Origin of the sequence: Streptomyces calvus (genome assembly GCF_006782915.1) — a bacterium.
GTDB lineage: Bacteria > Actinomycetota > Actinomycetes > Streptomycetales > Streptomycetaceae > Streptomyces > Streptomyces calvus.
In genome coordinates this window covers 113,737-171,407 of sequence record NZ_VCNP01000030.1, presented here as the reverse complement: position 1 = coordinate 171,407, position 57,671 = coordinate 113,737, and the positions used below count along the sequence as shown (strand labels likewise).

The window sequence follows — 57,671 nt, the reverse complement described above, 5'->3', positions numbered from 1 at the left end:
ACCGATGAGCGGGAGGCAGCGGTGAGGACAGCGACACTGGGGCCGGCGCAGCGTGCCGAAGCACTCGCGTCCATGGCCGAGCACGAACTCGACGTGCTGGTCGTGGGCGGCGGCGTCGTCGGCGCGGGCACCGCGCTCGACGCCGTCACGCGCGGCCTGTCCACGGGGCTGGTCGAGGCGCGGGACTGGGCGTCGGGCACGTCCAGCCGGTCCAGCAAACTGATCCACGGCGGCCTGCGCTATCTGGAGATGCTCGACTTCGCCCTGGTCCGAGAGGCGTTGAAGGAGCGCGGCCTGCTGCTGGAAAGGCTCGCGCCCCACCTGGTCCGGCCGGTGCCGTTCCTGTACCCGTTGCAGCACCAGGGCTGGGAGCGGCTCTACGCCGGAGCGGGCGTCGCGCTCTACGACGCCATGGCGATGGCCCGCGGACACGGGCGGGGCCTGCCCGTGCACCGGCACCTGAGCCGCCGTCACGCCCTGCGCGTGGCCCCGTGCCTGAAGAAGGACGCGCTGGTCGGGGCCCTGCAGTACTACGACGCCCAGATGGACGACGCCCGGTTCGTCGCCACCCTCGTGCGCACGGCCGCGGCGTACGGCGCGCGGGTCGCCAACCGTGCGCGGGTGACGGGTTTCCTGCGCGAGGGCGAACGCGTGGTCGGCGCCCGCGTGCAGGACGTCGAGGGCGGCGGCGAGTACGAGGTGCGCGCCAAACAGGTCGTCAACGCCACCGGTGTGTGGACCGACGACACCCAGGCGATGGTCGGCGAGCGGGGCCGGTTCCACGTACGGGCCTCGAAGGGCATCCACCTCGTCGTCCCCAAGGACCGCATCCACTCCACGACCGGGCTCATCCTGCGCACCGAGAAGTCCGTACTGTTCGTCATCCCCTGGGGCCGGCACTGGATCGTCGGCACCACGGACACCGACTGGGACCTCGACAAGGCGCACCCGGCCGCCTCCAGCGCGGACATCGACTATCTGCTGGAACACGTCAACTCGGTGCTCGCGGTGCCGCTGACCAGGGACGACGTCGAGGGCGTCTACGCCGGCCTGCGGCCGCTGCTCGCCGGCGAGTCGGACGCCACGAGCAAGCTGTCCCGCGAGCACACCGTGGCGCATCCCGTGCCCGGCCTCGTCGTGGTGGCGGGCGGCAAGTACACGACGTACCGGGTGATGGCCAAGGACGCGGTGGACGCGGCCGTCCACGGACTCGACCTGCGCGTCGCCGACTGCGTCACCGAGGACACGCCGCTGGTGGGTGCCGAGGGCTACTGGGCGCTGTGGAACGGGCGGGCGCGCACCGCCGCGCGCACCGGACTGCACACGGCACGCGTGGAGCACCTGCTGCACCGGTACGGCGCGATGGCCGAGGAGGTCCTGGACCTCATCGCCGCAGACCCCTCGCTCGGCGAACCGCTGCAGGCCGCCGACGACTACCTGCGCGCCGAGATCACCTACGCCGCCTCCCACGAGGGGGCGCGGCACCTGGACGACGTGCTGACCCGGCGCACCCGCATCTCCATCGAGACGTTCGACCGGGGCACGCGCAGCGCCCGGGAGGCCGCCGAGCTGATGGCGCCGGTGCTGGGCTGGGACGAGGACCGGATAAAGCGCGAGGTGCAGCACTACGAGAAGCGGGTGGAGGCCGAGCGCGAGTCCCAGCGGCAGCCCGACGACCTGACGGCGGACGCGGCACGGCTCGGGGCGCCGGACATCGTGCCGCGGTAGCCGCCACGGCCCGAGGCCCCGCCAGGAACGAGCACCACGGCGAATCACTCGAACGAGTGGCGGACAGTGGGATCTGTGTTCGGAACCCGGTCGTTCTACGCAGTGCGAGGGCAGAACTCGGCGGCGAGCACCGCGGATTCGAGACCGGGATCCGCAATCGCGTCCGTGTTCACCCGGAAGGTGAGGACATGCCGGCCGTCGACGGTGGCTGCGGTGCGCACGTAGCTGCCGGCGATGCGACCGTTGTGCCCCCACACCGTGGTGCCGCACGGAAGCTCCACGGGGAACAGGCCCATGCCGTACGAGCCGTGTGCGGTACGGGTGCCGAGCATCTCGCGCATCCGGCGCGGGGGCAGCAGTTCGCCGCCGAGCAGGGCCGCGTAGAAGCGGTCCAGGTCGGCGAGCGTCGTCACCAACTCGCCCGCGGCGCCGGCCACCCGCGGGTCGAGCCGGGTGACGTCGGTCCCGTCGGCGGCGTAGGAGCGGCCGTGCGGCCGGGGCAGCCGAGTGCGGGAGCCGGGGAAGGAGGTGTGCGCGAGACGCAGCGGATCGATGATGCGCCGCTCGGCCTCGTCGGCGTACGAGCGGCCGGTGACCTGCTCGACGACCATGCCGAGCAGTACGTAGTTGGTGTTCGAGTAGAGGAAGCGGCCGCGTGGGGCCGGGGAGTGGGTGAGGGCGATGTTCAGGGCCTGAAGCGGAGTGACCGGGAGGGTGCCCTTGGTGTCCGCGGAGAAGTCACGAAGGCCGCTGGTGTGGGTCAGCAGGGAACGCAGGGTCAGCGCGCGCCCGTCGTTGCCCGCTCCCCGCACCAGACCCGGCAGATGCTCCTCCACGGTGTCGTCGAGCGACAGGCGGCCCTCGTCGGCCAGTTGGAGGACGACCGTCGCGACGAACGTCTTGGTGATGCTGCCGGCGCGGAAGTGGTCGGCGCGCGCGATGCCCGGACCGGCCTGGGCGTAGCGGACGCCGGCCTCCTCCACCGCCAGCAGCGCCGCGGCGGGAGCACCACCACGCGTCACCAGCAGCGGAAGGAGGGCGTCCGCGGACGGGGCGGCCGGCGCCGAGGAAGCGGTCGGGGACAGCCCGAGCAGAGCGAGAGAGAGGGGAATGGCCAGTAGTGTCCGAAGTGGCGGCATCCCTGCTCCTCCCGTGTCGAGGGGCCCATGATGCAGGGCGGGTCGGGCAGCGCCTCATCCGGGCTCCGTGTGCGCCGGGCCGGGCCGCCTGAGGCACCCTGGGCGTGGAGCACTTGTCGGGTGAGGGACAATGAAGGCTCTGTCAGGGCGGGTTGCATGAGGGGACGCATGTCGGAGGCGGAGCGGGCGGGGACATCCCGTCAGGACAAGAGCGCACGTCTCCTCGCCGGGCGCTACCGGCTGGGAGATGTGCTCGGCCGCGGCGGCATGGGGACGGTGTGGCGCGCCGAGGACGAAACCCTCGGACGGACCGTCGCCGTCAAGGAGCTCCGCTTCCCGTCCAGCATCGACGAGGACGAGAAGCGGCGCCTGATCACTCGGACGCTGCGCGAGGCCAAGGCCATCGCGCGGATCCGCAACAACAGCGCCGTGACCGTCTTCGACGTCGTGCAGGAGGACGACCGGCCCTGGATCGTGATGGAACTCGTCGAGGGCAAGTCGCTCGCCGAGGTCATCCGCGAGGACGGACTGCTGGAGCCGCGGCGCGCCGCCGAGGTGGGCCTCGCCGTGCTCGACGTGCTGCGCTCCGCGCACCGGGAGGGCATCCTCCACCGCGACGTGAAGCCGTCGAACGTGCTGATCGCCGAGGACGGCCGGGTCGTGCTCACCGACTTCGGCATCGCCCAGGTCGAGGGCGACCCCTCCATCACCTCGACCGGCATGCTCGTCGGCGCCCCCTCCTACATCTCCCCCGAACGGGCCCGCGGCCACAAGCCGGGACCCGCGGCCGACCTGTGGTCGCTCGGCGGGCTGCTGTACGCGGCGGTGGAGGGCACACCGCCGTACGACAAGGGGTCCGCGATCGCCACGCTCACCGCGGTGATGACCGAACCGCTGGAGGAGCCGAAGAACGCGGGACCGCTCAGGGACGTCATCCACGGGCTGCTCACCAAGGACCCCGCCCAGCGGCTCGACGACGCCGGCGCCCGGGCCATGCTGAACGCCGTCCTCCACGCGCCCGAGGGGGCGGGCGGGCACGAGCCGGCGGACGCCACGAAGGTCGTGCCGCTGCCCGAGCAGCCCGGAGGCCGACGGGGCGAGGAGGCCGGGGAGAGGCTGCGCGGAGCGTTGCGTTCCGTGCGGAAGGCGGCAGCGGCCGCCGGCGCGGCCGGCGCCGCGGCCCGCACCAAGTCCGGCAACACCACAAACGCTCCGGAGCCCGGAACGGCCGCCGGAACCTCCCGGACTGCGGCGACACCCTCCGGCGCGCGGACGGGCGCGGCACCGGCCTCCGCGCCGGCGAACGGCGCCCACCCGCGGACGGGTGCCGGGGCCGCGGGCCGGAACGCGGCTTCGGGCGGGCGCAGTTCGGGGTGGCCGGTGATGACACCGCCGGACCTGCCGCCGCGGCCCGCGCCGCGGGCGCCGCTGACGGACGTGGTGCCCCGCCGGACGCTGATCGCCATCGCCGTGATCGTGGTGCTCGCCGTGCTCGGCACCGTGTTGGCCCTCGCGCTCGGTGACGACGGGGACACCAACGGGGCCAAGGGCGGCGGTGAGCGGACCGCCACCGGCCGGACCGCGAGTGCCGACACCAGGAACGACGAGAACGACGGCACCCGCGCCGACGGCACGGCGAGCGCACCGGCCGACGCCGGCACGGCAACCGGATCGGCCCCGGCCGGCCCGGGCGCGGGCACCGACGGCTCGGAGGACTCGGCCCCGGACGACTCCGCCGGGGACGACGCCGCGCAGGACGGCGGTGCCGCGGTGGCGAAGACCCACAAGGGCGGCCAGGGATACTCGATCGGGCTGCCCAAGGGGTGGAAGTACCGGTCGACGGGCGCCGCAGGTGACCGGTTCACCGGGCCCAACGGGCAGAAGCTGCTCATCGGCTGGACGACCACGCCGAAGGACGACCCGGTCGCGGACTGGAAGAACCAGGAACGCTCCATGGTGCGTTCGCAGTACGAGCGGATCCGCATCGAGGCGGTGGAATACCGCGGCTGGAACACGGCCGACTGGGAGTTCACCTACGTGGAAAGCGGGACCAAGTACCGGTCCATCGACCGGGGCACGGTGGTCAACGACCGCCTCGGGTACGGGCTGATGTACACGGCCAAGGCCGCCGCATGGGGCGGTGAGCAGCGCAAGGACACCTGGCGGACGCTGACGAAGACGTTCGAGCCGAAGTCCTGAGCATGACCGGCCCCAGGAATGGGGAGTGGAAAGTGGCATCCCCTCTCTGCGGGTTGCCTCCGGCACGTATCGTGAGTATGTGCGGACCGTGCGCAGCCGGAACGGCCCGCTGGACGAACGGAACTGACCGACCGTAGTGCCGGGGGAGGCAACGTGGACGACTACGCGGGACGGGTTCTCGCCGACCGCTACCGCCTGCCCCTCCCGCCCTCCGACGAGTACGAACTCACCGAGAGCCGCGCCTTCGACACCTACAGCGGGCAGGAAGTGCTGATCCGGCAGGTTCCGTTGCCGGAGGTCGTCGAGGCCGAGGTGCTCGACGCCGAAGGGCTGCCCGACGGCTTCACCGCCCGCGACGGCAGCGCCCGGCGGGGCGGTTACGGAGCGGCGTCCGCGCGCGGAGGCACCCGGCGGCCCGCCGACCCGGTCGTGCGGCGCGCGGTCGAGGCAGCGCAGGCGGCGGCCGCCATTCCCGACCATCCGCGTCTGGACCAGGTCTTCGACGTGTTCGCGGACGGCGGTTCGCTGTGGATCGTCAGTGAACTCGTCGCCGCCCGGCCGCTGGCCGCCCTGCTCGCCGAGGAGCCGCTCTCCCCGTACCGGGCGGCGGAGGTCGCCGCCGACGTCCTGACGGCGCTGCGGGTCCTGCACTCCTACGGCTGGGTGCACCGCAACATCACCGCCCGCACGGTCCTCGTCTGCGACGACGGCCGGGTGATGCTGACCGGGCTCGCGGTGGGCGCGGCGGAAGAGGCCCTGTGCGGCTACGACCCGGTACCGGCCCCGGACGAGGAGCCGGGCCAGGGACCGGGCCAGGCACCGGCGCAGGATCCGGGGCCGGGCGGAGCGGCGGCCGGTGCGCTCGAGCCGCTGAGCCCGGCCGGGCCGGCCCCGGGTTCCATGGACGACGGCCACGGGCCCTCCTGGCCGCCCGGCTTCACCGCGGACTCCGATCCCGATGCCGCCCGGCGGGCCGCCATCGAGGCACGCGCCGGCCGGCTGCCCGGCGGCGCGGCGGGCGCACCCGGCGGCCTCACGCCCGCGGCGGCCCCGCGCGCCCTCGACAGCGCGGGGGACGTGCGGGCGGCCCGGGCGGGCGCGATCGCGGCGTACCGGGCGGGCGCCCGTGCCGCGGCCCGCGTGCAGGAGGCGCAGCAGAGCGGCCGTACCGCCCTGCCCGGCGCACGGCCCGCACCCGAGGGCGACGGCGCGGCGGGCACCGGAGCCGGACCGGTACCGCCGGGACGGGTGGCCGACCCCTACGGGGTGGGCGCCGCCGGGTACCACGGTGCCGGCACGGGAGCCGGGACCGGCGGGCGTGCCGACGCCACCGGCCCCGAGGGTCCCGGAGGAGCAGGAGCGCGCGGGGCGCTCGAAGCGCACGGTGCCGCGCACCAGGCCGTCCCGCGGGCGCGTTGGGACGACCTCGTGGCGCACGCGCCGGCGCGGCGCGGACCGACCACCGCGTTGGCCGCGGAGCGGGCGCGGCAGGCACGCATGGCCGTCGTCGGCCCCGTGACCGAGCGCTGGGCGCCGGAGCAGGCCGGACCCGTGCACGAGAACTGGCAGCTGGCCGCGCCGATCGGCCCCGCCACCGACCTCTGGGCGCTGGGCGCGCTGCTGTTCCGGGCCGTCCAGGGCCACGCGCCCTACCCGGAGGAGTCGACGGCCGAGCTGGTGCAGATGGTGTGCGCCGAGCCGCCCGCGTTCGCCGAGGAGTGCGGGCCGCTCCGGCCGGTCGTGGAGTCGCTGCTGCGCCAGGACCCCACCGAACGCCCGGACTTCGAGGAGCTGCGCGGCTGGCTGCGTTCCCTGGTGCGGTCGGCGCCCGAACCCGAGGCGGGCGTGCACGTGATAGCGGCACCGCCCGTCGACGCCGGCCGACTGCCCGTCATACGACGCCGGGGCGAGCTGGTGCGCAGGCGGCGGGCCGGGCTGCCCGCCCACCACGGGCGGCACAAGCGGGCCCGGAAGGAAACGGAATCCCCGCGCCGACTGGGCCGATCCCTGCTCCTGCTGGTGCTGCTCGCCATGGCGGCGGCCATCGCCTACGCGGTGCTGTTCATGCCGAAGGCCGGCGAGGAGACCTCCGGGACGGCCGGTTCCGCCGACCGGACCGGATCCGCCGGCGAGGTCAGCGAGGCACCGGCCCCGCCGGACACCGGCGGTGAGCCGGACGGCGGGCAGAACCCGCCGCACACCGACGGCAGCCCCGAGGAGTCGGCGGCGTCCACCGAGACCCAGACCACCGTCCCCGAGGTCGCCGACGGCTTCACCCTGCGCAAGGACCCCGAGGGCTTCCGGATCGCCGTCGCCGAGGGCTGGCAGCGCACCGCGAAGAACGGCAGCGGCCAGGTCGTGTACGCCGACGGCGACTTCGAGCTCATCGTCGTCCCCGGCCGCGACAGCGCGCAGCGCTACGGCAGCGACCCCATGGCCTACCAGCGGGACGCCGAGCGCGAGTTGCAGCCCTACCGCGACTCCAGCTGGGCCACGTCCACCGGCCTGAAGACCATCGAGGTGGGCGGACGCTCCATGGCCGAGGGCCAGTTCACCTGGACCGGCGACGCTGGCGAGCTGTACGTCCGCAACCTCGCGGCGCTGATCGACGGCCGCTACCACGTCGTGCAGGTACGCGGACCGGAATCCGAACGGGACCGGGTCTCCCGGCTGTTCGAGCAGGCGTCGGCTACCTACCAGTACACGGGCTGAACCGGACGCCCCGCCTCCGACTGAACCGGATGCAGTTCCTCCGTCCGGACCGGATGCTGTTTCTCCGTCCGATCCGGATGCTGTGCCTCCGTCCGGACCGGACGCCGTTCCTCCGTTCCAGCCGGACGCCGTACGGCTGGTTCAACCGGAGTGCGTACCACCGGCCTTGCCGGCCTCCGGAACGCCTGGCGGCTCGTCGGCACCACGCGATCGCAGGCGTTGTGGTTGCCTCGCGCCGCGTACAGCGACAACCATCACAGTGCGGTCTCCATGGCACGCCCTCGGTTCCCAGGAACGGCCGGGATACTTACGCTGACCCTGTCAAGACCATTGCGGGGCAACGTGAATCAGATGCAGGGCTCGCTCGTCGCGGGCCGCTACCGGCTCGGGGACTCCATCGGCAGCGGTGGCATGGGCCGTGTGTGGCGTGCGCACGATGAAGTGCTGCACCGGGCCGTCGCGATCAAGGAACTGACCGCGGCGCTCTACGTCTCCGACAGCGAACAGGCCACGCTGCTGGCGCGCACCCGCGCCGAGGCGCGCGCGGCCGCGCGGATCAACCACTCCGCCGTCGTCACCGTGCACGACGTGCTGGAGCACGACGGCCGGCCGTGGATCGTGATGGAACTGGTCGAGGGCCGTTCGCTGGCCGACGCGGTGCGCGAGCAGGAACGCGTCGACCCCCGCGAGGCCGCCCGCATCGGCCTGTGGGTGCTGCGCGCGCTGCGCGCCGCCCACGCCGCCGGCGTACTGCACCGGGACGTCAAGCCCGGCAACGTTCTCCTCGGCCGGGACGGCCGGGTGCTGCTCACCGACTTCGGCATCGCGCAGATCGACGGCGACACCGCCATCACCCGCACCGGAGAGGTGGTCGGCTCGGTCGACTACCTCGCGCCCGAGCGGGTCCGCGGCCACGACCCCGGCCCGTCCTCCGACCTGTGGGCGCTCGGCGCGACGCTGTACACGGCGGTCGAGGGCAGATCGCCGTTCCGCCGCACCTCGCCCCTGACCACCATGCAGGCGGTCGTCGAGGAGGAGGCCGAGGAACCGCGGCACGCCGGCCCGCTCGCGCCCGTCATCAGCGCGCTCCTGCGCAAGGATCCCGCCACCCGGCCCGACGCCGAGCGGACCGAGCAGATGCTCGCCGAGGCGGCGGAGGGCCGCCGTCCGCCCGCCGCACAGGAGTACGTGCCGACCCAGGCCGTCGACGCGCACGTGCCATTGCCGCGCGAGACCGGGCCGCAGAGCCCTCCGACGGCCGCCGCGCACCACGGATATCCGCAGAGCAGCGGTCCGACGGCCGTGCAGACGCCGTACGGGCCGCCTTCCGGACCGGTCCGCCGCCGCACGCGCGGGCGGATGATCGCGCTGGTCACCGTCCTGGCCGCGCTCATCGGCGGGGGAACCGCGGTCGTCCTCCACCAGTGGGACCAGGACGGCGGCACCACGGTCGGCCCCTCACCGACACCCACGACCACACCCACGACCGGCCCCACGAGGACGGACGGGACCGACGCGGCCGGCGGCCTGCCCGAGGGCTGGGTGCGCCGTACCGACCCCTACGGGTTCACCATCGTGCTGCCCGGGGAGAACTGGCAGCGCGTGGTCTTCGACGAGGCGACCCGGCAGGTCGACTACACGCCGGACGGCGGCAAGCACTTCATCCGCGTCGCCGCCGACGACTCGCCCGACTTCGACGACCCGTACGAGCACCTGAGCGACATCGACCAGCAGATCGGGCAGCGGCTGGTCGACTACCGGCGGGTGGGCCTGGAACGCCGCGTCTACCGCGACCGCGACAGCGCGCGGCTGGAGTACAGCTGGACGGCGCTGGCCAAGGACACGGAGTTCCCGGGGCCGTACCGGGCGATCGACCAGATGTACATCTCGCGGGACGGCGTCGAGTACGCCATCTACATGGCCTCACCGGCCGCCGACTGGGCCACCACACGCGAACAGTTCGAGACAGTGCTGCAGGGCTGGCGCGAACCCTGACGCGTCCCGGCGCGACCCCTGATGCGGCCCGCGCGAGCCCTTCCGCGTCCGGCGCGAACCCTGATGTGGGCTGCGCGAGCCCTTCCGCGTCCGGTGCGAACTCTGATGTGGCCTGCGCGGCCCCTGACGGGTCCGGTGCGGGCCCTGAAGGGTCTGACGGGTCCGGTGCGAGCCCTGACGGGTCTGACCGGTCCGGTGCGAGCGCTGACGCATCCGGCGTGCGCCCGAGTGCGCCGTTCGTGCGCTGGTCGTGCGCAGGTGGGGCGCCGCTTGGCCGAATCGCCGTACCGGAGCGAACACATCCAGTGGGGCATGATGGGCCCATGGTGACCGAGGGGGAACCCGAGAACGGGGCCGCACGGCACAACGCCCGTGTCATCGCGGGCCGTTACCGTCTGGAGGCGAGGCTCGGGCGGGGCGGCATGGGCGTGGTCTGGCGGGCCACCGACCAACTGCTCGGCCGCGGCGTCGCCGTCAAGGAGCTCCCGGTCGACGAGACGCTCTCCGCCGCGGAGGCCCGGCGGCAGCGGGACCGCACCCTGCGCGAGGCGCGTGCCCTCGCCCAGTTGAGCCATCCGCACATCATCGTGGTCCACGACGTGGTCGAGGACGACGAGCGCCCGTACATCGTCCTGGAGCTGATCGAGGGGCCGTCACTCGCCGACCGCATCGCCGAACAGGGCCCGGTGGACGCCGCGGAGGCCGCCAGGATCGGCATCGACCTGCTCGGCGCCCTGCGTGCCGCCCATGCGTCCGGTGTGCTGCACCGGGACCTCAAGCCGGCCAACGTCCTGCTGGAGGACGGAACCGACCGGGTCGTGCTGACCGACTTCGGCATCGCCCAGGTCTCCGGTTCCACCACGCTGACCGAGACCGGCAGTTTCGTCGGCTCACCCGAGTACACCGCGCCGGAGCGGATGTCCGGCGCCCGGACCGGACCCGAGTCCGACCTGTGGTCGCTGGGCGCCTTGCTGTGCACGGCGCTCAGCGGCGAGTCGCCGTTCCGGCGCGACTCGCTCGGCGGGGTGCTGCACGCCGTCGTGGTCGACGAGATCCGGCCGCCCGCGCAGGCCGAGCCGATCCTGCCGGTGGTGCGCGGCCTGCTGGAACGCGACCCCGACCGCAGGCTGGACGCGGACCGGGCCGAACGGATGCTGAGGGCGTTCCGCGAGACGGGCCGCACACCGGAGACGGCACCCCTCGACCTGCTGCCGGACCGGGAGCCGCCCCGTCGGCGGCCTTCGGCGCGGCGTGAGGAGGCCGACGGCCGGCCGCCCAATTCCCTCGGCGGGCGTCCCGTCCGCCGGCCGCCCTCGAAGGGTGCGCTCCTGGCCGCGCTGGCGGTCGCCGCGATGGCGGGTGCGGGCGTGTCGGCGGCGGTGCTGCTGGTCCAGGACCGGGACGGCGGCGACGGGGGCGGCACGCCGTCGAGCACGGCGCCGGACACGCCGGTCACCGACTCGCCCGAGAGCGACGCGCCCGGAAGCGACGCGCCCGAGAGTGACGCACCCGGAAGCGAGGCACCCGGAAGCCAGGCACCCGGAAGCGAGGCGCCCGCGAGCCAGTCGCCCGCGGGGAGCGGGACCGCCGTGACCGACTCGCCCGCCACGGGCGCATCCGCGACCGGAGCCCGCCCGACCGGCGCATCCGCAACCGGAGCCCGCCCGACCGGCACCTCCGTCACCGACCCCGCGCCGGCCGGCCCCTCGGCGACCACCCCCACCGGCCCCACTCCCACCCCGACCGGCCCGAAAGCCCGGTAACCCGTGACCCGTAACCCGTATCCCGAGCGCTGCCACGGCCGGCGCCACGGCCGCCACACCACCATCGCCTCCGCCTTCGCGCCGCCGCTGCACAGCCGACAAACGGGAGGAAAGTCCCGGCGTGGGTCACGGGTCTGTGACCGGTCGGCGCCCGAGGTGGCTGCCTGAGGGCCGGTCGCGATATGGATGAACCATGAGCAGCAACGGGGGAGCCCACAACGGGGCCGACGAGCCAACAAGTTTCGGCCTGCAACCACCGAACCCGAATCCGCCCGCGGCCGTCCCGCACCCCGGAAACCCGTACGCGACGCCGACCCGGGCGGTCCCGTCGCAGCCACCGCACCCATCCCCGCACCCGCCGCAGACCGACCCGAACAGGCCCCGGGCGCATGCCGACCCGAACAGGCCCCGGACGCATGCCGACCCGCACCGGCCCCAGGCCCATGCCGGTCCGGACGGCTACGAGGTGCAGGCCCCGGATGCCGACCCCGGCGCCGGGCGGCTGATCGCCGGACGGTACCGGCTGATCGCCAGGCTCGGGCACGGCGGCATGGGCACGGTGTGGCGGGCCCAGGACGAGACGGTGGACCGCGAGGTCGCCGTCAAGGAGCCTCGCGTCCCGGAGCATCTTCCCGATCGCGAACGTTCCAACGTCTTCGAGCGAATGCGCCGCGAGGCCCGTGCCGCCGCCCGGCTCGACCATCCCGCGGTGGTCAACGTCCACGACGTCGCGGTGGTGGACGGCCGGCCGTGGATCGTGATGGAGCTGGTGCGGGGCCGTCCGCTGGGCGCCGTACTCCAGGAGGAGGGCACGCTGTCCGCGCGCGAAGCGGCCAGGGTCGGCCTGGAGGTGCTCGGCGCGCTGGAGGCCGCGCACGCGGCGGGCATCCTGCACCGGGACGTGAAACCGGACAACGTGCTGCTCGGCCGCCACGACCGGGTCGTCCTCACCGACTTCGGCATCGCCCAGATCGAGGGCGAGACCAACCTCACCGACACCGGCGGCTTCGTCGGCTCGCCCGAATACATCGCTCCGGAACGGGTGCTTGGCCAGCGCCCCGGCCCCGCCTCCGACCTGTGGTCGCTCGGTGTGGTGCTGTACGCGGCGACGGAGGGCGTCTCGCCGTTCCGCCGCAGCAACACACCCGCCACCCTGCAGTCCGTCCTCAACTCCGTGCCGGCACCGCCCGCCTCCGCGCAGGGACCGCTGGCCGACCTCATCACCGGTCTGCTGCAGAAGGACCCGGCGCGCCGTCCGAACGCCGCGCAGACCCGCGCCGCGCTGGAGGCGGCCGCGAACCCGCCCGTCCCGCAGCCCACGCAGGCCGGCCCGCTTCCCGTCCACGGCGCCGGCGGCAAGGGCGTCCGGCTCGGCCGCAGAACGCTGATCGGGCTGGGCGCGGCGGTGGTCGCGGGGGCGGTGGCGGCGTACCTGACGATCGCGGACCCGTTCGCCGGGCCGCTGCCGGGGGGCTGGACGAAGCACGACCTCGGAGACCGGGTGGGTGTGGCCCTCGCGGTGCCGGAGGGCTTCGTGAAGGACGGGCCCGCCGAGGACTCGGACGGCACCGTCGTGTCCTTCACCGACCCGAGCGGCATGGTGCGGATCGAGGCCGACCGCGACCTCAAGGCCGAGGACGTGGACGGCGAGATCGAGGCCTCGGCGACCGAACGCGCCTTCGCGGAGTGGGAAGAGCTCCGGGACGGCGAGTACAGCTGGGGCATCGCCGACACGCCGGCGCCCAAGGGCCGCCCCCGCGAGACCACGTACAAGGACCGCGAGGCCGCCACCAACACCATCGTCTACACGACGAGCGACGGGCCGACACCGCTGGTGCGCGAGGCGCAGGTCAGGTACTACCGGAACAAGGACGGCGACATGTACCGGCTCTGGGTCGTGTACCCGGGCAAGGGCTACTTCGCGGAGGACGGCCGCGACATCGCCCGTACGGTCTTCGAGACGTGGGACGTCCACAAGCTCTGAACCGGCGATGTCGGCACGGGGATACGCGTCGACAACGGCGCGGCCCGCACGGTACTCATGGGTCATGAGCTACGACGGTGGCCCAAGGGGCGCCCAGGGGCGGCTGGTCGGTGGACGCTACCGGCTGGTCGAGCGCATCGGCGCCGGCGGCATGGGCACCGTCTGGCGGGCCCTCGACGAGCGGGTGGAGCGCGAAGTCGCGGTCAAGGAGCCCCGGTTACCGGGCGAACCGGGTGACGCTAGCCACCGGCGGGCCGCCCACCGGCTCTACCGCGAGGCCCGCGCCGCCGCCCGCGTCGACCACCCGTCCGCCGTGTCCATCCACGACGTGGTCGTCGAGGAGGAGGACGGAGCGGTCCGGGTGGACGGACCGGACGCGGCGGAGGGCGCGGACGGCACGAGCGGACTGCCGTGGATCGTCATGGAGCTCGTCCGCGGCGAGTCCCTGCACGAGGTGCTGCGCCGCGGCCCCCTGCCGCCCGCGGAAGCGGCCCGTATCGGGCTCGCGGTCCTCGGCGCCCTGCGCGCCGCGCACGCCGTGGGCATCGTGCACCGTGACGTGAAACCCGCCAACGTGCTGCTCGGGCCGCACCGGCGGGTGGTCCTCACGGACTTCGGCATCGCCCATGTCCAGGGCGAGGAATCCCGCACGGTCACCGGGGAGTTCGTCGGGTCGCTGGAGTTCGTCGCGCCCGAGCGGATGTCGGGACGTACCGCCGGACCCGCCTCCGACCTGTGGTCCCTCGGCGTCCTGCTGTACGCCGCCGTCGAGGGCCGGTCACCGTTCCGCCGTACGACGCCGGAGTCCACCCTCGCCGCGATCGTCACCGCGGACCCGCCCGCACCGGAGAAGGCGGGGCCGCTCGGGCCGTTGGTCCTGCGGCTGCTGGCCAAGAACCCCGACGAACGCCCGGACGCCGAGGAGACGGCGACCGCCCTGGAAGCGATGGCAGCGGCCACGGCAGCGGTCACGGCCACGGCAGCGGTCACGACCACGGAAGCGGTGGCGGCGGGGCGGTGGCCGGCCGCGGGTGAGGAGGAAGCGGCGGCGGAGCGCCAGGACACCTCCCGTCTGCGGGAGGTGGCGGAGGACGCCGGTACGGTGCGGCTGCACTCCGCCGGTGAGCCCGACCGCGCACCCATACCGGGACTGCAACGTGCGTCGGATACGGAACCGGCTTCGGAGCCGCAGCAGCCGCAGCCGCAGCCGGAGCCGCAGCCGGAGTCGAAGTCGAAGTCGGAGACGGTTCCGGTGCTGGTGCCGGAGCCGAAGCCGGAGACGGACCGAGAGCCGAGGTCAGAACCGGGACCGGTGCTGGAGCCAAGGCCAGAACAAGAACAGGAGCCGGCACCGGAACCGGAACAGAAACCGGCACCGGAACAGAAACCGGCACCGGAACCGGAACAGGAACCGGTACCGGTGCGTGAGCCGGTCGCCCCGCTTACGCACCGCCTCCTCCGCCGCCCCGTCCCCCTGGCTGCCCTGAGCGCCCTCGTCGTCGCGGGCGGCATCTGGTCCGCCACCGCCGTCGGCGGGACGGACCACCGGGCAGAGCCGGACGAGGGGAAGACCGCTCCTGCCCCAACCGCCACCGCGCCGCCCACCGCCAACGGCACCGCATCGTCCGGGCCGTCCGCATCGTCCGGGCCGTCCGCCTCGTCCGGGCCGTCCGGCCCGTCCGCATCGACCACCTGGGCCGCGCACCGCGAACCCGCCCTGGATGCCGTCCTCTCCCTCCCGCCCGGATACGAGGAGTTCGCCCGGCAGGGCGGCGCGAAGGACGCCTCCCGGCTGGTGGTCTACGAGTCCGACGGCGGCGTCAGCGTCCGCCTGACCCAGTGGGACACGGCCCCCGGTACTCCGATGGGCCGGGCGCGGGCGGCGCACGAGACCTGGGACGGCTACGACGGGGACGCGCGCACGCAGTACACCCCCACCAGCTTCCGCGGCCACGACGCCGTGCTGGCCGACACCACCTGGGGCATGGACGGCACACCCACCCGGGTCATGCAGCTGATGATCCGCACCGACGACGGCGCGATGTACGAACTGCGCGTCGACATGCCGAAGGGCACGCCGCTGGAGAAACAGGGCACGACGGTGTTCAAGGGCGCTCGTGACCGGCTCGAGATCGGAACGTAGCGAACGGCCGCCCGTCGTCCGTCAACGCGCTGATCAGGCGGTTTGTTGCCAGCGTTCACTGGCGATGTGTGAGCGCTGCGTGAATCTGTTACCGACGGGTACACAAAGTTCCCGCCCCGTCATACTCTGCGCCTCATGACGGACGCGCAGACCCGGCAAACGACCGGCACCAACCCTCTCGCCCCCGCCCCGGCGGGTGCCCGTACCGCCGCCGACGTGGTCACGCCGGAGCTGGTCGCGCAGCTCACCAAGGGCGTGGTCGGCTCCGGACGGACCGCCAACCACACGCCGTTCACCGGTGAGAAGCTGGCCGACCTGCCCGAGTCGACGCCCGAGGACGTGGCGCGGGCCTTCGAGACTGCCCGTGCCGCCCAGACCGTGTGGGCGCAGATCCCGGTGCGCCGGCGCGCCGCCGTACTGCTCCGCTTCCACGACCTGGTGCTGGAGCGCCAGGCCGAGGTCCTGGACCTGATCCAGCTGGAGACGGGCAAGGCCCGGCTGCACGCCCACGAGGAGGTGCAGGCCGTCGCCGTCGCCGCCCGTCACTACGGCCGCCGGGCCGCCGCCTACCTGGGACCCAAGCGGCACGCGGGCGCCATGCCGACCCTGACGAAGGTCACCGAACTGCGCCACCCGCGCGGTGTCGTCGGCCAGATCGCCCCCTGGAACTACCCCCTCGAACTGTCCGTCGGTGACGCGCTCCCCGCGTTCGTCGCGGGCAACGCCGTCGTGATGAAGCCGGACACGGAGACCTGCCTGACCGCGCTGTGGGCCCGTGACCTGCTCATCGAGGCAGGGCTGCCCGCCGACGTCTTCCAGATCGTCCTCGGCGAGGGCCCGGTGGTCGGCCCCGAGGTCGTCAAGCACGCCGACTACGTCTCCTTCACCGGTTCCACCCGCACCGGCCGGGAGGTCGCCCAGGGTGCCGCGGCCCGGCTGGTCGGCGTCTCCCTGGAACTCGGCGGCAAGAACGCCATGCTGGTGCTGGAGGACGCCGACCTGGACAAGGCCGCCGCGGGTGCGGTCCGCGCCTGCTTCTCCTCCGCGGGCCAGCTGTGCATCTCCATCGAGCGGCTGTACGTCCACGAAGCGGTCGCGGACGCCTTCCTGGAGCGCTTCACCGCCCGCACGAAGGCGATCCGCCTCGGCGCGTCCCTGGCCTACGGCGCCGACATGGGCTCACTGGTCGGCGAACGCCAGCTGACCGCCGTCACCCGGCACGTGGAGGACGCCGTCGCCAAGGGCGCCAAGGTGCTCGCCGGCGGCACCGCCCGCCCGGACATCGGCCCCTACTTCTACGAGCCGACCATCCTCGACGGTGTCGAGGCGCCGATGAGCGTCTGCTCGGAGGAGACGTTCGGCCCGGTCGTGTCCGTCTACCGGTTCTCGTCCGACGACGAGGTCGTGGAGCGCGCCAACTCCACCCCGTACGGCCTGAACTCCTCGGTCTGGACGAAGGACGCCCGGCGCGGCCGCGCCCTCGCCGCCCGGCTGCGCACCGGAACGGTCAACATCAACGAGGGGTACGCGCCCGCGTACGGCAGTGTCCAGTCGCCGATGGGCGGCATGAAGGACTCCGGTCTCGGCCGCCGGCACGGCGCCGAGGGCATCCTCAAGTACACCGAGGCACAGACGGTCGCCCACCAGCGGCTGCTGCCGATGGCTCCCTCGCTCGGCATGGACGACGCGACGTACGCGGCGTTCATGAGCCGGAGCCTGCGCCTGATGAAGGCATTCCGTTTCCGCTGAGACAGCGCCGACCCGGCACCGGACCCACAGCTTTCGACGAGGAGAGCACGTGTCACAGGAGAACTCCGTCCCCGAACCGGACGACGATTCCGCATACGACTACGACGTCATCGTCGTCGGCTCCGGCTTCGGCGGCTCCGTCTCGGCGCTCCGGCTGACCGAGAAGGGCTACCGCGTCGGCGTCCTGGAGGCGGGCCGCCGCTTCACCCGCGAGACCCTGCCGAAGAACTCCTGGGACCTGAAGAACTACCTGTGGGCGCCCAGGCTCGGCATGTACGGCATCCAGCGCATCCATCTGCTCGGCAACGTCATGGTCCTGGCGGGCGCGGGCGTCGGCGGCGGCTCCCTCAACTACGCCAACACCCTCTACGTACCGCCCAAGCCGTTCTTCGAGGACCCGCAGTGGGGGCACATCACCGACTGGCAGGACGAGCTGGCGCCCTACTACGACCAGGCGCGGCGCATGCTCGGCGTACGGCTCAACCCGACGATGACCCCGTCGGACGTGCACCTGAAGGCGGTGGCCGAGCGGATGGGCGTGGGTGACACGTTCCACCTGGCCCCGGTCGGTGTCTTCTTCGGCGACGGCGAGGACGCCGACGGCTCGGTGAAGGCGAAGCCCGGGCAGGAGGTGCCCGACCCCTACTTCGGCGGGGCCGGGCCCGCCCGCCGGGCCTGTGCCGAGTGCGGCGAGTGCATGACCGGCTGCCGGCACGGCGCGAAGAACACCCTCAACGAGAACTACCTCCACCTCGCCGAGAAGGCGGGCGCCGTCGTCCACCCCATGACGACGGTGGTGTCGGTGACGGAGGACTCACAGGGCGGCTACGCCGTCGCCACGCTGCCCACCGGCAACCGGCGCAAGGGCGGGGGCCGCACGTTCCGCGCCCGCCGGGTGGTGCTGGCCGCCGGCACGTACGGCACCCAGACGCTGCTGCACCGCATGCGGGCCGGCGGCCAACTGCCGCACCTCTCGGAGCGGCTGGGCGAGCTGACCCGCACCAACTCCGAAGCCCTCGTCGGCGCCCAGACCGACAACCGCCGCTACCGCAAGGCCACCGGTGCGCCGAGGGCCGACTTCACGCGCGGTGTCGCCATCACGTCCTCCATCCACCCGGACGAGAACACCCACATCGAACCCGTCCGCTACGGCAAGGGCTCCAACTCGATGGGCGGGCTGTCCATCCTCCAGGTGCCGTACGCGGGCGGCGGTTCGGGTGCGGCCCGGGTACTGGGCTGGCTCGGCAACGCGGCACGGCACCCCTGGCTGCTGCTCCGGTCCCTCTCCAACCGGCGCTGGTCGGAGCGGACCATCATCGGCCTGGTCATGCAGTCGCTGGACAACTCCCTGACGACGTACCTCAAGCCGTCCGGTGTCGGCCGGGGGCTGCTCACCGCCCGGCAGGGCCACGGCACCCCCAACCCCAAGCAGATCAAGGCGGCCACGGACGGCGCCTCGGCACTGGCGGCCGAGATCAACGGTTTCGCCGGATCCAACATCGGTGAGCTGGCGGGCATGCCGCTGACCGCGCACTTCCTGGGCGGCTGCCCGATCGGCTCCTCCCGCGAGACCGGCGTGATCGACCCGTACCACCGCCTCTACGGCCACCCCGGCATATCCGTCGTGGACGGCGCCGCCGTCTCGGCGAACCTCGGGGTCAACCCGTCCCTGACCATCACGGCGCAGGCCGAACGGGCGATGTCGTACTGGCCCAACAAGGGCGAGGCCGATCCGCGCCCGGAGCAGGGAGCGGACTACCGGCGTCTGAAGCCGGTCGAGCCGAAGGCGCCGGCGGTCCCGGCGGACGCGTTCGGCGCGCTGAAGCTGCCGTTCCTCGGAATGCCGGCGGTGCCGCCGAAGAAGTAGACGGGACGGACGGTGCCGTCGAAGAAGCGGACAAGAGAAAAGGACCTGTGCCCCCCTCCGAGCTCAGGTCCTTTCTCTTGTCCTCGTGCTGCCGCGCGCCGGGCGCGGTCAGGCGTGGTTACGCCTCGGCACCGGCCTTGCGGCGGCGCACCACGAACACCGCACCGGCACCGGCCACGACGGCGGCGGCACCGACCATGCCGATCATCGGCAGGGCGGAGTTGGAACCGGTCTCGGCGAGGCTGCCGGTCACCTCGGGGGTGTTGGCGCTCGGCTTCTTGTCCGTGACGGGGGCCTTGCCGCCTTCCTGCGGCTTGGTGCCGTCCGTCTTGGTGCCGGGGGCCACGATCTGGAACTTGTACGACCCGTAGCCGTAGCCGAGGCAGTCCGACTCGGCGTCGCTGTAGACCGTCGCGCCGAACGAGAACCCGGCGCCGATCGGAGCGGCCTTCGTCACCATGATCCGCATGGGGATGCTGACCTCGTAGTCCGGCTCCAGCTCGGGCGTGTAGCCGACGTAGCCCAGCGCCTCCCCACCCTCGTCGAGGGTGTCCCACGCCTTGGCGTCGGGGTCGTAGGCCTGGAGCTTGATCTCCTCCATCTCGAAGAGCTCCCAGCCGTCCGCGTCGGCAGAGGCGCCGGCGAGGAAGTCCAGGTCCTTCAGGACGGAGTCGGAGTTGTTCAGCACGTTCAGCGAGAACTCGCGCCACTTGCCGTCGGCGGAGATCTTGCCGGGCAGGCCGTCGACGCTGACGTCGACCTTGAGGTCCTCGCACAGCGGCGGCATCGGGACCGGGGACTCGGTGTCCTCGTCCTCCGGCGCCGACGTGGTCGGCGCGGGCGCGGACGACGACGGGGCCGACGTGGACGGAGCCGGCGCCGAGGTGGTGGGCGCGCCGGTCGACGGAGCGCTCGACTGGTCCTCGCCGCCCGGGGCGGGCGCGTCCGTCGACTCCGTCGACTCGGGCGCGGACGGAGAGCCGGACGGGCCGGGCGTGCCCGTGGCCGGAGCGTCCGTGGAGGTGCTCGTCGCGGGCACGGTGTCGGTCGCGTACGCGGCGGGGGCCGCGAGAAGGGCGACGGGGGCGATCACTGCCGTCGCGGCCGCTGCTGCCATGGCGCGGCGAAGCTTCATGAAGACCTCGGAGAGTCCGGAGTGCCGCGCGGGTGCGGCACGTACGAGTGCGAAGAGGCCTCCGCGTGTGGGGCGCGGGTGTGGCCCGTGGTTCTGGTGGGTTTGATCAGCGAAGCCTGTGAATGGTTGTCCTCGATTTCACGGAATCCTTATGTGAGCTGGGTCACTTGTGAGGTGCGTTGATCTCTGCCGTACGCTCAGCCGCCGAACAGAACAGCCGTCCCTGAGAGAAAGCCCGCGACACAGTGGCAGAGCAGCCGTCCGAAGAACCGGGACCGGAGTCCGCGACGCCGGCATCGAGACCGGATCCCGCGCCGGCGGCGGGACCGAGCCCGGAGCCCGCGCCGACGTCGGGTCCGGAGTCCGTGCCGACGGCGGGACCGAGTCCGAAGCCCGCGCCGACGGCGGGTCCGGAGTCCGTGCCGGAGTCGTCCATTCCTGACGACGTCTGGGAGAAGTTCGTCCGGGACAGCGAGCGCGACATCCGGGCCTCCGCCCCCAAGGAGCCGTCCGCCCGGGCGCGCATGGTGACCGAGCGGCTGCGGGCCATGGACGAGGCGCAGGCGGCCCGGGCGGGAGGCGGCGGGAAGCGCCGCTGGGGCAGGAAGAACGCACCTGTCCCGCCCGCCCGGCCCGAGGGATGGCGTACGGGACCGCCCGTACAGGACATCGGCGGCACCTCGCGCAGGCGCCGGGTGTGGAGCGCGGTGGGCGTGGTGGTGGCGGTGGCACTGGCCGTGGTGGCCGTGAATCCGTCCGCCGCCCTGTCCTGGCTGCCCGGCGGTTTCGGCGAGGGGTCCGGGGCCTCGGACGGGGCGCAGTCGGCGTCCGGGACGCCGCTGGCCCCGGAGACCGCCCGTCCCGGCACCGCGCCGCCCGCCGCTCCCACCGATGTCCCCACCCGCGACAAACCGTTCGCCGGGTCCCCGGCCGCGCGGTGGGAATCCGGGGCGGACGCCATCCGGCTGCCCGTGGCCAAGCCCGTCAACGGGGTCCCCGCCGCTCGGATGGCGGCCGCGCTGAAGGGGACGAAGGACTTCCTGGTCGCCGCCAACCTCGACCCCGCCGTGCTCGAGGGCGCCCGGCCGGAGAAGGCACTGGCCCTGGTGGATCCGGCGCAGCGGGACTACCTCGCCGAACTGAACGCCGGGCTGCGCAAGCCCACGGCGGACAACGACCCGGTGGGGACGATCACCCGCTTCGACCCCGACGAGATCGAGGTCGTCAGCGAGGCGCGGGTCCGTGGCCACATGACGGTCGAGGCCGGGGACGGAAGCCCCGGAACGGCCGTGATCAAGGCCGACTACACCTTCGTCTACCCGGTGGCCCGCACCGGCGGCGGCGACGAGGTGACCCGGACCGTCGTGCGCCGGTCGATCGAGGTGGAAGCCGTGGACCCGGCCCGCTTCCGGGCGGCGGAGGGGCACATCCGGATCGTCTCCACCCGCAGCGAGATATCCAACGACGACTGCCGCGACGGCGACGGCGTGATCCGCCCGCAGTTCCTCGCCGACCGGCAGAACGGCGCCGGAACGTCCGGTGAGGCCCGCGACCCCTACGACCGCAGCAGGGAACTCACCGGCGCCCGGGACGACGACGAGTGCGGGGTCGTGACCCGCCTCTGAAAACGGCCCCGCCGGGCGGCCCTTAACCCCCCGGGAGGCTGTGGCCGTCCGGCAGCCCCGGCCGTCCGGCGCGACGGTGCCCGTCCGACGAGACGGCGGCCGTCCGGTAAGGCAGCGGCCCCTCCGGCGGGACGGTGGCCCTCCGGCGGGACGGCGTCCGTCCGGCGAGGTGGTGGCCATCCGGTGAGGTGCCCGTCCGTCGAGGCGGTGGCCCTCCGGCGGGACGGTGGCCCTCCGGCGGGACAGCGTCCGTCCGGCGAGGCGGTGGCCTCCCGCGTGGCGGCGGCCGGCAGGCGAGTGGTGGCAGGCGAAGGGCCCCGCGGGCTGAGCCGCGGGGCCCTTCTCTCGTCAGCACCGACGTCAGGGAAGCGTCGGTGCCTGGGAGCGGCGCCGGGGGGTAGCGCCGCCGGTCTGTCGGTTCGACCCGCTCCTGCGGTGTTCCGCCGGCCGGCTCCGGGCGTCCCCGGAGCCGGCCGTTCTGGGTGACCGGGCTGCTGTCCCCTGCCGTCCGGTCACTTGTCCGGAGCGAGGTCCCACGACGCACGGGACGATCCGTACGTCTCATCGCTCCGGCGAGCCACGCGTGGTTCTCTCGGGCCCGCCCCTGGCTGGCACGGACACCGGTACCAACGAAGCGACCACGGTGCCGGTCACGCGCCGGAACGGGTGAGAGGGATGCGTACGTCTGTCCTGCGAACGCAAGCTCAGATCTTGCCCCGGCACAGCTCCAGCAGGGTCATCGCGAGCGTCGTGCCCGGCTTGCCCAGCGCGTCCCTGTAGTGGCCGAGGACCTCCATCTCGCGGGAGAGGTTCACGCGGCGGCCACCGGAGGCGATCCGTTCCTTCTGGATCACGGCCGACACGGCCATCCGTTCCTGCACCAGGCCGATGATCCGGTCGTCGAGCGCGTCGATGCGTTCGCGGGCGCCGGTGATCAGTTCGGCGGCCTCGGTGGTGCGGGCGCCGGTCTTCTCGGTCGACTCCGTCGTGGTGGCGGTCATGTCGGGGCTCCTCGGTGGGTGATGGGTGCGGGGCCCCGGAGCGGCACGGTCCGGAAGAAACGGCAGGCGCCCCGGACCTTGTCGGCCCGGGGCGCCTGGGAAGTCGCTTGTCAGTTGCTCAAGCAGCACGACCATGGCAGCCGGTGGGCCGGTTGCCATAGGTAAAGAGGAAGGTCGGGTGCGTGAGCATGCCGTCAGTATGCCCCGAGGCCCGGGGCTCTCCAACACCGCTCACATGGTGAGACGAAAATCTCCGCCGCCCTCCGACGGCCCCGGATTCCCAAGGCCTCCGCCCCCGCCACCAGCCCCGGCCCTGCTCGGTTCCTCGCCTCTCGTTCCGCGCGGTCCCCGGCTCGTCCGCCCGGTGCCTGCCGCGGCCGGGACGGGTGCTGTCACCCTCTCGGTAGAATCGGGAGGCACAAGACCCCCGCCCCACCGCCGGAAGGCACCTCGTGTCATCAGCGACTCCCGCTGCCCACGCGCCCGACACCGTTCTGGTCGTCGACTTCGGCGCACAGTACGCCCAGCTCATCGCCCGTCGCGTCCGCGAGGCACGGGTCTACAGCGAGATCGTGCCGAGCACCATGCCGGTCGCCGAGATGCTCGCCAAGAACCCCGCGGCGATCATCCTGTCCGGCGGCCCCTCGTCCGTGTACGAGGAGGGCGCCCCCAGCCTCGACCGCCAGATCTTCGAGGCCGGCGTCCCCGTCTTCGGCATGTGCTACGGCTTCCAGCTCATGGCCCAGAGCCTGGGCGGCCAGGTGGACAACACCGGCGCCCGTGAGTACGGCCGTACGGACCTGCACGTCTCCAAGACGTCCTCCACCCTCTTCGAGGGCACCCCGGGCGAGCAGGCCGTCTGGATGTCGCACGGCGACGCCTGCTCCGCCGCCCCGGAGGGCTTCACCGTCACCGCCTCCACGGACGTCGTGCCGGTCGCCGCCTTCGAGAACGACGACAAGAAGCTCTACGGCGTCCAGTACCACCCCGAGGTGATGCACTCCACGCACGGGCAGCAGGTGCTGGAGCACTTCCTGTACCGGGGCGCGGGCCTGTCCCCGACCTGGACCACGGGCAACGTGATCGAGGAGCAGGTCGAGGCGATCCGCGAGCAGGTCGGCGACAAGCGCGCCATCTGCGGTCTGTCCGGCGGCGTGGACTCCGCCGTCGCCGCCGCCCTCGTCCAGAAGGCCATCGGCTCGCAGCTGACCTGCGTCTACGTCGACCACGGCCTGATGCGCAAGGGTGAGACCGAGCAGGTCGAGAAGGACTTCGTGGCCGCGACCGGCGTCCAGCTGAAGGTCGTGGACGCGAGCGAGCGGTTCCTCAACGCGCTCCAGGGCGTCTCCGACCCCGAGGAGAAGCGGAAGATCATCGGCCGCGAGTTCATCCGGGTCTTCGAGCAGGCCCAGGCCGAGATCATCGCGGACGAGGGCCCGGCGGTGGAGTTCCTGGTGCAGGGCACCCTGTACCCGGACGTCGTCGAGTCCGGCGGCGGCACCGGCACCGCCAACATCAAGTCGCACCACAACGTGGGCGGCCTCCCCGAGGACCTCGAGTTCAAGCTGATCGAGCCGCTGCGCAAGCTGTTCAAGGACGAGGTCCGCATGGTCGGCCAGGAGCTCGGCCTGCCGGAGGAGATCGTCCAGCGCCAGCCGTTCCCCGGACCGGGCCTCGGCATCCGCATCGTCGGCGAGGTGACCAAGGAGCGGCTCGACCTGCTCCGCGAGGCCGACGCCATCGCCCGTGAGGAACTGACCGCGGCCGGCCTCGACCGGGACATCTGGCAGTGCCCGGTCGTCCTGCTCGCGGACGTGCGCTCGGTCGGTGTCCAGGGCGACGGCCGCACCTACGGTCACCCGATCGTGCTGCGCCCGGTCTCCAGCGAGGACGCCATGACCGCCGACTGGTCGCGGCTGCCGTACGACGTCCTCGCGAAGATCTCGACCCGCATCACCAACGAGGTGCGCGACGTCAACCGCGTCGTCCTCGACGTCACCTCCAAGCCGCCGGGCACCATCGAGTGGGAGTAGTCCCGGCGGTCACGTCCGCTTGAGAGTGCGCACCGGCTCTCCGGGCTTCCAGACCTGGACGACGAGGTACGCGTCGTCCTCGACGTAGGTCCGCACGACCTCCGTCAGCTCGGTGCGGAAGAGGTGGAACGGCTCCGGCGGTTCCACCTCTTCGGCGTACCTGCTCCTGGTCCCCGCGTCCTCGACCTCGATCGCCCGCCCACCGATCCGCACGTCGCCGCCGCCCATGCCCGTCCCCTCGCCCGGGTTCGCCTGGAGCGCGAAGCGCGGGTCGCGGCGCAGGTCGAGCGCCTTGAGCGAGTTCGGCATCATGCCGAGCCACAACTCGCCGTCCAGGAACCGCACCTCCAGGCCGGTGGTGCGCGGTGAACCGTCCTTGCGCAGGGTCGCGAGAACGTGGTGGGTGTACGCCGCGAACCGCTCCTCGACGGTCTTCGCGAACGTCGGCTCGGCCGCGGTGAAGGCCGCCCAGTTCGTGCCCGTGTCTGTGCTCATGACGCCGAGTGTGGCGCGGAAACCGGACATCTTCTGTCGCGTATCGGGGGTGTCCTCCGGACGGAGCACGCGCGGGGACCGTGAGAGTGGAGGGGAGCGGGCGTCTTTCTTTACCGAAGACAGCTGTCGCCCGGGGCGCCCCACCGGTAACTTCCGCCCCGTACGCAAACCCCCCGCGGGAGGACTCATGCACGGGCCCACGCCGCCCCTGCCGCTGCCCACCGACAAGCTCCGCTTCGCCATGCCGCCCATGCACGAGTCGGTCGAGGACGAGCGCCGGCACCGCAAGGAGCGGCTCGCGGGCGCGCTGCGGCTGTTCGGACGGCTCGGCTTCGAGGACGGTGTCTCGGGGCACATCACCGCACGCGACCCGGAGTTCAGCGACTGCTTCTGGGTCAACCCGTTCGGCATGCCGTTCCGGCACGTCACCGTGAGCGACCTGGTTCTCGTCAACCGGGACGGCCAGGTCGTCGAGGGCGGCCACCACGCCAACCAGGCCGCGTTCACCGTGCACGCCCAGGTGCACGCGGCCCGGCCCGACGTCGTCGCCGTCGCCCACTGCCACTCGGTGCACGGCCGCGCCCTCGCCGCCCTCGGTGACCTGCTCGACCCCATCACCCAGGAGAGCTGTGCGTTCTACGAGGACCACGCCCTCTACGACGCCTACAGCGGTGTCACCGTCGACGCGGAGGAAGGGCGGCGCATCGCGGCCGCGCTCGGGTCCCGCAAGGCGCTGGTCCTGCGCAACCACGGTCTGCTGACCGTCGGTGATTCGGTGGACGCGGCGGCCTGGTGGTTCGTGACCATGGAACGGTCCAGCCAGGTGCAGCTCACCGCGAAGGCCGCGGGCCGGCCCGTCCTCATCGACCACCGGCAGGCCGTGGCCACGCGGGAGCAACTGGGCGGGGACCTGGTGGCGTGGATCAACTACCAGCCGATGTGGCAGGACATCAGCCGGAGCGAACCGGATCTGCTGAGCTAGCCGCGGGCCGGAGCACCGGCCCGCAGCCGGTACGGCCGACGGGCGGCTCCGCCCGGGCCGGTGGAGTCGGGTCAACATCACGCCTCGGGATTCACTCGTACTGACCGGGCCTGCCGGTCGGCAGGGGCCCGTGGTAGGGCACAATTCGCTGTCGTCACGCGGCAGTTGCGTGGCCGTTGGCGGTGGTCGCGGATGTGTGATGGTGCGGAAGGCGGGCTTCGGGCGTGGCGGTGCAGGAAGCGAGGCAGGGCAGCGCGGATGCGGGCGCGCACGAGGGCGGCTGTACCTGCGGGGACTGTCCGCACGGGGCGCGTGAGGGGCATCGGCGCGCGGTCGCCGCGTTCCTGCTGAAGCGGGACGAGTTCGCGGCCGGGCAGGGAGTGCCGGCCGCCGTGGCCCACTCGGCCTCCGCCTCCCGCCAGTGGGTGTCGGAGGAGCTGACGCAGGCCGCGGAAGCCGTCGCCGAGCGGGGACGGGCCGAGGGCGCGGCATGGCTGGCGCGGCTGTGGCGCAGGACCGCGTTCGTCGCATGGGCGGGGGTCGTGCTGCTGCTCCTCGGGCAGGCGCTCACCGCGATCGGCGCGGGATGGAACGCCGCGCGCTCCGCCGGGCTGCTGGCCGCGCTGGTGGTGGCCGGCGCGCTGACCGCCGCGTCGTGGTTCCACCGGGCGCGCGGTGGTGCGCTGGCTCCGGTGATCGGGGAGGACAACCGCCTCTCCACCTCCCGCGCCGTGGCCGCCGCGTGGGTCCTCCTCGTGGCGTACGCGGTGCTCGTGCTGGTGGGGCAGCTGGCCGCCGCCTCCGGGCATGAGCAGCGCGACGCCCTGATCGCCGGGCTCGAACTCGCCCGCGGCGCCGGTGTGGTGACCGTGCTGGCCGTGGTGTGCGGGATCGCCGTGCTGGTGCGGCGGGTCGTCGGGCTGCGGGTGCAGGGGCAGCGGCTGCAGAAGGTCCGCGCGTACCGGCCCAGGGCGGCCGACCTGCTGACGGACGACGCCGGGCGGGGCAATTTCGCCGACATCCAGTACGTCGTGATCAGCGGCGTCGCCCTGGTGTTCGCGGCGGTGCGGCTGGCCCGGCGGCCGGACCAGCTGCCGGACCTGCCGTGGGGGCTCGCGGTGGTGGTGCTGGTGTCGGCGGCGACGTACCTCGCGGGGAAGTACGCCGAGGGCGGACGTCCGGTGATCCTGTCGGTGGTACGGGCGCGGGAGGCCGGTGACCTGGACGCGCCCATCCGGACCGGGGACGACATCGAGATCCGCGGGGCCGGGTTCGTGCCCGTGGGCGCGCAGGGGGCCGACCGGCTGTCGCGGATGGTCGTGCGGGTGGGGGCGGTGAACGTGCATGTGCCGTTGGTTCCTGTGACGGGTGGGTTCGACAACCCCACGGACGTGCTGCTGACGGTGCCCGTGCCGGCGGATGTGGAGCCGGGCCGGGTGGAGGTACAGGTCGTCACCGCGGCGGGCGTGGAGACGAACCGGTACGCGATCGACGTGACGGACTGACGCCGGCGGTCCGGCGAGCGAGCGGGCGTGACCTGCCCCGGCCGGCGCCGGGCTGCCGCGACCATCCGGGCCCGCCCCCGGCGTGTGTCCCGCCTCGCGGAGAAAAAGCCGGTGATCAGGGTTGAGCCGCCGCCGATTGCCGTACGTATGGTCTGTCGAGGGAGGCCGGTACGGCAGTGAGAGGCGGCAGGCAGCGATGACTCACGGTATGCGCGCGGACACGTACTCCGCACAGCCCGACGGCGACAGGGGCTGGCGCGACTCCGCCACCCGCTACGCCCTCCTGCCGTTGCGGCTCTTCCTCGCAATCACCTTCATCTACGCCGGCCTCGACAAGCTCACGGACAGCACCTTCATGCAGGACGCCGGAGCGGGATCGATCGGCGACATGATGCGCGGCGTACGCGATTCCTCCGCCGTCCCCGCACTGGTCGACCTGGCCCTGGAGAACCCGGTCGGGTTCGGCTACGCCATCGCCTTCGGCGAGTTGGCCGTCGGGATCGGCACCCTGCTCGGCCTGCTCACCCGGCTCGCCGCCCTCGGCGGAGCCCTGATCTCCCTCAGCCTGTGGCTGACCGTGAGCTGGGCGGCCGATCCCTACTACTACGGCAACGACCTGCCCTACCTCATGGCCTGGATCCCACTGATGCTGGCCGGGGCCCCGCTGCTCTCCGTGGACGCCGCCCTTCACGCACGACGGCGGGCCCGGACGTACCGGTAGGCGGTGTCAGAGCGGCGTGTCCGCCTCGGTCTCCCGAGCGCCCGCCCGGCCTCTGCGGTGACGTATGAGGCCCGAGAACATGCCGACCACACCGGCCAGGCAGAGGCCTCCCACGACGACCGGGATCACCACGAACCACGGGGTCTCCCAGGCGCCGCCCGCGTCTCCCGCGTAGATCACCGCGGCGAGGGCGAGGAAGACGCCGGCGACCAGCCTGCCGGGCTGGAACTCATGACGCACGGCTGACCTCCGCCTGTCCCGCCCCGACCTGGAGTTCCAGGTCCACGGTGCCCGCCTTCCCGACACCGTCCGGTGGGGACAGGGTCAGCTCCTCGTGTCGGCCCGGTGCCACGTCCACGTCCTTCTGCCTCTCGCCCGGCAACTGGATGTCGCCCACCCCGACGTCGATGCTCAGCCTCACGGTCACGTCCCTGGGCACGATCACATGGATCCGTCCCAGTCCCACATCGGCCCGGGTCGTGACCGTGCTGCCCTCGGGGACGCGTATCGAGGACAGGTCGAGGAGGCCGTTGCCCGTGCCCACCTCGTACGCCGGGCGTATCTGCGCGACCGAGGCGGGCTCCCAGGTGGTGCGCCTCCAGTCGGTGCCGATGTCCTTGGGAAGGGCGGCGGAGCCGGCGAGCAGGCCCGCCGTGACGACCGCCAGGACGATCGACCCCGCCCCGGTGCGGCCGAGGAACGAGCTGACGGCCACGCCGATGCCGAACACGGCGAGCGCGCACGCCAGTCCGGTCTGCAGGCTGGTGCCGAGCGACTGCTCGTCCCAGGTCAGTCCGGTGCCGAGGCTGCCCGCGAGCAGCGCGAGCAGGAAGATCCGGCCACCGATGCCGCGGGGTCCGCGCGGCATCGGCGCGGGACGTGGCGCTCGGGCGCGGTCGCCGGTGCGGGTGTAGGTGCCGAGGCTGATGTTGACGGCTGCCGCGACGTCCATGTCGTGCGAGTCCCGGGGGCCCCACAGATAGCCCGTGCCGCCGACGTGGGTGCCGTCCTTGACGATGGGCTCGCGCCACCAGGAGGAGAAGGCTGCGGGAACCGGCGGTGCCTGCGGCTCCGGCGGTGCGTCGGCGACGGCCTGCGAGGCCAGGTGATCGGGGCTGGGGGTGCCGCGCCGACGGGACCAGTACCCGGCACCGGCCAGCAGCAGCGACAGTATGACGGCGAAGCTCAGCACGCCGTCGTTGCTCAGCATGGTGAGGAAGACGCCGCAGCCGACCAGCGCGAACAGCACGGCCGTCAGGGTGTGGCCGTCGACCCGACCGGTCAGCAGCCTGCGGATCCCGTTCTCCTCCTCGTCGTCGTACGGGACGAAAAGCCAGGCGAACCCGTAGAAGATGAGGCCGAAGCCGCCGGTCGCGGACAGGACAGCGAGCGTGATGCGGAAGATCACCGGGTCCATGTCGCACTGCCGGCCGAGCCCGGCGCACACCCCGCCGAGCATCCGGTGCCGGCGGTCGCGCCGGAAGCGGTGGCCGGCGTCCGCCGGATCGGCCCCGGCGGACGGTTTCGGGGGAGGCGCCGTCGCTCCCTCCTGCTGCGCGCCCGTGCGGCCGTGCGCGCGGGACTGGTCCGCGGCGGGCGCGGCATCCTGCGGCCCGGCGCCCTCGGAGGCGCGCGGGCCGGAGCCGGGTCCCGGACCCGTCGCGGCGTGCTGGTGATCGGTCATGAGTCCATGGTGACGGGCGGGTCGCCGCCGCGGCAGTCGGTACGACCCTGGCCGGACCCTGATATCGGCCCCTGACCGGCGACCGGGGAGCGTTCGACGGGCCGGGGAGGCGGAGATCAGGGGAGTCTCGGGGGCCGACCCTGATGCTCCGGCACTTCGCGCGTGTGACCATCATTGGCATGTCGGAAGCCGCAGCAGCGCCAGTCACCGATCCGCGGCCGCCGCGCAAGCTCTACCGCAGCAGTGACGGACGCTGGCTCGGTGGTGCGGCACGGGGGCTCGCCGGGCACCTCGGGCTGCCCGTGATCTGGGTGCGCCTCGTCTTCGTCGGCCTGTTCATGGCCGACGGTCTGGGCGCGCTGCTGTACGCCGCGTTCTGGTTCTTCGTACCGCTGGGCGTCGGAGGCGTGGAGGCGCAGAAGCCGCCCTCGCCGGTGACGGCCGAGACCTCCCCGGACGGCAGACGCCGGCTGGTCGCCCGCCGACCCGACAAGGGCCAGATCGTCGCCCTGCTCCTCATGGTCGTGGTGGCCATGATCTTCGTCGGCAATGTGAACCTGAGCAGCGGCGCCAGGGCCTATCTGTGGCCGACCGTGCTGGTCGGCGCGGGTGTCGCCCTGGTCTGGCGGCAGGCGGACAACGCGCGCCGGGCACGCTGGATGGAGGTCGGCCGGCGCCGCCGCACCGTCACACTGCTGCGGGCCGTGGCCGGTGTGCTGCTGGTGACGGCCGGCGCCTCCGGCATCTTCGTCCTGCGGGGCTCCGGCAGCCACCTCGGCTCGGTGCTCCAGGCAGCCCTCGCCGTCCTCGTCGGCATAACGCTCCTCGCCGGCCCCTACCTGGTGCGCATGACGCAGGACCTGTCCGAGGAGCGCCTGATGCGCATCCGCGCCCAGGAACGGGCGGAGGTCGCCGCCCACGTCCACGACTCGGTGCTGCACACCCTGACCCTGATACAGCGCAACGCCGACAACCCGGGCGAAGTGCGCCGTCTGGCCCGGGCCCAGGAACGCGACCTGCGCGCCTGGCTCTACAGACCGGAGGGCAACGGAAAGGACGAGGACGACGAACCCACGACCCTCGCCGAGGCCGTGAAGCGCAACGCCGCCGAGGTGGAGGACAAGCACGGGGTCCCCATCGAGGTCGTCGTCGTGGGCGACTGCCCGCTCGACGAGAGAATCGGCGCACAGATGCAGGCGGCGCGCGAAGCGATGGTCAACGCCGCCAAGTACGGTGGCGAGGGAGGTGCGGTGCAGGTCTACGCCGAAGTCGAGGGGAGCACGGTCTTCGTGTCCGTACGGGACCGCGGCCCGGGCTTCGACCTCGACTCGATACCCGCCGACCGCATGGGCGTCAGAGAATCGATCATCGGCCGCATGGAGCGCAACGGCGGCACGGCGCGACTGCGCGCGGTGCCCGACGGCGGCACGGAGGTCGAGCTGGAGATGGAGAGGGCGGAGAAGACGTCATGAGCGAGCCGACCGAGGCGAACGGAACGGCGGGACCGGCGGGGGCGGCCGAGACCGGGGAACCGGCCGACGGCGCCGGGCGTCGTGTACGCGTCGTCCTCGTCGACGACCACCGTATGTTCCGCACCGGAGTCCAGGCCGAGATCGGGCAGACCGACCGGACGGGAGTCGAGGTGGTCGGCGAGGCCGCCGACGTCGACCAGGCGGTCACGGTCATCACCGCGACCCGCCCCGAGGTGGTCCTCCTCGACGTGCACCTGCCCGGTGGCGGCGGCGTGGAAGTGCTGCGCCGGTGCGCCCCGTTGATGGCGGACGCCGAGCAGCCGGTCCGCTTCCTGGCGCTGTCCGTGTCGGACGCGGCGGAGGACGTCATCGGCGTGATCCGGGGCGGTGCCCGCGGATACGTGACCAAGACCATCACCGGCACCGACCTGGTCGACTCCATCTTCCGGGTCCAGGAGGGCGACGCGGTCTTCTCGCCGCGGCTGGCCGGGTTCGTGCTGGACGCCTTCGCCTCCACCGACGCCCCGCCGGTCGACGAGGACCTCGACCGTCTTACCCAGCGTGAGCGCGAGGTACTGCGGCTGATCGCCCGCGGCTATGCGTACAAGGAGATCGCCAAGCAGCTGTTCATCTCGGTGAAGACGGTCGAGTCCCATGTCTCCGCGGTGCTGCGCAAGCTCCAGCTGTCCAACCGCCACGAACTGACCCGCTGGGCGACGGCACGCCGGCTGGTGTGAGCCGGGGCCCGGCCCGCCGGGCCGTTCAGGTCACGCGCGTCGCTCCCGCGAACGGCATCGCGTCGATCGGGGCCTTCCGCACCGGGGCCGAGGGGTTCGGGGCGTGGATCATCCGGCCGTTGCCGACGTAGATGCCGACGTGACTGATGCCGGAGTAGAAGAACACCAGGTCGCCGGGGAGCAGTTGGGACCGCGGGATCCGGCGTCCGGCGTCGATCTGGGCGTAGGTGGTGCGGGGCAGCGAGACGCCGGCGGAGCGGTAGGCGGCCTGGACGAGCCCCGAGCAGTCGAAGGCGTCGGGACCGGTCGCGCCCCACACATAAGGGCTGCCGAGTTTCCGGTAGGCGTAGGCAACGGCCTGCGCCGCGCGGGGGCCGGGCGCCGCGGCGGTGACGGCGCCGGGGACGGTCGGGCCGTCGCGGAGGTCCGCCGAGGAGCGTGCGGAGCGGTCGGTGCCGTCGGTGAGGTCGGCCCGGTGCTCCGGCGGCAGCCGCGACAGCAGCCGGCGGGCGGCGGTCAGCTTGCCGGTGATCGTCTTCGTGTGCCGGTCCAGTTCGGCGCGGCGGGACGTCAGCGACGTCACCTCGATGCGTGCGGCTCCCCGCAACTGCTCGATCTCCCGCAGCTGTCCGCGGAGGCGTTCCACCGCGGCCCGCCGGCGGTCGTCCGCGCGTTCGGTGAGCGCGGCGCCCTCCAGATAGCCGTCCGGGTCCTCGGACAGGAGGAGTCGCAGGGCCGGGTCCATGCCGCCCGCGCGGTACTGCGCCGCCGCGGCCGAACCCAGGGCGGCGCGAGCGGAGTTCAGCCGGTCCTCCCGGCGGGCCCGCTCGTCCTGCAGTGCGCGCAGCCGCCGCCGCGCCGACTCCGCCTTCTCCTTCGCGCCGTTGTACTTCTCGGTGGCGGCCTCCGCCTCCCGGTACAGCCTGGCCACCTCGGCCCTGACCTCATCCGGGGTCCGCTGCGGTTCGGCGTGCGCCGGTCCGTCGAAGCCGGTCGCGGCGGCCGCACCGGCGAGGGCGACGGCGGCGGCCGCGCGGGCCGTGGCGCCGCCCGCCGGGCGCTGTGGGGACCTGCGGTGCGCTGCCACCTGGACTCCCGTCCTTTCCGACGACCGCGCGAGGGCGGACTGGTGTCCGGTGGTCCGGCGGCGTGGGCACGGGGGAGCCGTCCGCCACCGGGCCGTCCCGGCGGTGGTGGCCGGCCGCAGCCCCTGGCCCGGGCGGCGGTGGTGAGAGCCGGTCACCTGGTGGAGGACGCTAGGTCCGGGCCCGCGGCGCCGGTGACGGGTTGTGCGGAACTGGCCCGTGCGGACCGCTGGTGACCGTAAGTGACCGTGATCGGGCCCCGGCTCCGTCGCCTTCACCCAGGGCGATGACCGAAGCGGCGAAGGAGGGAACGGGGAGGGCACCGGAGTGCTATGGGGCGGGTGTGGCTAGGCTCCGGCCTCATGGACGTACTCATCCACCTCTTCGTCGGCCTGCACATCATCGGCATCGCGTCGCTGCTCGGCGGCTTCCTCACCCAGATGAAGGCGATGGGCGAGGGCACCGCCCGCTTCAGCCCCGCGATGCTGCACGGCGCGCTGACGATGCTGGTCACCGGTGTGATCCTGGTCGGCCTCAACCAGGCCGACGACCAGCCCGTCGACAACATCAAGATCGGCGTGAAGCTGGCCCTGCTGATCGTGATCCTCGGCCTGGTCTATGTGAAGCGGGACGAGGAGAAGGCGGAGAAGGGCCTGTTCGGCCTGGTCGGCCTGCTGACCACGGCGAACGTCTTCATCGCGGTGCTCTGGACCTGACCGCTTAGCGCAGCTGACGAAGACCGGGCGGGTCAGGCCGGGCGTACCACGCTGTGGATGGAGGACTCCCCGTCGTAGAAGATCGACTCCTCGCGGACGTACGTGCCGGGCTTCGGGGCGTGGATCATCTTGCCGTTGCCGATGTAGATGCCCACGTGGGTGACGTCGTCGTAGAAGAAGACCAGGTCACCGGGCTGGGCCTGGGAGACGGGGACCGTGGTGCCGGCGTCGACCTGGTCGTAGGTCGTGCGCGGCAGGGTGACGCCGGCGGACTTCCAGGCGCCCTGGGTGAGGCCGGAGCAGTCGTAGGAGTCGGGGCCGGTGGCGCCCCAGACGTACGGCTTGCCGATCTGCGCGCGGGCGAAGGCGAGGGCCTTCTCGGCCTTGGTCGCGTACGAGGCGTCGGCCGGGGGAGCGGTGGTCGAACCGGAAGAACCGGAGGATCCGGATCCCGACGTGTCCTGCGTCCCGGCACCGCTGTCCTGCTGCGCGGCCTCGCGCTGCGCCTGCTGCTGCCTGGCCAGCTCGGCGGCCTTGCGGGCGGCCTCCTCCCGCTTCTCCTTCTCGATCGCCGCGAGCCGCGCCTTCTCCTCGGCGGTCAGCTTCGCCATCAGCTCACGCGCGTCGGTGAGCTTCCTCTGGACGGTGGCCTTGGCCGTCTTCAGGTCGCCCTGGGACTCGGTGAGCGTCTCGAGGCTCTTGGTGGCCTCCTGCCGCGTCCTCATCGTCTCGGACTGCTGCGTGACGTAGTCGTCGACCGCTTCATTCTGGCGGCCGGTCATCCGGTCCATCAGCTGCCGCTGGTCGAAGACGTCCTGCGGGGAGTCCGCGAGCAGGAAGGTCGCCGTGTCGGGGATGCCGGCGCCGGTCCGGTACTGGGCGGCGGCGAAGGAACCCAGTTCCTCCCGCGCCTCGTTGAGCCTCTGGGTGCGCTTGGCCACGTCGTCGAGGAGCGTGTCGACGCGCTTGCGCTGCTTGGCGGTCCGCTCCTTGGCCGCGTTGTACTTCTCGGTCGCCGACTCCGCCTGCCGGTAGAGATCGTCGACCTTCCTCTCGACCTCCTCCAGGCTCGGCTTGTCGTCGTCCGTGGGGGCGGCGTTGGCGGTCTGGGAGAGCAGGGCCACGGAGGTCAGCGCGGCCGTGGCCAGGGCCGGGGTCCGTATGCCTGCCACGCGCGGGCCGGGGGTGCGCGACTTGCGGTGCGACGCCAAGGGAGGCGACTCCTTCCACTGCTCCGCCTGCCGGGTCAGCGGTGGGAGTCCCTCCCAGGCCGTTCAGGCACTGGGGGAGGGTACGGGCGGCTGCTCGGAAGGGTTGCCCTACGGCCGCTCCGCGAGGGAGTGGGCCGATTCACCCCAGGGGTTCGACGGGTCCCCGGCTCCGGCTGCCGGGTGGGCAGTGACGGATTCGGCGGAGGCCGCGCGGCCCGGCGGGGTTCGCCGGTGGGGGTCGAGCGGCCCGTCCGCACCGTAGCCAACTCGTGTGGTGCCTGTGAAGGTTGGTGGGTGATATGCCCGATACATTTTCGTGACCTTGGGGCCCGGGTGACGCAGGGTGAAGGGCTGTTGCTGGACCGTGCACGGTTGCGCGGGGTGCCCGGGCGGGCCGGGAATCCCGGCGATGTTCCGGGGCGGGCCCGGGTTGTCGGTGGGGCGCCCTAGACTCGGAGAGCGATGAGCAGCCTCTTTGACGACAGCTTCCTGGCGGACCTCCAGGCCCAGCGGGGCCCCGCGGACGAGCCCCCGCCGCCGCCCGAGGACGATCATGCTCCGGAGCCCGTTCCGGACGATCTGTTCGGCGGGAAGTTCGACGTGCCGCCGGACCGGGACGCCTACTACCGCGACGGCGCCCCGCGCCCGCCGGTCGACGCCGCCGCGCTGCTGGAGGGGCTGAACGACAACCAGCGCGCCGCCGTCGTGCACTCCGGCTCACCGCTGCTCATCGTGGCCGGCGCAGGCTCCGGCAAGACGCGTGTGCTCACCCACCGCATCGCCCACCTGCTCGCCGACCGCGGCGTCCACCCCGGCCAGATCCTCGCGATCACCTTCACCAACAAGGCCGCCGGCGAGATGAAGGAGCGCGTGGAGCAGCTCGTCGGCCCGCGCGCGAACGCGATGTGGGTGATGACCTTCCACAGCGCGTGCGTGCGCATCCTGCGCCGCGAGAGCAAGAAGCTCGGCTTCACGTCGTCCTTCTCGATCTACGACGCCGCCGACTCCAAGCGCCTGATGGCCCTGGTCTGCCGCGACCTGGACCTCGACCCCAAGCGCTTCCCGCCGAAGTCCTTCAGCGCCAAGATCAGCAACCTGAAGAACGAGCTGATCGACGAGGAGGACTTCGCCGCCCAGGCCGCCGACGGCTTCGAGAAGACCCTCGCCCAGGCCTACGCCCTCTACCAGTCCCGGCTGCGCGAGGCGAACGCCCTCGACTTCGACGACCTGATCATGACGACGGTCCATCTGCTCCGCGCCTTCCCGGACGTCGCCGAGCACTACCGCCGCCGCTTCCGGCACGTCCTCGTCGACGAGTACCAGGACACCAACCACGCCCAGTACGCCCTGGTCAGGGAGCTCGTCGGCACCAGCGAGCACCCGGTCGACGTACCGCCGGAGGCCGAGGTCCCGCCCGCCGAGCTGTGCGTGGTGGGCGACGCCGACCAGTCGATCTACGCCTTCCGCGGCGCGACGATCCGCAACATCCTCCAGTTCGAGGAGGACTACCCGGACGCGACGACGATCCTCCTGGAGCAGAACTACCGCTCCACGCAGACCATCCTGAGCGCCGCCAACGCCGTCATCGAGCGCAACGAGTCGCGCCGCCCGAAGAACCTGTGGACCAACGCCGGCACCGGCGCGCGGATCACCGGGTACGTCGCGGACACCGAGCACGACGAGGCGCAGTTCGTCGCCGACGAGATAGACCGCCTGGTCGACGCGGGCGAGGCGAAGGCCGGTGACGTCGCCGTCTTCTACCGCACCAACGCCCAGTCCCGTGTCTTCGAGGAGATCTTCATCCGGGTCGGCCTGCCCTACAAGGTCGTCGGCGGTGTCCGCTTCTACGAGCGCAAGGAGGTCCGGGACGTCCTCGCCTACCTGCGGGTGCTCGCCAACCCCGAGGACTCGGTGCCGCTGCGCCGCATCCTCAACGTGCCCAAGCGGGGCATCGGCGACCGCGCGGAGGCCATGATCGACGCCCTCGCCCAGCGCGAGAAGATCAGCTTCCCGCAGGCGCTCAAGCGCGTCGACGAGGCGTACGGCATGGCCGCCCGGTCGGCGAACGCCGTCAAGCGGTTCAACGTGCTGATGGAGGAACTCCGTACGATCGTCGAGTCCGGCGCCGGCCCGGCGACGGTCCTGGAGGCGATCCTCGAACGCACCGGCTACCTGGCCGAGTTGCAGGCCTCCACCGACCCGCAGGACGAGACCCGGATCGAGAACCTCCAGGAACTCGCCGCCGTGGCCCTGGAGTTCGAGCAGGAGCGCAGCGAGGGCGAGGCCGGTACGCTGGCCGACTTCCTGGAGCAGGTCGCCCTGGTCGCCGACTCCGATCAGATCCCCGACGAGGACGAGGACGGCTCCGGCGTCATCACCCTGATGACCCTGCACACCGCCAAGGGCCTGGAGTTCCCGGTCGTCTTCCTCACCGGCATGGAGGACGGCGTCTTCCCGCACATGCGCGCCCTCGGCCAGACCAAGGAGCTGGAGGAGGAGCGGCGCCTGGCCTACGTCGGCATCACGCGCGCGCGTGAGCGGCTGTACCTCACCAGGTCCACGCTGCGCAGCGCCTGGGGCCAGCCCTCCTACAATCCGCCCTCCCGCTTCCTGGAGGAGATCCCGGCCGCCCATCTGGAGTGGAAGCGGACGGGGGCGAGTTCGCCCGTCTCCTCCGGTCCCGTGTCGGGTGTGGCGGCCTCCCTGTCGTCGACCCGTTCCCGCTCGTCGGCCTCCGGCGCCTCCGGCTTCGCCACGCGCCGTACGACGGCGGATGCGCCGGTGGTGTCGCTGGCCGTGGGCGACCGGGTCACGCACGACCAGTTCGGTCTCGGCACCGTGGTAGCGGTCAAGGGCACGGGCGCCAACGCGGAGGCGACGATCGACTTCGGGGATGCCAAGCCCAAGCGTCTGCTGCTGCGGTACGCGCCGGTGGAGAAGCTGTAGCGGATGAGCAGGCCGGGCCCCGCGCACCACGCGCGGGGCTGTGCCGGTCCCGGGGTTACGTCGGGTCGAGGCCGTGGCTGCGCAGCCACGCCAGCGGGTCGATCGCCGAGCCGCCGCCCGGGCGCACCTCGAAGTGCAGGTGCGGGCCGGTCGAGTTGCCGGAGTTGCCGGAGAACGCGATCGGGTCGCCCGCCTTCACGGTCGTGCCGGAGGGGACCTGGTAGCTGGAGAGGTGGCAGTACCACGTCTCCGTGCCGTCCTTCGCGGTCACGATCATCATGTTGCCGTAGGCGGTGTTGTACTGCGTGCGCACCGTGCCGTCGGTCGCGGCCATCACCGTGGCGCCGTACGAGACGGGGAAGTCGATGCCGGAGTGGACGGACATCCAGTTGATGCCGGACTGGCCGTAGTAGGCGCTGAGGCCGTGCTGCGCGACGGGCAGCGCGAACTTCGGGCGCAGCCGCTCCTTGCGGGCCGCCTCCTCGGCCGCCCGCCTGCGCTCGGCCTCCTGCTGCGCCTTGAGGTCGATGCGCTCCTGGGTGCGGCTGGCCCGGTCGGCGAAGTCGTCGGCGCCGGCGGCGAGGCTCTCCAGCTGGGTGTCCAGCTTGTTGTTGGCGGCGGACGGCTTCACCGGCTGGGCGTCCGTCGCGGTCGTCGACGTGTCCTGGCCGCCGTCGTCGGTCAGGTCGCCGACCGAGGCGGCGGCGATACCGGCGACGCCCATCACGCACGCCGAGGGCACGGCCACCGTCAGCAGCGCGGAGCGCTTGGGGGGCGTACGGCGGCGGGAGCGCGACCCGGCGCGTGAGGCGGCGCGCGGCGGGCGGGCGGGGACGGTCTCCTCCTGCTCGTCGAGCAGGTGCACCGCGGTCGGGTCCGCGGCGTCGGCGGGGTCCGGCTGGGCGGTGGGATCCTCGTAGGCGTCCTGCGCGGCGGCCTCGTAGCCCGCCTGCTCGTGGTCCTCGTAGCCGGTCCGGGTGGCGGCGTCCTCGTAGGCGCCCGCGTCGAAGGACTCGGCCTGCGGCTCGTACGCGTCCTGCGCGGCCGGCTGGGCGGGGTCGCCGCCGGCGGAGTTCCACTGGGTGGCGTCGTAGACGCCGCTCTCGAAGGTCTGCGTGCCCCAGTCCCACTGCTGGGTCTGGTCGGCGGGGTTGCCGGTCTGGTCGGGCTGGACCCAGGCGCTGGCGTCCCACTGGCCGCTCCCCTCGGGCGAGCCGGTCTGCTGCGGGATCACGGCCACCGGCTGGTGGCCGGTGGTCCAGGCGGTGCTGTCGTAGCCGCCCGTGTCGTATCCGGCGGGCTGCTGGGCCGCGTACGCGTCGTAGTGCCCGGTGTCCTGGCCGGCCGTCTGCCAGTGCCCGGTGTCGTACGCGCCGGTGTCGTGGCCGCTGCCCGGGAGGTCGCCGAACAGGGGGTCGGCGTCGAAGGTTCCGGTGGGGTGGCCGCCGGTGCCGAAGTGGGTGGCGGCAAAACCGGTGGCGTCGTAACCGCCGTACGTGGTGAAGTCGCCGTACTGGGCTTCCTGGGTGCCGTACGACGCGTAGGGCGCCGAAGAGGCATCGGAAGCCGCGGCCGGGGGCATGGTCCCCGACGGGTGACGGTCGTTCACCAACTTCTCTTTCGCCTCGACAACAGGGGCTGCCAGAGCAGTGCGGCGACTGTACCCGGCGGTACGCGGGCACGACAATCTTCCGCAGGTTTCGCGCCTGAAGGAAACGGGCATTCGGTCGTCTTTTGGGGGACGACGGGCGCGGACTTGGCTCTTTGTTCGAGGCCTGTTCGAGGTCGAGTGCGCTGCGGTGGCGGCAAGTCGGCTGTCCGGGGCCGCTGTTGTTCGGATACGACGCCGTGGCGCTCCTGTCACGGAGTGTGCCGGGCCCGGGCGTGTCGCCCGCGCGCCGGTCGTGGCGCCGTCAGGCCACCGTCAGCCCCCCGGAGCGGCCGGCGGAGGGCTCCCCGGGGTGCGCGGTGTCCAGGGCCTCCCGTATGCGGGTGGCCACGGCCGGGTGCACGGGCAGGGCGAGATGGCCGACGCCGCTCACCCGGACGTTCAGCACCGACAGGTCCGGGTGCTCGATGCACGCCGTCTCGAGCGGGTCCATGATGTGGTCGAGGTCGCTCCAGAAGGAGACGAAACGCGTACGGCAGCCGGGCGCGGGCTGAGTGAGCTCCTCGAGCACCGGTGAGCCGGGGCGCATCTGGCGCACGATGGGGTGCGCGTTGGCCAGCGGCGCGACGCGGGTGCCGGAGTGCGGCGTGCCGAGCGTGACGAGCGTCCGTACGCGGGTGTCGCCGCCCAGTCGCTGCACGTAGTACCGCGCGATCAGACCTCCGAGGCTGTGCCCCACCACGTCCACCTGGCGGCTGCCCGTGCGCTCGCACACCTGCTCGATGTGCCGGCCGAGCAGCTCGGCGGCTATACGGATGTCGCAGGTCAGGGGCGAGTAGTTGAGCGACTCGATCTGCTGCCTGCCGTGCTGGGCCAGGCTGCGGCGCAGCAGGACGAAGACCGAGCGGTTGTCGATGAAGCCGTGCAGCAGTACGACCGGAGGCTTGGCCTGATTCGGCAGCTGTGCGGCGCCGCCCGGCGCGGGCAGCGCGGCCGCCGGGCCCCGGCGCTCCTGGACGATGCCGGCCGGATACAGCAGGAGGTGGCCCGCCAGGATCGCCAGTTCCAGGGCGGTCGCCTTCAGCAGGGTCAGGGAGAGATCCGCCAGCCGGGTCGGCACGAGACGCCGGCAGAGCGGTAGGAAGGGGAGAGCTGCCTGGGTGACCTTCATGGCCGACCTCCTGTCGGCACGCGCAAGGACAGCCTCGTCCCCCGTGTGCCCTCATGGGGAATCGCTGTGACAGCGGTCGCCGGTGCGCGCGTACGACGGCTGGAGGGGGCGCGGTGGTGCGGCGGCCTCGGTGCGAATCCCTTGTGCGCATGTTCCCACCGATGCCCGAGTGCTGCACGGGCACGCGGTGCAAGGGCCGCGGGGCCCGGGAACGCTGCGCGATGAACGTGTCCCACCGTGTGATTTGCCCCTCGCTGTGCACCGTGAAACTGCCGGTTGCGGGATGCTGGAGATAACGTTCGTTCACTTCCTCGGCCGGTCCGGGCACGGGACTCCGTGCGAGGTGTACGGCACCGCGGATGTGTGCGGTACTTGTCGGTACGGATGGAAGTAGTCGCTTCATGGAGGCAGTGATGGGTGTGGCAGCCGGTCCGATCCGCGTGGTGGTGGCCAAGCCGGGGCTCGACGGCCACGATCGCGGGGCCAAGGTGATCGCGCGGGCGCTGCGCGACGCCGGTATGGAGGTGATCTACACCGGGCTCCACCAGACCCCCGAGCAGATCGTCGACACCGCGATCCAGGAGGACGCCGACGCGATCGGCCTCTCCATCCTCTCCGGCGCGCACAACACGCTCTTCGCCGCGGTGATCGAGCTGCTGGAGAAGCGGGACGCCGCGGACATCCTGGTCTTCGGCGGCGGGATCATCCCCGAGGCGGACATCGCCCCGCTCAAGGAGAAGGGCGTCGCGGAGATCTTCACGCCGGGTGCCACCACGGCGTCGATCGTCGACTGGGTGCGCGCCAACGTACGACAGCCCGCGCAGGCCTAGCCGACCGTTCAGGACGGCCGCCGTCCCGGGCGGGACGTCCCGCCCGGCGTCGGTACGCGCGTGCGCGGGCGGGGGCGGGCCGGGGGCGGGACGGATGTCGTCCCCGGGGCCGGCCGCCGCCCGGCTCGCGTCCTGGAAGCCTCGGCGGTCGGTCCTCGCGTCCAGGGGCCCGCGGTGGCGGGCCCTCGGGCCCGGTCGCCCGGTGCCGTCGGCCCTCCGCGCGTGGGTCATCGCCGTGCGGGGCCCGGTGCCGTGGGCTCCACGGAACCGGCTGGAGCGGGTTCCGCTGCGGGCGGGGTCGGCGGGGCCAGCTCCGTGAGGAGGGTGGCCCGTAGGCGCAGTGTGGTGACCAGACGCTGGAAGGCTTCGGCCCAGTAGCTCCCGGCGCCGGGCGAGGCGTCCTCCGGCTCGTCCGGCACCGCCAGGAGCGCGTCGAGACGGCCGGCCTCGGACGGGTCGAGACAGCGCTCGGCCAAGCCCATGACTCCGCTGAAACTCCATGGATAACTCCCTGCGTCCCGGGCGATGTTGAGCGCGTCGACCACCGCCCGCCCGACCGGCGCGGCCCAGGGCACGGCACACACCCCGAGCAGTTGGAACGCCTCGGACAGGCCGTGCGTCTCGATGAACCCGGCCACCCACTCCGCCCGTTCGGCGGCCGGCAACGTGCCGAGCAGCTGGGCCCGTTCGGCCAGCGACACCGCCCCCGGTCCGCCGGCCTCCGGCGCGGAGGGCTCGCCGAGCAGCGCCCGCGACCACGCCGCGTTCCGCTGCCGCACCGCCGCCCGGCACCACGCCGCATGCAGTTCGCCCTGCCAGCCGTCCGCCACCGGCAGGGCCACGATCTCCCGCGGCGTACGCCCGCCGAGCCGCCGCGACCAGCAGCCGAGCGGTGCCGCCTCCACCAACTGGCCGAGCCACCACGACCGTTCGCCCCGGCCCGCCGGGGCCTTGGCCACCACACCGTCGCGTTCCATGCCCGCGTCGCACTCGTGCGGCGCCTCCACGACGATCATCGGGACGTCCCGGGTGCGGTCCACGGCCACGCACGCCGCGGCTCTGAGCGCCATCCGTCCCGCCAGCGCCGAGTCGGGCAGCGCCGACAGCAGCTCCGCCGCCGTGGCCCGTACGTTGCGGCTGCGGTCGGCCAGGGCCTGCTCCAGGAACGGCTCGTCGTCCGGGCCGAGCCCGGCGCGCAGCGAGTCCAGGAACATCAGCCGGTCCTCGGCCCGCTCCGTCGCCCAGGTCGCCGCGAGGAGTGCACGCGCGGCGGCCGGTGCGCGGGAGCGCAGGGCCGTCAGGAGGGCGACCCGTTCGGCGAAGAGGCCCTCCTGCCAGAGCCGCCGTGTGCGGTCCGGGTCGTCGGGCGCGGACGCGGACGCGCCGCCGCCGTGTGTGGCGCGCAGGGCGAACCGCCAGTCCGGGTTGAGCCGGGCCAGCCACAGGGCGCGCGGGCCCGCGAACCGCAGTGCAGCCGGGCGCAGGTCCGTGCGACCCCGCGCGGCGTCGAGCAGGGCGGGCAGCGCCTCCGGAGGCGCCGCGTAACCGTGGGCGTTCGCCGCCGCCAGCCACTGCGGCAACAGCTCCATCAGATCCGGTGCCGTGCCCCGGCGGCCGCCGCCGGAGGTGCCGGGGCGGTCGGTGAGCAGCAGCGTGAGCCGGCGGGCCGCGGCCGGCGGCAGCGCCGGACGCGGGTCCGCGGGCGCGGGCGCGGGACGCCTCGCGGCCCGGGCGGGCCGCAGCCCGGCCCGCCGCCGTACGGTCGCGAGGGCCGCCGCGTCCAGCAGGTCGTGCGGCGCCCTGGGCCCCGGGACGGAGCCCGCCGGGGTGCGCCGGTCCGTGCCCAGCAGCGCCGTGGTGACCAGCTCCTCCCAGGTGTCCGGGAGCGGTGCGTCCGTGTCGGCGGTCCTGCTCATGAGCTTCCTTTCCGACGGGCGGCCCGGAGCGGTCGGCGACTCACCTGTGCCGAGTGTCCGCAGACGCCCGAAAGATTCATGCACGGAGGATTCACGGGGCGGACGGGAACGGGCATGCCGCTCAGCACAGCGGCACCACCTCACCGGGGCCTTCCGGCCATACCGCCAATGGGGTGAACCCCTGGTGGCCGCACTCGCCGAACACCCGGACCGGTGCGCCGCCCGACACGGCGACCAGCCGCCACAGGCCGGGCCGGGACCGCGCCGCCGGGGCGAGCGGCAGGGCCGTGTCCTGGTCGGCGTCGGCCACCTGCCACCCGTCGCCGTCCGGGACGGGTACGACCCGCTCCAGGGTCACCGGGACCGACTCCAGCCACGGGTCGTCGCGCAGGGCCTCGCCGTAGCGGACGAGCGCCCGGGCCGTCGTCGTGCCCGGTGGCCGCACTGCCGTCGGCGCGGGCGGCGCGAACTGCTCACCGAGCGCCGCGCGCGGCTGCCCCGCGCCCGGGTACGCGGACAGCTCCGCGTCCAGGGCCGTCCCGACCGGCAGCGCGACATCGGGCGCGCGGCCCGCCGCGCCGTACGACAGGAGCAGTGCCGTGCGCCCCGAATCCGTGCCGTACAGCCAGACGCGGCGGGTCGTCAGCCGGCTGTCCCCGGTGTCGTACTGGGCCAGGACCAGCCAGTGGTCCCGCACCGGCGGGCCGTCCGCCGACGCGGGCAGGCCGACCCGGGAGCGGACCGTCGCGGCGAGGCCCTCCGGCAGCCGCTCCCGGCGCAGCCAGCCCTGCCCGAGGAGATGCAGCAGCGCGCACTCCTCCAGCAGCCGTACCGGCCCGCCCGGTCCGGTGCCCGCGAGCGCCCCCAACTCCCGCACCCGCCCGGCCAGCCCCTGCGCCTGCGCGTCGACCATGCGGGCCGCGGTCTCCTCCCACAGCCCGTACCCCGACTCCCCGGCCGCCGCCAGGCCGCCGCGCAGCAGGTCCGCCAGCCGCTGCTCCAGCTCCAGCGCGCCCGCGGTGACCCGCTCGGCCCTGCGCTCCGCCCGCCGCCGCGCCGCCTCCGGGTCCGCGGGCCCCGGCGCGGGATGCGCGGCGTCCCCGGTCCGTCGCCGCTCCGTGGCGCGCCGGCCGCTGATCCATTCCCGCACCCACTCGGGCGCCCGGGCCCGCGGCACCGCCTCCTCCGCGCCCGCCCGGAGCAGCAGCAGGCCCAGCGCGTGCTTGCACGGGACCTTGCGACTCGGGCAACTGCAGCGGTAGGCGGGCCCGGAGGGGTCCGCGACGTCGACGACCGTCCGGTACGGACCGCTCCCACCGCCCTCGCACAGCCCCCACACCGTCCCCTCGCCGCACCTGCCCGCGCCGGACCACGACCCGGCCGCACCGAGCCTGCTCCCCGCCGTCCGTGACGCGGAGTCAGGCGCCAGTGCCAGCACCTGGTCCACGGTCCAGCGCACCCCCTGCTCAGTCATGCCACCGAACCTAGAACCCAGCACTGACAATGACCCCGGCGAGCGCATTTCACAGCGATTGTCAGTGGCGTGGTGCACGGTTGGTGACAGATCCGAACCGGCCGAGCTGGAGGGGGACTCAGCCATGCCTGCGACCGTTGAACCGACGTCCGTCGGCCCGACGCCCGTTGAAGCGGCCTCCGTCGAGGCGACCTCCGTTGATGCGTCCGTGGAACCGGGGCGGGACGGCTCCGCACCCTCGGACGTCCCGGCGGCGCAGACGCTGCGCCCGCACGCCGAGGACGCCTTCGCCGCCGAACTCGCCGCGCTGGCCGCGCAGGACGACCGCCCGCGTCCCGCCCGTTGGCGGCTGTCGCCGTGGGCCGTCGCGCTCTACCTGCTCGGCGGCACCCTCCCGGACGGCACGGTGATCACACCGAAGTACGTGGGCCCGCGCCGCATCGTCGAGGTCGCCGTGACCACCCTCGCCACCGACCGCGCCCTGCTGCTCCTCGGCGTGCCCGGCACCGCGAAGACCTGGCTCTCCGAGCACCTGGCCGCGGCGGTCAGCGGCGACTCCACGCTGCTGGTGCAGGGCACGGCCGGCACACCGGAGGAGGCCTTCCGCTACGGCTGGAACTACGCCCGGCTGCTCGCCCACGGCCCCAGCCGCGACGCCCTCGTGCCCAGCCCGGTGATGCGGGCCATGGCCGAGGGCAGGACCGCCCGCGTCGAGGAGCTGACCCGCATCCCGGCCGACGTCCAGGACTCGCTCATCACGATCCTGTCGGAGAAGACCCTGCCGATACCGGAGTTGGGCGAGGAGGTGCAGGCGGTCCGCGGTTTCAACCTGATCGCCACGGCCAACGACCGCGACCGGGGGGTCAACGAGCTGTCCAGCGCCCTGCGCCGCCGTTTCAACACCGTGGTGCTGCCGCTGCCGGAGACACCGGAGGCGGAGGTCGAGATCGTCGCCCGCCGCGTGGACCAGATCGGCCGGTCCCTCGACCTGCCGGCCGTACCGGAGGGCGTCGACGAGATCCGCCGTGTCGTCACCGTCTTCCGTGAACTGCGCGACGGGGTCACGGCCGACGGCCGTACGAAGCTCAAGTCGCCCAGCGGCACGCTGTCGACCGCCGAGGCGATCTCCGTCGTCACCAACGGGCTGGCGCTCGCCGCCCACTTCGGCGACGGCGTGCTGCGGGCCGGGGACGTCGCCGTGGGCATCCTCGGCGCGGTCGTGCGCGACCCGGCGGCGGACCGGGTCGTCTGGCAGGAGTACCTGGAGACCGTCGTCCGCGAACGCGACGGCTGGCAGGACTTCTACCGCGCCTGCCGGGAGGTCACCGAGTGAACGGCACGGGGACCGGCACGGCAAAGCCGCTGCTGCTCGGGGTGCGGCACCACGGGCCCGGGTCGGCGCGGGCCGTGCGGGCCGCGCTGGAGGAGGCCCGGCCGGGCGTCGTGCTGATCGAGGGCCCGCCGGAGGCGGATCCGCTGATCCCGCTCGCCGCCGCGGAGGACATGCGCCCGCCGGTCGCGCTGCTCGCCCACGCCGTGGACGAGCCGGGCCGCTCGGCCTTCTGGCCGCTGGCCGAGTTCTCCCCGGAGTGGGTCGCCCTCACCTGGGCCCTGCACCACGGCGTCCCGGCCCGCTTCATCGACCTGCCGGCCACCCACACCCTGGCCTGGGACGGGAACGGGAACGGGGACAGCGATGGCAACGGGGGCGGCGCCGGGGCGGACGGTGACCGTGGGGCGGCGGCGGACACCGACGTGCGGGTCGATCCGCTGCGGGTGCTGGCCGAGGCCGCCGGGTACGACGACGCCGAGCGGTGGTGGGAGGACGTCGTGGAGCACCGGGGCGTGGGGAAGGGCGACGCGCTCGCGCCGTTCACCGCGCTCGAGGAGGCCATGACCGCGCTGCGCGAGGAGTACGGGGACGGGGGACGCGAGCGGGACCCGGTGCGCGAGGCGCACATGCGGCTGCGGATACGGGCGGCGCAGCGGGAGTTCGAGGGCGGCGTCGCCGTGGTGTGCGGCGCCTGGCACGTGCCGGCGCTGCGGCGGAGGACCACCGTGGCCGCCGACCGGGCCCTGCTGAAGGGGCTGCCCAAGGTGAAGACGGACATGACCTGGGTGCCCTGGACCAACCGGCGGCTCGCCCGGGCGAGCGGCTACGGCGCGGGCATCGACTCCCCGGGCTGGTACGGGCACCTGTTCGCCGCACCGGACCGGCCGGTCGAGCGGTGGCTGACGAAGGTGGCGGGGCTGCTGCGGGCCGAGGACCGCATCGTCTCGTCCGCGCACGTCATCGAGGCCGTCCGGCTGGCGGAGACGCTCGCCGCGATGCGTGGGCGCCCGCTGCCCGGCCTGGGCGAGACGACCGACGCGGTACGGGCGGTGATGTGCGACGGATCCGACGTGCCACTGGCGCTGGTGCACGACCGGCTGGTCGTCGGCGACGTGCTGGGGGAGGTGCCGGCCGCGGCGCCCGCCGTGCCGTTGCAGCGGGACCTCACGCGGCTCCAGCGCCGGCTGCGGCTGAGACCCGAGGCGGCGGAGCGGGAGGTGGAACTCGACCTGCGCGGGGAGACCGACGCGGAACGCAGCAGACTGCTGCACCGGCTGCGGCTGCTCGGCATCGGCTGGGGAGCGCCGGCGGCCTCGCGCGGCAGCACGGGAACCTTCCGGGAGACCTGGCGGCTGCGCTGGGAGCCGGAGTTGTCCGTGCGGGTCGCCGAGGCCGGGGTGTGGGGGACCACGGTGCTCGCCGCCGCCACGGCCAGGGCCGAGGCGGACGCCGACGCCGCGCGGAGCCTCGCCGACGTCACCGGGCTCGCCGAGGACTGTCTGCGGGCCGGACTGTCCGACGCCCTGCCCTCGGTGATGCGGAGCCTCGCCGACCGCGCCGCCCTCGACACGGACGTCGGCCACCTCGCCCAGGCGCTGCCCGCCCTGATCCGCTCGCTGCGCTACGGCGACGTGCGCGGCACGGACACCGCGGCGCTCGCCGAGGTCGCCGCCGGACTCGCCGAACGGGTCTTCGTCGGACTGCCCCCGGCCTGCGTGGGACTGGACGCGGACGCCGCCGAGGAGATGCGCGGCCATGTCGACGCGGTGCACGGCGCGGTGGGGCTGCTCGGCGACGCCCCCGCGCCCGGACACGGCCGGCTGCGCGCCCGCTGGCAGTCCGTCCTGCGGACGCTGTGCGCCCGCGACGCCGTGCCCGGTGTCCTGCGCGGCCGGTCCGTGCGGCTGCTGCTGGACGACGGAGAGCTGGCGCGGGAGGAGGCCGCGCGGCTCATGGGGCTCGTGCTGTCCCCGGGGACCCCGCCGGCGGACGCGGCCGCGTGGATCGAGGGCTTCGTGGGCGGCGGCTCCGGAGGCGGTCTGCTCCTGGTCCACGACGAGCGGCTGCTGGGACTGGTCGACGCATGGCTGACGGGCGTGCCGGCGGAGGCGTTCGCGGACGTACTGCCGCTGCTGCGGCGGACGTTCTCCGCGTACGAGCCCGGGGTGCGGCGCACGCTCGGCGAACTGGTCCGGCGCGGGCCGGGGAGCCGCGGAGGCACGACCACCGCCGCGGCCGGCGCACCCGGTTTCGGGCCCGGGCTCGACACGGCGCGCGCGGACGCCGTGCTGCCGGTCGTACGACTGCTGCTCGGGACCGACGGGGACGACCGGGAGACGAGCGCCGGTCTCGTGGGAGTGGCGGGATGACGGAGGCGCGGCCCCACCGGGGACACGGGACACGCGTCGGCAAGCGGGCGCGGCGCGACGGAGGACGGGCGGCGAGAGCCGAGGACGCGCGACGACAGGGGAGGCGGGGATGACGGAGGCGGGGACGGCGGATGCGGGGACGGTGGTGGCGGGGACGGCGGGAGCAGAGACGACGGTGGAGGCGGGGACGGCGGCGGACCCGGCGCGGGAACGGCTGCGCAGATGGCGGCTCGTACTCGGCGGGGACGCGGCCGACGGGACCGGATACGCGCCGTCCGGGCGGGACGCCGCGATGGACGGTGCGCTCGGCGCGCTCTACGGGAAGGGGGACAAGCCGCAGGCGCGACGGGACCGTTCGGCGGGGCTCGGGGCGTCGGCGCCGTCGGTGGCCCGCTGGCTCGGGGACATCCGGACCTACTTCCCGTCCTCCGTCGTCCAGGTCATGCAGCGCGACGCCATCGACCGGCTCGGGCTCGCCACGCTCCTGCTGGAGCCGGAGATGCTGGAGGCCGTCGAGGCCGACGTCCACCTCGTCGGCACACTGCTGTCGCTGAACAAGGCCATGCCGGAGACGACGAAGGAGACCGCCCGGGCGGTCGTGCGCAAGGTCGTCGAGGACCTGGAGCGGCGGCTCGCCACCCGCACCCGCGCCACCCTCACCGGCGCCCTCGACCGCAGCGCCCGCGTCAGCCGGCCGCGCCACCACGACATCGACTGGAACCGCACGATCGCGGCCAACCTCAAGCACTACCTGCCCGAGCACCGGACGGTCGTGCCCGAGCGGCTCATCGGCTACGGGCGGGCCTCGCGGTCGGTGCGCAAGGAGGTCGTCCTCTGCGTCGACCAGTCGGGATCGATGGCTGCGTCCGTGGTGTACGCGTCGGTGTTCGGGGCGGTGCTCGCGTCCATGCGGACGGTCAGCACACGGCTCGTCGTCTTCGACACGGCGGTCGCCGACCTCACCGACCAGCTCGACGACCCCGTCGACGTGCTCTTCGGCACCCGGCTCGGCGGCGGCACGGACATCAACCGGGCGCTGGCGTACTGCCAGTCGCGGATCACCCGGCCCGCGGACACGGTCGTTGTACTGATCAGCGACCTCTACGAAGGAGGAATACGCGACGAGATGCTCAAGCGGGTCGCGGCGATGAAGGCGTCCGGCGTGCAGTTCGTGACGCTGCTCGCGCTGTCCGACGAGGGCGCGCCCGCCTACGACCGGGAGCACGCGGCGGCGCTCGCCGCGCTGGGGGCACCGGCGTTCGCCTGCACACCCGATCTGTTCCCGGAGGTGATGGCGGCGGCGATCGAGAAGCGGCCGCTGCCGATACCCGAGGGCGTGTGAGCGGGGCCGACCGGTGCGGGCCGGTGATGATTTGTCGACCCGTCGGCGTCCGACTTGCGCCGGCAAAAACGGACATGACTACCCATCGGTAACGACGGGCTTGCGCAACCTCGGGAGGCGCGTGCGAGGATCGGCGCCGTTCGATTCCGACGCGTGAGGCTTCCTCGGCCCCGCCCGACGCGCACGATGCGTCCCCACTCGTCCCGCCGCCCGGGAGGAACTGCCCGCCTTGACCTGGTCAGCAGCCGTGTCCGGTGCCGCCGTGCGCGCGATGCGCGCGGTGGTCGGCCGGCGTGCGGTCCAGGTCGCCCTGCTCGTGGGCGGGGTGTTCGTGCTCGGCGTGCTGTGCGGTGAGCGGGCGCAGGCGGCGGACGGCGCGTCGGTGGAGGAGGCGTCCACCGTCTCCGTCTCCCGCAGTTCGACCTCCGGCACGGCGACGGCGCCGGCCGATCCGGGCGCACCGCGCGAGCCGGACGGCCGGGGACGGGCCGGTGACGCCGGTGAGCCGTCCCTCCTCGAGGCGGACGACGCGGACCAGGCCGCCCACGACGCGCCGTACGGCGCGTACGGAGCGGACCCCGCGCACGGTTCGTACGCCGCGCACGGTTCGTACGCCGCGCACGGTTCGTACGCCGCGCACACGGCATCCGACGCCGCCGGTCCTCTTGGTCCCGCCGGTCTCGCCGGTCCTCTTGGTCCCGCCGGTCCCGGCGGTGCCGTGGGTCCTGCGGTCTCCGTCGGTTCGCCGGACGGGGGCGTGGTCCGGGTCGTCGGGGAACGGGTCACGGGTCCGCTCGGAGAACTGGCCGACGTGGCGACGGGCGGCCTGAACGGACCGCCGGAGGAGCTGCCCACGCTGCCCGCGCTGCCTGCTGCGCCTGCTCTGCCCGTGCTCCCCGGCCTGGAGCACCCCGCTCCGCTTCCGGGCTTCCCGGGGCTGCCGACCGTCCCCGCACACCCCCTGCCGCAGCCGTACGCGCCCGGCCCGCAGCCGGAAACGCCGACGCCCCCGTGGACCGACACGCCGGCCCCGGGCAGCCGGACCGACACCACGGAACCCGTGGCCCAGGGCCCGGCGGCCGCCGGCGGCGCGACCCACGGCGACGACGGGCACCGGGCCGCGCCCGGTGCCGCTCCCACCGAGCCGGTTCCCGCCCCGCACGCTCCCGCCGACCACCCGGACGGCACCGCGGGCCAGCGCCCGGCCGCGGACAACGGCTCGCCGCGACACGGTGACGCGCAGGCCGTCACCGCCTTCCACCGGCCCCCGCTGCGGCTCGTGCCCGGCGCCCTCGCGCGCGTCGAGGCCACGGGCACGCGGGACCGCTACCGGGACGTTCCGGTCTCGCCTGCATAGGGGCATGTCCTGACTCGCCGCGACCGTGTCGCGCGCGAGGACGCAGCGCGCCTGCCCGCCCGGACCCCCCTCGGCGTCCCGGACGGAAGCCGCCGGACCCACCTCGTGGACCACACCCGGCGGCCGGACATGTCCCCCGCTTCCGAACCCGCTCGCACGCGACCGGGCTCCTTCGGAACCTCAAGATCCAAGGATCTGACGTACAGATGAACAAGAACATCCGCCGTTCCATCGTCATCGCCGCCGGTGTCACCGGGGCCTGGGCCCTCGGCTCGGCCTCCGCGAGCGCCGACGAACTGCCCCTGCTCTCCGTCTCGGCCCCGGACGCGGGCGCCGACATAGGCATCGGTGTCGACGCCACGGACTCCAGCGACGCCGCGGACACCGCCGTCAAGGCGGACACCGGCGGCGTCACCGACATGCTCGGCACGGTCGTCGAGTCCGTCACCGGCGCGGTGACCGACACCGTCGGCACGGCGAACGGCACGGCGAGCGACACGGCCGCAGACGCCGGGGCCACTGCCCGGGCGACGACCCCCGACGTCACCACCCCGCGCGTGTCCGGGCTCAAGGGCGCTGCCGCCTTCGAGGGCGCCAAGGCCGCGCGGGCCGCGCAGGACGCGCAGCGCGCGGCCGGCGACGTGGCCGGGCAGGCCGAGGCGACCGCCGGTACGGCCGTGTCCGACCTGGCCGCCGCCGTCGCCGCGCAGGACACGGTCGACTACCTCTTCGGCCCTCTCGCCGCCTTCGCCCCCGAGCTCGAGCGGCACGTCCTCGCGGTGGTCGAGGGCACCGGCGACGGCGTGCAGGACCACGCGGCCGACGCCACCGGCACGGCAGAGGGCGAGGCCGGGGCCGTCACCGACGCCGCGCGTGCCGCGGTCTGGGGCGTCCCCGCCCGCGTCACCGGCACCGCCTCCACCGCCGCGACCCGTGCCGCGGGCACGGCCGGGGCCGAGGCGACCGCCGTCACCGACGCCGCACACGCCGCCGTCTCCGGCGTTCCGGCGCACCTGACCGGCACCGTCACGACTGTCGCGGGTACGGCCGCGGGCGAGGCGACGGCCGTCGTCGACGCCACCCGCGCCGCCGCCTGGAACGTCCCCGGCCACGTCACCGGCACGGCAACGACCGCGGCGGGCACCGTCGCGGGCACAGCCGACCGCCACACCACCGCCGTCACCGACGCCGCACACGCCGCCGTCTCCGGTGTTCCGGCGCACCTCACCGGCGCCGCTACGACCGTCGCGGGTACGGCCGACCGCCACACCGCCGCCGTCACCGACGCCGCACACGCCACCGTCTCCGGCGTTCCGGCCCACCTGACCGGCGCCGCTACGACCGTCGCGGGTACGGCCGACCGCCACACCGCCGCCGTCACCGACGCCGCACACGCCGCCGTCTCCGGCGTTCCGGCGCACCTGACCGGCACCGTCACGACCGCCACAGGTACCGTCACCGGCACGGTCACCGCCGCGGCCGGTACCGCCACCGACGTGGCCGCCGTCGTCGCCGACGAGACCGTGCGGGCCGTCGTGCCGCCGGTCGCCGGGGCGGCCGTTGCCGGGGCCCTGCCGTTGGCCGGGCAGGCCGTGGCCGGAGCGGTGCCCGTCGCCCAGCAGACCGTCGGGGACGCGACGCCGGTCGCCGGTGCCGCCGTGGACGGTGCCGCCGCGACCGCCGTGCACGCGGCGTACGGGACGGCCCCGGTCGCCGGATACGCCGTCGACGGCACCGCGCAGGCGGCCGGGCACGCGGTCGACGCCGCGACCGCCGTGGCGTACGGCCTGGTCGGGGACGTCCGGCCGGTCGCGGACGGCGTGGCGCGGAACGTGCCGCCGGTGGCGGCCGGCGCGGTCACCGAGGTGCGGGCGGTGGCCGACGGCACGGCCGCCGGTGCGACGCCGGTCGTGACCGGCGCCGTCGCCGACGCCCGGTACGCCGCCGGTGGCGTCGCCGCCGACGTGCCGCCGTACGCCACCGGTCTGGCCGGGTGGGCCGTCGCCGACACCACGGGCGCGGTGCTGCCTCCGGTCGCCGACGCCGCGGTGGACGGCGTGCTGCCCGTCGCCGGGCAGGCCGTCGCGGACGCGGGCGGCCTGGCGTACGGCGTCTCCGGCGACGTGCACGCCTTCGCCGGCGGTACCGCCGCGCAGGTGCCGCCGCTGGCGTACGGCGTGACCGGGCACGTGGACCCGTTCGCGCAGGGCGTCGTGGAGGAGGTGCCGCCGTTCGCGGCCGGGGTCACCGGCACGGTCCAGCCGGTCGTGGACACCGTCACCGGAACGGCCGGGCACCTCGCCGAGGGCGTCGGCGGCAGCGCCTCCGCGCTGGCGTACGGCGTCGCCGCGGACGTCCAGCCGTTCGCGGGCGGGGTGGCGGACGAGGCCGCGCCGTTCGCGTACGGCGTGGCGGGGCAGGCGGCGCCGTTCGCGCAGGACCTGTCCGGCACCGTCCGGGCCGAGGCGGACCTGCTCGCCGGTCACGCGGTCACCGGGACCGAGGGCGTCGCCGAGTCCGTCACCCCGGGCTACGTGCAGGGCGCGTACGGCACGACGTACAACGTCTGACCCCGTGGCCCGGTACGCCGGGCGACGCACCCGTTCCACCCGTCACCCCCGACGTGACTCACGGGTAGAACTCGCGGGTAATAAAACGACTCCGCAGGGTCTCGGGCACGGGACCGCCGAAAGCCGTCGGCCGGTCCCGTCGCAACCCGGCGGAGGAGCGAACGGCCCCCGAAGGGGTGGGGGCCGGCCGCGCCACACCCGGAGAGCAGGGCCTTCGCCGCCCGTCCGGGTTGTTCCACAGGGCCTCACCGGGCCAGCCCCAGCCCGGTGAGGCCTCTCACTTCCGGCACGCCGTGCCAGAGATCGCGGCATCATGTGACAGGTATCACCGCTCACGTGTGACTCGCGATTTAGAGAGGCCCCCCAAGCGGCGATAACCTGCGAGACGGACATGCCGCGCGCTCGGACACCGTGTGCGCCTCCCTTGTGACACAGCGGACGTCACGTTGCCCTTCGCGGCACGCCCACGCATCCAACGAACCGCAAGATCACTGATAGGGACGGAAGCGCGTGGACCTGTTCGAGTACCAGGCGAGGGACCTCTTCGCCAAGCACGATGTACCGGTGCTGGCCGGTGAAGTCATCGACACGCCTGAGGCGGCCCGCGCAGCCACCGAGCGTCTCGGTGGCAAGTCCGTCGTCAAGGCCCAGGTGAAGGTCGGTGGCCGCGGCAAGGCCGGTGGCGTGAAGCTCGCCGCCACCCCGGACGAGGCCGTCGCCCGCGCGACGGACATCCTCGGCATGGACATCAAGGGCCACACGGTCCACAAGGTGATGATCGCCGAGACCGCTCCGGAGATCCTCGAGGAGTACTACGTCTCCTTCCTCCTGGACCGTGCCAACCGCACCTTCCTCTCCATCGCCTCCGTCGAGGGCGGCATGGACATCGAGGAGGTGGCGGCCACCCGCCCCGAGGCCGTCGCCAAGACCCCGATCGACGCCAACGAGGGTGTGACCCCGGCCAAGGCCCGCGAGATCGTCGAGGCCGCGAACTTCCCGGCCGAGGTCGCCGACAAGGTCGCCGACGTCCTGGTCACCCTGTGGAAGACCTTCGTCGACGAGGACGCCCTCCTCGTCGAGGTCAACCCGCTGGCCAAGGTCGCCTCCGGTGACGTCATCGCCCTCGACGGCAAGGTGACCCTGGACGACAACGCCGAGTTCCGTCACCCGGAGCACGAGGCCCTCCAGGACAAGGCCGCGGCCAACCCGCTGGAGGCCGCCGCCAAGGAGAAGAACCTCAACTACGTCAAGCTCGACGGCGAGGTCGGCATCATCGGCAACGGCGCGGGTCTCGTCATGAGCACCCTGGACGTCGTCGCCTACGCCGGTGAGGCCCACGGCGGCGTCAAGCCCGCCAACTTCCTCGACATCGGCGGTGGCGCCTCCGCCGCCGTGATGGCGAACGGCCTGGAGATCATCCTCGGCGACCCGGACGTCAAGTCCGTCTTCGTCAACGTCTTCGGCGGCATCACCGCCTGCGACGAGGTCGCCAACGGCATCGTGCAGGCGCTGCAGCTGCTCGCGGACCGCGGTGAGGAAGTCACCAAGCCGCTGGTCGTCCGCCTCGACGGCAACAACGCCGAGCTGGGTCGCAAGATCCTCTCCGACGCCAACCACCCGCTGGTCCAGCGCGTGGACACCATGGACGGCGCGGCCGACAAGGCCGCCGAGCTCGCGGCTGCGAAGTAAGGGACGAGGGACTAAACAGCCATGGCTATCTTCCTCAACAAGGACAGCAAGGTCATCGTCCAGGGCATGACCGGTGCCACGGGCATGAAGCACACCAAGCTCATGCTGGGCGACGGCACGAACATCGTCGGCGGCGTGAACCCGCGCAAGGCGGGCACCTCCGTCGACATCGACGGCACCGAGATCCCCGTCTTCGGCACGGTCGCCGAGGCCATGGAGAAGACCGGCGCCAACGTGTCCGTCCTCTTCGTCCCGCCGGCCTTCGCCAAGGCCGCCGTCGTCGAGGCGATCGACGCCGAGATCCCGCTCGCGGTCGTCATCACCGAGGGCATCGCGGTGCACGACTCCGCCGCGTTCTACGCGTACGCCGTGGAGAAGGGCAACAAGACCCGGATCATCGGCCCGAACTGCCCGGGCCTGATCAGCCCCGGCCAGTCGAACGCCGGCATCATCCCCGGCGACATCACCAAGCCGGGCCGCATCGGCCTGGTCTCGAAGTCCGGCACGCTGACGTACCAGATGATGTACGAGCTGCGTGACATCGGCTTCTCCTCGGCCGTCGGCATCGGTGGCGACCCGGTCATCGGCACCACGCACATCGACGCGCTCGCCGCGTTCGAGGCCGACCCCGACACCGACCTGATCGTGATGATCGGTGAGATCGGCGGCGACGCCGAGGAGCGGGCCGCGGCCTACATCAAGGAGAACGTGAAGAAGCCGGTCGTCGGCTACGTCGCGGGCTTCACCGCGCCCGAGGGCAAGACCATGGGCCACGCCGGCGCCATCGTCTCCGGCTCCTCCGGCACGGCCGCCGCCAAGAAGGAGGCCCTCGAGGCCGCCGGCGTCAAGGTCGGCAAGACGCCGACCGAGACGGCCAAGCTGGCGCGCGCGATCCTCGCCGGCTGAGTCACCGGCACGCAGTACGGCACGGGTGGGCCCGTTCCCCGCGAGGGGGGACGGGCCCACCGTCGTTTGCGGACGGGGCTCGGGCCGGTGCCGTCAGCGGGCCTGCGGGGCCAGCCGCTCCGGACCGCGTGCGAACTGCTCGCGCAGCCGGGCGCGCAGCTCCCGCTCGTCCTCCGACAGGGGTCCGGGTGCCACACGCGGCGGCACGCCCCGGACCGTCTCGCCCGGCGGCACCGGCGGTACGTACTCGGTCGGGGCCGTGCGCAGGGTGAGCGCCGTGGTGCCGATCAGGGCGACGGTGAAGGCGATGGCGGCCCGGGTCCAGAAGCGGGCCCGGCGTTCGCTGCCGCCGCGCACCGCCGGCGGCTCGGCGGCCCGCAGCCGCGCGGTGGAGGCCAGCTCGGCCAGCCGCCGGTACAGCAGGTGCGGATCGGCCAGGTCCGGCAGGAGCGCGGCGACGGCCTCGCGCGCGTGCAGC

The 57,671-nt window shown here is 73.5% G+C and carries 38 protein-coding genes and 2 pseudogenes (1 of these 40 running past the window's edge); 26 read left to right on the top strand and 14 right to left on the bottom strand.

Translation table 11 applies throughout. From position 1 onward, the window contains the following. The first annotated feature begins 21 nt into the window (after positions 1 to 21). Positions 22 to 1,728, top strand: a complete 1,707-nt coding sequence (locus tag FGW31_RS13255; RefSeq protein ID WP_142193628.1) for a glycerol-3-phosphate dehydrogenase/oxidase — start codon at positions 22 to 24, stop codon at positions 1,726 to 1,728. 95 nt (positions 1,729 to 1,823) lie between these two features. Here FGW31_RS13255 and FGW31_RS13250 read toward each other — a convergent pair whose 3' ends face one another. Continuing rightward, positions 1,824 to 2,867 carry a serine hydrolase domain-containing protein gene (locus FGW31_RS13250; RefSeq protein WP_142193627.1) on the bottom strand — a complete coding sequence of 348 codons (1,044 nt, stop codon included), beginning with the start codon at positions 2,865 to 2,867 and terminating at the stop codon, positions 1,824 to 1,826. A gap of 168 nt (positions 2,868 to 3,035) precedes the next feature. Between FGW31_RS13250 and FGW31_RS13245 the strand changes: the two genes are divergently transcribed. The 4 genes and pseudogenes from FGW31_RS13245 to FGW31_RS36210 all read left to right on the top strand — a co-directional run. Then, on the top strand, positions 3,036 to 5,066 hold the full coding sequence (locus FGW31_RS13245; RefSeq protein ID WP_142193626.1) for a serine/threonine-protein kinase: 2,031 nt from the start codon (positions 3,036 to 3,038) through the stop codon (positions 5,064 to 5,066). A gap of 153 nt (positions 5,067 to 5,219) precedes the next feature. Then, positions 5,220 to 7,778, top strand: coding sequence for a protein kinase (locus FGW31_RS13240; RefSeq protein WP_142193625.1), 2,559 nt, complete (start codon positions 5,220 to 5,222; stop codon positions 7,776 to 7,778). Between the two features lie 351 nt (positions 7,779 to 8,129). Next, on the top strand, positions 8,130 to 9,773 hold the full coding sequence (locus FGW31_RS13235; protein WP_142193624.1) for a serine/threonine-protein kinase: 1,644 nt from the start codon (positions 8,130 to 8,132) through the stop codon (positions 9,771 to 9,773). Between the two features lie 323 nt (positions 9,774 to 10,096). Continuing rightward, positions 10,097 to 10,855 (top strand): annotated as a pseudogene (locus FGW31_RS36210) (serine/threonine-protein kinase); the annotation flags it as partial. Between the two features lie 425 nt (positions 10,856 to 11,280). Here the strand turns inward: FGW31_RS36210 and FGW31_RS36205 are convergent. Beyond that, positions 11,281 to 11,601, bottom strand: a pseudogene (locus tag FGW31_RS36205) (hypothetical protein); the annotation flags it as partial. 128 nt (positions 11,602 to 11,729) lie between these two features. Here FGW31_RS36205 and FGW31_RS13225 point away from each other — a divergent pair. From FGW31_RS13225 to FGW31_RS13210, 4 genes are all read left to right on the top strand, one after another. Beyond that, entirely contained in the window at positions 11,730 to 13,520 is a 1,791-nt protein-coding gene (locus tag FGW31_RS13225) for a serine/threonine-protein kinase (protein ID WP_142193622.1), read from the top strand. Between the two features lie 64 nt (positions 13,521 to 13,584). Further along, complete coding sequence (locus tag FGW31_RS13220; protein ID WP_142193621.1) at positions 13,585 to 15,663, top strand: protein kinase domain-containing protein; 2,079 nt, start codon at positions 13,585 to 13,587, stop codon at positions 15,661 to 15,663. A 135-nt stretch (positions 15,664 to 15,798) separates the two neighbouring features. Beyond that, positions 15,799 to 17,412, top strand: coding sequence for a succinic semialdehyde dehydrogenase (locus tag FGW31_RS13215; protein ID WP_142193620.1), 1,614 nt, complete (start codon positions 15,799 to 15,801; stop codon positions 17,410 to 17,412). 49 nt (positions 17,413 to 17,461) lie between these two features. After that, positions 17,462 to 19,279 (top strand): GMC oxidoreductase, encoded by a 1,818-nt coding sequence (locus FGW31_RS13210; protein ID WP_142193619.1) that lies wholly within the window; start codon positions 17,462 to 17,464, stop codon positions 19,277 to 19,279. 118 nt (positions 19,280 to 19,397) lie between these two features. Here the strand turns inward: FGW31_RS13210 and FGW31_RS13205 are convergent, their stop codons facing one another. Beyond that, positions 19,398 to 20,396: an LAETG motif-containing sortase-dependent surface protein gene (locus tag FGW31_RS13205; protein ID WP_233288597.1), complete on the bottom strand. Its 999-nt coding sequence runs from the start codon at positions 20,394 to 20,396 to the stop codon at positions 19,398 to 19,400. A gap of 437 nt (positions 20,397 to 20,833) precedes the next feature. Here FGW31_RS13205 and FGW31_RS13200 point away from each other — a divergent pair, with 437 nt between their 5' ends. Beyond that, complete coding sequence (locus FGW31_RS13200; RefSeq protein ID WP_220511252.1) at positions 20,834 to 22,039, top strand: hypothetical protein; 1,206 nt, start codon at positions 20,834 to 20,836, stop codon at positions 22,037 to 22,039. Between the two features lie 704 nt (positions 22,040 to 22,743). On the opposite strand, the gene FGW31_RS13195 is transcribed toward FGW31_RS13200, so the two are convergent. Further along, positions 22,744 to 23,040 (bottom strand): chorismate mutase, encoded by a 297-nt coding sequence (locus tag FGW31_RS13195; RefSeq protein ID WP_142193617.1) that lies wholly within the window; start codon positions 23,038 to 23,040, stop codon positions 22,744 to 22,746. 452 nt (positions 23,041 to 23,492) lie between these two features. Here FGW31_RS13195 and guaA point away from each other — a divergent pair, with 452 nt between their 5' ends. Beyond that, entirely contained in the window at positions 23,493 to 25,073 is a 1,581-nt protein-coding gene (guaA, locus tag FGW31_RS13190) for a glutamine-hydrolyzing GMP synthase (protein ID WP_142193616.1), read from the top strand. Between the two features lie 9 nt (positions 25,074 to 25,082). On the opposite strand, the gene FGW31_RS13185 is transcribed toward guaA, so the two are convergent. Further along, positions 25,083 to 25,568 carry a pyridoxamine 5'-phosphate oxidase family protein gene (locus FGW31_RS13185; RefSeq protein ID WP_142193615.1) on the bottom strand — a complete coding sequence of 162 codons (486 nt, stop codon included), beginning with the start codon at positions 25,566 to 25,568 and terminating at the stop codon, positions 25,083 to 25,085. Positions 25,569 to 25,755: 187 nt separating this feature from the next. Here FGW31_RS13185 and FGW31_RS13180 point away from each other — a divergent pair, with 187 nt between their 5' ends. From FGW31_RS13180 to FGW31_RS13170, 3 genes are all read left to right on the top strand, one after another. Beyond that, positions 25,756 to 26,550, top strand: a complete 795-nt coding sequence (locus tag FGW31_RS13180) for a class II aldolase/adducin family protein (protein ID WP_142193614.1) — start codon at positions 25,756 to 25,758, stop codon at positions 26,548 to 26,550. Positions 26,551 to 26,774: 224 nt separating this feature from the next. Next, positions 26,775 to 28,055, top strand: coding sequence for a hypothetical protein (locus FGW31_RS13175; RefSeq protein ID WP_142193613.1), 1,281 nt, complete (start codon positions 26,775 to 26,777; stop codon positions 28,053 to 28,055). A 196-nt stretch (positions 28,056 to 28,251) separates the two neighbouring features. After that, the gene (locus tag FGW31_RS13170; RefSeq protein WP_142193612.1) at positions 28,252 to 28,776 is read left to right on the top strand and encodes a DoxX family membrane protein; all 525 of its coding nucleotides are present in this window, start codon (positions 28,252 to 28,254) and stop codon (positions 28,774 to 28,776) included. Between the two features lie 6 nt (positions 28,777 to 28,782). Here FGW31_RS13170 and FGW31_RS13165 read toward each other — a convergent pair whose 3' ends face one another. Next, positions 28,783 to 29,016, bottom strand: a complete 234-nt coding sequence (locus FGW31_RS13165; protein ID WP_142193611.1) for a hypothetical protein — start codon at positions 29,014 to 29,016, stop codon at positions 28,783 to 28,785. After that, positions 29,006 to 30,460 carry a PspC domain-containing protein gene (locus FGW31_RS13160; RefSeq protein WP_142193610.1) on the bottom strand — a complete coding sequence of 485 codons (1,455 nt, stop codon included), beginning with the start codon at positions 30,458 to 30,460 and terminating at the stop codon, positions 29,006 to 29,008. Before FGW31_RS13160 ends, FGW31_RS13165 begins: the two co-directional genes overlap by 11 nt. A gap of 179 nt (positions 30,461 to 30,639) precedes the next feature. Between FGW31_RS13160 and FGW31_RS13155 the strand changes: the two genes are divergently transcribed. Then, positions 30,640 to 31,932 (top strand): ATP-binding protein, encoded by a 1,293-nt coding sequence (locus FGW31_RS13155; RefSeq protein WP_142193609.1) that lies wholly within the window; start codon positions 30,640 to 30,642, stop codon positions 31,930 to 31,932. Continuing rightward, a complete protein-coding gene (locus FGW31_RS13150) occupies positions 31,929 to 32,669 on the top strand; it encodes a LuxR C-terminal-related transcriptional regulator (RefSeq protein ID WP_142193608.1) in 741 nt (246 codons plus the stop codon). Before FGW31_RS13155 ends, FGW31_RS13150 begins: the two co-directional genes overlap by 4 nt. A 25-nt stretch (positions 32,670 to 32,694) precedes the next feature. Here the strand turns inward: FGW31_RS13150 and FGW31_RS13145 are convergent, their stop codons facing one another. Continuing rightward, positions 32,695 to 33,756, bottom strand: a complete 1,062-nt coding sequence (locus FGW31_RS13145; RefSeq protein WP_142193607.1) for a C40 family peptidase — start codon at positions 33,754 to 33,756, stop codon at positions 32,695 to 32,697. 360 nt (positions 33,757 to 34,116) lie between these two features. On the opposite strand from FGW31_RS13145, the gene FGW31_RS13140 reads away from it, so the two are divergent. Continuing rightward, the gene (locus tag FGW31_RS13140) at positions 34,117 to 34,470 is read left to right on the top strand and encodes a hypothetical protein (protein ID WP_142193606.1); all 354 of its coding nucleotides are present in this window, start codon (positions 34,117 to 34,119) and stop codon (positions 34,468 to 34,470) included. Between the two features lie 32 nt (positions 34,471 to 34,502). Here FGW31_RS13140 and FGW31_RS13135 read toward each other — a convergent pair whose 3' ends face one another. Beyond that, a complete protein-coding gene (locus FGW31_RS13135; protein ID WP_142193605.1) occupies positions 34,503 to 35,681 on the bottom strand; it encodes a C40 family peptidase in 1,179 nt (392 codons plus the stop codon). A 462-nt stretch (positions 35,682 to 36,143) separates the two neighbouring features. Here FGW31_RS13135 and pcrA point away from each other — a divergent pair, with 462 nt between their 5' ends. Then, entirely contained in the window at positions 36,144 to 38,627 is a 2,484-nt protein-coding gene (pcrA, locus tag FGW31_RS13130) for a DNA helicase PcrA (protein ID WP_142193604.1), read from the top strand. Positions 38,628 to 38,682: 55 nt separating this feature from the next. Here pcrA and FGW31_RS13125 read toward each other — a convergent pair whose 3' ends face one another. Both FGW31_RS13125 and FGW31_RS13120 read right to left on the bottom strand, forming a co-directional pair. Beyond that, positions 38,683 to 40,350 (bottom strand): M23 family metallopeptidase, encoded by a 1,668-nt coding sequence (locus FGW31_RS13125; RefSeq protein WP_185907428.1) that lies wholly within the window; start codon positions 40,348 to 40,350, stop codon positions 38,683 to 38,685. A gap of 190 nt (positions 40,351 to 40,540) precedes the next feature. Next, positions 40,541 to 41,407 (bottom strand): esterase/lipase family protein, encoded by an 867-nt coding sequence (locus FGW31_RS13120; RefSeq protein WP_142193603.1) that lies wholly within the window; start codon positions 41,405 to 41,407, stop codon positions 40,541 to 40,543. Between the two features lie 413 nt (positions 41,408 to 41,820). On the opposite strand from FGW31_RS13120, the gene FGW31_RS13115 reads away from it, so the two are divergent. Beyond that, complete coding sequence (locus FGW31_RS13115; RefSeq protein ID WP_142193602.1) at positions 41,821 to 42,237, top strand: cobalamin B12-binding domain-containing protein; 417 nt, start codon at positions 41,821 to 41,823, stop codon at positions 42,235 to 42,237. 227 nt (positions 42,238 to 42,464) lie between these two features. Here the strand turns inward: FGW31_RS13115 and FGW31_RS13110 are convergent, their stop codons facing one another. Both FGW31_RS13110 and FGW31_RS13105 read right to left on the bottom strand, forming a co-directional pair. Next, positions 42,465 to 44,153 carry a DUF5691 domain-containing protein gene (locus tag FGW31_RS13110; RefSeq protein ID WP_220450359.1) on the bottom strand — a complete coding sequence of 563 codons (1,689 nt, stop codon included), beginning with the start codon at positions 44,151 to 44,153 and terminating at the stop codon, positions 42,465 to 42,467. Between the two features lie 121 nt (positions 44,154 to 44,274). Further along, entirely contained in the window at positions 44,275 to 45,627 is a 1,353-nt protein-coding gene (locus tag FGW31_RS13105) for an SWIM zinc finger family protein (protein ID WP_142193601.1), read from the bottom strand. 124 nt (positions 45,628 to 45,751) lie between these two features. On the opposite strand from FGW31_RS13105, the gene FGW31_RS13100 reads away from it, so the two are divergent. The 7 genes from FGW31_RS13100 to sucD all read left to right on the top strand — a co-directional run bounded on the left by FGW31_RS13100 (position 45,752) and on the right by sucD (position 57,193). After that, on the top strand, positions 45,752 to 46,960 hold the full coding sequence (locus tag FGW31_RS13100; protein ID WP_142193600.1) for an ATP-binding protein: 1,209 nt from the start codon (positions 45,752 to 45,754) through the stop codon (positions 46,958 to 46,960). After that, positions 46,957 to 49,329, top strand: coding sequence for a DUF5682 family protein (locus FGW31_RS13095; protein ID WP_142193599.1), 2,373 nt, complete (start codon positions 46,957 to 46,959; stop codon positions 49,327 to 49,329). The genes FGW31_RS13100 and FGW31_RS13095 overlap by 4 nt, the downstream gene beginning before the upstream one ends. Positions 49,330 to 49,438: 109 nt before the next feature. Continuing rightward, entirely contained in the window at positions 49,439 to 50,671 is a 1,233-nt protein-coding gene (locus FGW31_RS13090) for a VWA domain-containing protein (protein ID WP_233452478.1), read from the top strand. Positions 50,672 to 50,900: 229 nt separating this feature from the next. Beyond that, positions 50,901 to 52,028 (top strand): hypothetical protein, encoded by a 1,128-nt coding sequence (locus FGW31_RS13085; RefSeq protein WP_142193598.1) that lies wholly within the window; start codon positions 50,901 to 50,903, stop codon positions 52,026 to 52,028. Positions 52,029 to 52,234: 206 nt separating this feature from the next. Then, complete coding sequence (locus tag FGW31_RS34995) at positions 52,235 to 54,598, top strand: hypothetical protein (protein ID WP_185907427.1); 2,364 nt, start codon at positions 52,235 to 52,237, stop codon at positions 54,596 to 54,598. 510 nt (positions 54,599 to 55,108) lie between these two features. Further along, a complete protein-coding gene (gene sucC / locus FGW31_RS13070) occupies positions 55,109 to 56,287 on the top strand; it encodes an ADP-forming succinate--CoA ligase subunit beta (protein WP_142193597.1) in 1,179 nt (392 codons plus the stop codon). A gap of 21 nt (positions 56,288 to 56,308) precedes the next feature. Further along, entirely contained in the window at positions 56,309 to 57,193 is an 885-nt protein-coding gene (gene sucD, locus FGW31_RS13065) for a succinate--CoA ligase subunit alpha (protein ID WP_142193596.1), read from the top strand. 93 nt (positions 57,194 to 57,286) lie between these two features. Here sucD and FGW31_RS13060 read toward each other — a convergent pair whose 3' ends face one another. Further along, positions 57,287 to 57,671, bottom strand: partial view of a helix-turn-helix domain-containing protein gene (locus FGW31_RS13060; RefSeq protein ID WP_142193595.1) — the final stretch only. Its footprint extends 1,118 nt past the window's final position; 385 of the gene's 1,503 nt are visible here — the last part of the coding sequence; its start codon lies beyond the right edge, outside the window; it ends in the stop codon at positions 57,287 to 57,289.

Coding starts and splice junctions, on each gene's coding strand:
- FGW31_RS13250 (WP_142193627.1), bottom strand. CDS start 2,867: ATGCCGCCACTTCGGACACTACTGGCCATTCCCCTCTCTCTCGCTCTG.
- FGW31_RS13245 (WP_142193626.1), top strand. CDS start 3,036: ATGTCGGAGGCGGAGCGGGCGGGGACATCCCGTCAGGACAAGAGCGCA.
- FGW31_RS13235 (WP_142193624.1), top strand. CDS start 8,130: ATGCAGGGCTCGCTCGTCGCGGGCCGCTACCGGCTCGGGGACTCCATC.
- FGW31_RS13225 (WP_142193622.1), top strand. CDS start 11,730: ATGAGCAGCAACGGGGGAGCCCACAACGGGGCCGACGAGCCAACAAGT.
- FGW31_RS13220 (WP_142193621.1), top strand. CDS start 13,585: ATGAGCTACGACGGTGGCCCAAGGGGCGCCCAGGGGCGGCTGGTCGGT.
- FGW31_RS13215 (WP_142193620.1), top strand. CDS start 15,799: ATGACGGACGCGCAGACCCGGCAAACGACCGGCACCAACCCTCTCGCC.
- FGW31_RS13205 (WP_233288597.1), bottom strand. CDS start 20,396: ATGGCAGCAGCGGCCGCGACGGCAGTGATCGCCCCCGTCGCCCTTCTC.
- FGW31_RS13195 (WP_142193617.1), bottom strand. CDS start 23,040: ATGACCGCCACCACGACGGAGTCGACCGAGAAGACCGGCGCCCGCACC.
- FGW31_RS13185 (WP_142193615.1), bottom strand. CDS start 25,568: ATGAGCACAGACACGGGCACGAACTGGGCGGCCTTCACCGCGGCCGAG.
- FGW31_RS13180 (WP_142193614.1), top strand. CDS start 25,756: ATGCACGGGCCCACGCCGCCCCTGCCGCTGCCCACCGACAAGCTCCGC.
- FGW31_RS13170 (WP_142193612.1), top strand. CDS start 28,252: ATGACTCACGGTATGCGCGCGGACACGTACTCCGCACAGCCCGACGGC.
- FGW31_RS13160 (WP_142193610.1), bottom strand. CDS start 30,460: ATGACCGATCACCAGCACGCCGCGACGGGTCCGGGACCCGGCTCCGGC.
- FGW31_RS13155 (WP_142193609.1), top strand. CDS start 30,640: ATGTCGGAAGCCGCAGCAGCGCCAGTCACCGATCCGCGGCCGCCGCGC.
- FGW31_RS13150 (WP_142193608.1), top strand. CDS start 31,929: ATGAGCGAGCCGACCGAGGCGAACGGAACGGCGGGACCGGCGGGGGCG.
- FGW31_RS13140 (WP_142193606.1), top strand. CDS start 34,117: ATGGACGTACTCATCCACCTCTTCGTCGGCCTGCACATCATCGGCATC.
- pcrA (WP_142193604.1), top strand. CDS start 36,144: ATGAGCAGCCTCTTTGACGACAGCTTCCTGGCGGACCTCCAGGCCCAG.
- FGW31_RS13125 (WP_185907428.1), bottom strand. CDS start 40,350: ATGCCCGTTTCCTTCAGGCGCGAAACCTGCGGAAGATTGTCGTGCCCG.
- FGW31_RS13120 (WP_142193603.1), bottom strand. CDS start 41,407: ATGAAGGTCACCCAGGCAGCTCTCCCCTTCCTACCGCTCTGCCGGCGT.
- FGW31_RS13115 (WP_142193602.1), top strand. CDS start 41,821: ATGGGTGTGGCAGCCGGTCCGATCCGCGTGGTGGTGGCCAAGCCGGGG.
- FGW31_RS13110 (WP_220450359.1), bottom strand. CDS start 44,153: ATGAGCAGGACCGCCGACACGGACGCACCGCTCCCGGACACCTGGGAG.
- FGW31_RS13105 (WP_142193601.1), bottom strand. CDS start 45,627: ATGACTGAGCAGGGGGTGCGCTGGACCGTGGACCAGGTGCTGGCACTG.
- FGW31_RS13100 (WP_142193600.1), top strand. CDS start 45,752: ATGCCTGCGACCGTTGAACCGACGTCCGTCGGCCCGACGCCCGTTGAA.
- FGW31_RS13090 (WP_233452478.1), top strand. CDS start 49,439: ATGACGGAGGCGGGGACGGCGGATGCGGGGACGGTGGTGGCGGGGACG.
- FGW31_RS34995 (WP_185907427.1), top strand. CDS start 52,235: ATGAACAAGAACATCCGCCGTTCCATCGTCATCGCCGCCGGTGTCACC.
- sucD (WP_142193596.1), top strand. CDS start 56,309: ATGGCTATCTTCCTCAACAAGGACAGCAAGGTCATCGTCCAGGGCATG.